Genomic DNA, 56181 nt, shown 5'->3' with positions numbered 1-56181 from the left:
CAGCGTCAGCAGGTAGAACAGCACGAGCCGGAACACCGTCGAGCGGAACGCACGCGTGACCGCGTGCTGCGGATCGCGCGCCTCGCCGGCCGCGATCGCGACCGCCTCGATGCTCATGTAGCTGAAGATCGCGACGATCACCGCGACCCAGGTGCCCCACGGCCCTTTCGGCATGAAGCCGCCATGCGCGGTGTAGTTCGCGAAGCCGATGCCGGAAGCCGCCGGCGCCGACCACACGAGATACGCGCCGAGCACGATGAACACGACGATCGCCGCGATCTTCAGCAGCGAGAATGCGTATTCGACCGAGCCGTACAGCGTGACGCTCGCCAGGTTCACCGCGATCAGCAGCGCGGAGAAGCCGATCACCCAATACCAGCCGGGCACGGCCGGAAACCAGTACTTCATGAAGACGGCGATCGCGCTGATCTCGGTGCCGATCGCGAACACTACCGCGAACCAGTATGCATAGCGCACGAGAAAGCCCGCGAGCGGGCCGACGTAGTGCTCGGCATACGCGCCGAACGAACCGGCCGTCGGATGCGCGACCGTCATTTCCGCGAGCGCGCCCATCAGCAGCAGCGCGATCAGCGCGCCGATCGCGTACGAAACCAGCACGCTCGGGCCGGCGAGCCCGATCGCGAACCCGCTGCCGAGGAACAGCCCCGTGCCGATCGCGCCGCCGATCGCGATCATCGCCATCTGCCCGGACGTCAGCGCATGGCGCAAGCCTTGTTCGCGCGCGACGATGTTGTCGAACGATCGTTGTTGTTGTGTCACTGCGTTACCACTCCCCTGCACCGCCATCGCGCCACCGGCGCCAGATAAAACGAAACGGCGCGGAGAACTTCCCGCGCCGTTCGCATGAACCACGAATTATCGCTTACTCGACTTCGACCGCCTCTTCGTTCGGCTTGTGCGGCGGATTCGCCAGCTTGTCGAACGACAACTGCACCTTGTCGTTTTCGTCCACGTCGACCGTCACATGGCCGCCATTGACGAGCTTGCCGAACAGCAGCTCGTCGGCCAGCGCGCGACGGATCGTGTCCTGGATCAGCCGCTGCATCGGCCGCGCCCCCATCAGCGGGTCGAAGCCGTGCTTCGCGAGATGCTTGCGCAACGCGTCGGTGAAGAGCGCGTCGACCTTCTTCTCGTGCAGCTGCTCCTCGAGCTGGATCAGGAACTTGTCGACCACGCGCATGATGATTTCCTCATCGAGCGAGCGGAAGCTGATGATCGCGTCCAGACGGTTGCGGAACTCCGGCGTGAACAGGCGCTTGATGTCGGTCATCTCGTCGCCCGTTTCGCGGCGCGTCGTGAAGCCGATCGTCGCCTTCTGCATCGACTCGGCGCCCGCGTTCGTCGTCATGATGATGATGACGTTGCGGAAATCCGCCTTGCGGCCGTTGTTGTCCGTCAGCGTGCCGTGGTCCATCACCTGCAGCAGCACGTTGAAGATGTCCGGATGCGCCTTCTCGATCTCGTCGAGCAGCAGCACGCAGTGCGGCTTCTTCGTGACGGCTTCGGTCAGCAAGCCGCCCTGGTCGAACCCGACGTAGCCCGGCGGCGCGCCGATCAGCCGGCTCACCGCGTGACGCTCCATGTATTCCGACATGTCGAAGCGGATCAGCTCGATGCCGAGCGTGAACGCGAGCTGGCGCGCCACTTCGGTCTTGCCGACGCCGGTCGGGCCGGAGAACAGGAACGCGCCGATCGGCTTGTCCATCTTGCCGAGGCCCGCGCGCGCCATCTTGATCGACGCGGCGAGCGCGTCGATCGCCGGATCCTGGCCGAACACGACGCTCTTCAGGTCGCGATCGAGCGTCTGCAGCTTGCTGCGATCGTCCTGCGACACGCTCTGCGCCGGCACGCGCGCGATCTTCGAGATGATTTCCTCGATCTCGCTCTTGCCGATCGTCTTCTTCTGCTTCGACTTCGGCAGGATGCGCTGCGCGGCACCCGCTTCGTCGATCACGTCGATCGCCTTGTCCGGCAGGTGACGGTCGGTGATGAAGCGCGCCGACAGTTCGGCCGCGGCCGACAGCGCGCCCGACGAATACTTGACGCCGTGATGCTCCTCGAAGCGCGACTTCAGCCCGCGCAGGATCGCGACCGTCTGCTCGACGGTCGGCTCCGTCACGTCGACCTTCTGGAAGCGCCGCGACAGCGCCGCGTCCTTCTCGAAGATGCCGCGATACTCGGTGAACGTGGTCGCGCCGATGCACTTGAGCGTGCCCGACGACAGCGCCGGCTTCAGCAGGTTCGACGCGTCGAGCGTGCCGCCCGATGCGGCGCCCGCGCCGATCAGCGTGTGGATTTCGTCGATGAACAGGATCGCGTGCGGCCGTTCCTTCAGCTCCTTCAGCACCGTCTTCAGACGCTGCTCGAAGTCGCCGCGATACTTGGTGCCCGCAAGCAGCGCGCCCATGTCGAGCGAATACACCTGCGCGTTCGCGAGGATATCCGGCACTTCGCCGCGCGTGATGCGATAGGCGAGCCCTTCCGCGATCGCGGTCTTGCCGACGCCGGCCTCGCCGACGAGCAGCGGATTGTTCTTGCGACGGCGGCACAGCACCTGCACGACGCGCTCGACCTCGGGCTCGCGGCCGATCAGCGGATCGATGCGGCCGTCCTTCGCCATCTGGTTCAGGTTCTGCGTGAACTGCGCGAGCGGGGTTTCCTTCTGCGCATTCGCGTCTTCGCTTTCCGCGTTCGCGTCGGACGACTTCGCGGCTTCGCCGCCGTTCGTCTTCGCGATGCCGTGCGAAATGAAGTTCACGACGTCCAGGCGCGTGACGCCCTGCTGCTGCAGGTAGTAGACCGCGTGCGAATCCTTCTCGCCGAAGATCGCGACCAGCACGTTCGCGCCGGTCACTTCCTTCTTGCCGTTCGACGTCGACTGGACGTGCATGATCGCGCGCTGGATCACGCGCTGGAAACCGAGCGTCGGCTGGGTATCGACATCGTCGGTGCCCGGGACGGTAGGTGTGTTGTCGTGGATGAAATTGCGCAGGTTCTGACGCAAGTCCTCGATGTTGGCCGCACACGCGCGCAACACCTCGGCTGCCGTCGGATTATCCAGCAGGGCCAGCAGCAGATGCTCGACCGTAATGAACTCATGGCGCGCCTGGCGTGCTTCCATGAACGCCATGTGCAGGCTGACTTCCAATTCCTGGGCAATCATGCTTCCTCCATCACGCACTGCAGCGGATGCCCGGCCTGCCGCGCATGGGTAACGACTTGCTCAACCTTGGTCGACGCGATGTCCCGCGTATAGACCCCACAAACCCCTCGCCCTTCGCGATGGACCTTCAGCATGATCTGCGTGGCCGTCTCGCGATCCTTCTTGAAATACTCCTGTACGACCATCACGACGAACTCCATCGGCGTGAAGTCGTCGTTCAGCAGCACCACCTTGTACATCGAAGGCGGCTTGAGCTTCTGCTGCTTGCGTTCCAGGACGGTGCTGTCCTGCTTGTCCGGGATAATCGCCATACACCCATTCTAAACAACTCGGACAGGCCCGCAATCCTGCCGTTACCCGACCGACCGGCCGGTGCCCTCCCTGGTTCCCGACGACCCGCGATCGTCTTCGCACCATACGAAAGCCGGCTGCGGTGCCGGCTTTCACGCGTGGCGCGGAACACGAACCGTCAGGGGGAAACTGCACCGGACGTCGCATCCGCGTCCAGTATCCCACAAGCCGGGACGACTCGATCGCGTGTCACTCGAGCCTGGTATATGAGCCGATTATGCGTCTTTTCAAGTCCGCGCGCTCGACGGGATGCTGCAAAGCAAAGCCGGAAAAACCCTGAAAATGGGTTCTTTACAACGTCCCTCTAAACGTCTAAAAATTCCCCTTGACACTCAAATAAAGAGCGCCAACAATCAAGCTGGCACTTTTTTCAACTCGCCGGTTGGCGAAATGAAAGAGGCCGAAGGTGAGCTTGTGAGGGGGGAACGGCTGTATTTTCCGGTCGTTTAGCTTTTCGAGCGTGCTCGTGGTAAGTAGCAGCGACTGTGTGACAGGGGAAGTAGGAAATGGCAACTGGTATCGTTAAGTGGTTCAACGACGCGAAGGGCTTCGGTTTCATCACTCCCGACGAGGGCGGTGAAGATCTGTTTGCGCACTTCTCGGCCATCAACATGCAGGGCTTCAAGACCCTGAAGGAAGGCCAGAAGGTGAGCTTCGAGGTCGTTCAAGGGCCGAAGGGCAAGCAAGCGTCGAACATCCAGGCCGCGTAAGGCACCGGATATCAGACGAAGAAACCCGGCATTGCGCCGGGTTTCTTTTTTTTTCAGGCCGGCCACTCGTTAATTCGATTGGCCGGCCTTTTCGTTCAATCCCGATAATCGAACACGTATTGTCTTGTTGCACGCGCAGATCGAATGCCGTCATGCGCGTGAAACATATTCGATATCCGTTACACGACCTTCAGCGTGCCCATCATGCCGAGATCCTCGTGTTCGAGAATGTGGCAATGAAACATGCGCTCGCCGGGCATGTCTTGCGTGACGAGTAGCGTCACGGTCTCGCCGCTGCGCACGTTGACGGTATCGCGCCATGCGCGGAACGGTTCGCTCGTGCGCGTGCCGTCCGACGCGCGCTCGATCACCTGGAATTGCGTGCCATGCAAGTGGAACGGGTGATCCATGTCGGTGGCGTTGCGCAGGGTCCAGCGCTCGACGTCGCCGCGGCGGCTGGTCAGCGTCGCGCGATGCGGCGCGTAGGTCGCACCGTTGATCATGAAGCGCATGCCCGCCGGGCGGCCGTGTGCCGGCCCTTTCATCATCGCGTCCATGTCCATCTTTTCGCCGAACTCGATCGTCTTCTGCGCGACCGGCTCGCCGAGCGCGGGCACCCTGCGCAGCGTCGCGGGCAGCGCGCGCGCCGCTGCAGGCGCGAACGCGACATCGGCGAGCGCCAGCGCCGGATCTGGCGGCAGGCTGCCGTGGCCGCCGTCGTGCGACATTGCCATCTTGCGGCGGTCGTATTCGGCCGCCTGCAGCACCGCGCGTGACGCGCGGTCGCCGGCGCGCACCAGCAGTTCCGCACGCTCGCCCGGCGCGAGCAGCAGCGACGTCACGCGGCGCGGCGCGTCGAACAACCCGCCGTCGGTGCCGACCTGCTCGAACGCGCGGCCGTCGTCGAACGCGACGCGCAGGTAGCGCGCGCTGCATGCGTTCCACACGCGCCAGCGCTCGTCGCCCGCGACGTCGATCTGCGGCCGGCGCGCCCCGTTGACCAGCACGAACTGGCCTTCGCGGCCGTTCATCCAGTCCATCATGTCGTTCGGCGGGATCGTGCCGTCGCGCGCGAGCTTCAGGTCGGATACGAACAGGTTGCGCTCGGGCCAGCCGGCGAGCGGGTCGTCGGCGGCGCGCACGATGAAGGGCCCCGCAAGCCCGCGGAATACCTGTTCGGCCGTCATCATGTGCGGATGGGGGTGATACCAGTAGGTGCCGGCGCTGCCCTTCGGCAGCGTGAAGCGGTACACATGCGACGCGCCCGGCGCGACCGGATCGGACGGATTGCCGTCCTGGTCGGGCGGCACCGGCAGCCCGTGCCAGTGGATCGTCGACGGTTGCGGCAGCTTGTTCACGAAGCGGATCTCGACCGTGTCGCCCTCGCGCACGTCGATCAGCGGGCCGACGACGGGCCCTTGCGTGTCCGCGCCGAACTGCCAGAACGTCGTCGGACGCGCACCGTGCAGCATCGCACGCGCGACCGGCTGCGCGACCAGCGTCGCGCGGAACGTGCCAGGTTCGCGGCTTTCGTTTGCCAGGATGCGCAGCGACGCGAGCGGCGTGCCGGCCGGCAGGGCATCGGCCGCGGCGAGCGCGGCCGGCGCCGGCTTCGCGTGCTGCGCGTGGTCCGCCATTCCCGACATGCCCGGCATGTCGTCCATCTGATCCATGCCGGCCATGCCCGCGTGACCGGCATGCTGCGCCCATGCGGCGCGCGCAAACAGCGAAGCGGCCGCGACACCGATGGCGTGCGACAGGAAGGTTCTCCGTATCATCAATCGTTCCTCGTTATTCGTGCTGCATCGCGCGGCCGTCGCGACCTGCGCGCGTGCCGGCACGGGGAAGCGCCCGTGCGACGCGCAATCCGATGCCCGCGTCATCATAACCGCAGCACTCGGTCGAAACGCCGCGACACCGCGCGAGCGTCGATACGCCGCACGACGCTGCCGGCCCGACGATTCGCGCGCCGCGCGGGCCGCGTTTTCGCTCATCGAACGACGCCGCGGGCTCCGCTGCCCTCACGCCGGCCGGGGCGATCGACGCCTTGCGTCACCCGCTTTGGTCACGCCCGATCGAAGGCATTTGCTGCCGCTGCGCATCGCGTCATCGACGCGTCGCGCGCCCTCTTTGCCTGAACCCCTCGATTTTTCACGATGTGGAACAAGTCTCTGCTTTATAAAAATTCGTGGTGCACGGCACAAATTCGCTGTTTCGCGATGCCAAAAATCATTCCGCAATACAAAACACACCAAATATCACATTGTTTTAAAAGGAGAATTTTTGTTTCGAGAAAGCGTTCTACGCGCACCATCGAGCGCGCTCGCGGACGTAGACTTTGTTCCATGCACTGACGCTTCGCCACGACGTTCGATACGGAACCCGGCGCAAGCAGCCAGTCGGGCCACAGCCGGACGCGCCGGCGGGCGGCACACCAGAATCGCTTGTGATCAGAAAGGGAGAACGGAAATGAAGGGATTTCGCTTTGGTTCAGCGCTCGGGTCGTTCTACATCCTGCCGGCAAACGGCGGCTGGGAAGCGACGTTCGGCAACGCCTCGCTCGGCGCGTTCTCGTGCCCGGAAGTGGCAGCCGACCACATCTCCCGCGGCGACTGCGAACAGCCGTCCGAACTGGATACGGCCACGCTCGAAGTGCCGCACGAAATCGCCGAATGGGAAATCGTTCACGTCTGAATGGCACGCCTGCAACGAAAAACGCCCCGGGTCACCGGGGCGTTTTCATTATCGGCGGGACGGCGAGCCGCCAGGCCCGCCGCATCTGCTGTTGCCGTTGCCAGGACGCGCGCGGTGGCGCGGCCGGCGTCAGGCGACTGCGTCGACGATGCCGTTCAGCGTTGCGCTCGGGCGCATCGCCTGGCTCGTCAGCTCGACGCTCGGACGGTAGTAGCCGCCGATCGCCTGTGCCTTGCCCTGCGCGGCCGACAGTTCTTCCAGGATGCGCGCTTCGCTGTCGGACAGCGACTTCGCGACGCCTTCGAACTGCGCCTTCAGCGCGGCGTCCTCGGTCTGCTCGGCCAGCGCCTGCGCCCAGTACAGGCACAGGTAGAAGTGGCTGCCGCGGTTGTCGAGGCCGCCGACCTTGCGCGCCGGCGACTTGTTCTCGTCCAGGAACTTGCCGGTCGCCTGGTCGAGCGTCTTCGCGAGCACGAGCGCCTTCGGGTTCTGGTAAGCGTTGCCGAGGTGTTCGAGCGACGCGGCCAGCGCGAGGAATTCGCCGAGCGAATCCCAGCGCAGGAAGCCTTCCTCGACGAACTGCTGCACGTGCTTCGGTGCCGAGCCGCCCGCGCCCGTCTCGAACATCCCGCCGCCGGCCATCAGCGGCACGATCGACAGCATCTTCGCGCTGGTGCCGAGTTCCATGATCGGGAACAGGTCGGTCAGGTAGTCGCGCAGCACGTTGCCCGTGACCGAGATCGTGTCCTTGCCCGCGCGGATGCGCTCGAGCGAGAAACGCGTCGCGTCCACCGGCGTCATGATGCGGATGTCGAGGCCGTTCGTATCGTGATCCTTCAGGTAGCGTTCGACCTTCGCGATGATCTGCGCGTCGTGCGCACGTGCCGGATCGAGCCAGAACACGGCCGGCGCGCCGGTCGCGCGGGCGCGGTTGACCGCGAGTTTGACCCAGTCCTGCACCGGTGCGTCCTTGGTCTGGCACATGCGCCAGACGTCGCCCGACTCGACCGCATGCTCGAGCAGCACGTTGCCGGCTTCGTCGGTGACGCGCACGACGCCGTCGGCCGGGATCAGGAACGTCTTGTCGTGCGAACCGTATTCCTCGGCGGCCTGCGCCATCAGGCCGACGTTCGGCACGCTGCCCATCGTGACGGGGTCGAATGCGCCATGCTGCTTGCAGTCCTCGATCACGGCCTGGTAGACGCCCGCGTAGCAGCGGTCCGGAATCACGGCCTTCGCGTCGTACAGTTCACCGTCCGGGCCCCACATGCAGCCCGACTCGCGGATCATCGCCGGCATCGATGCGTCGACGATCACGTCGCTCGGCACGTGCAGGTTCGTGATGCCCTTGTCCGAGTTGACCATCGCGAGGCGCGGACGCACCGCGTACTCGGCCTTGACGTCGGCTTCGATCGCTTCGCGCGTGTCGGCCGGCAGGTCCTTCAGGCGCGCGTACAGGTCGCCGATCCCGTTGTTCGGGTTGAAGCCGGCCTGCGCCAGCACGTCCGCGTGCTTCGCGAGCGCGTCGCGGTAGAACACCGACACGAAGTGACCGAACAGGATCGGGTCCGAGACCTTCATCATGGTCGCCTTCAGGTGCACCGAGAACAGCACGTCCTGCGCCTTCGCGTCGGCGATCTGCGCTTCGATGAAGCTGCGCAGCGCCTTGCGGCTCATCACCGAGGCGTCGATGACTTCACCGGCCTTCACGGCCGTCTTTTCCTTCAGCACCTTCTTCACGCCGTCGGCCGTCGTGAGTTCGATCTTCACGCTGCCGGCATCGGCGATCAGCGCCGACTTCTCGCTGCCGTAGAAGTCGCCTTCGGTCATGTGCGCGACGTGCGCCTTCGACGTGGCCTTCCATGCGCCCATCTTGTGCGGGTGCTTGCGTGCGTAGTTCTTGACCGACAGCGGCGCGCGACGGTCGGAGTTGCCTTCGCGCAGCACCGGGTTCACTGCGCTGCCCTTGATCTTGTCGTAGCGGGCCTTGACGGCCTTCTCTTCGTCGCTCGACGGCTCTTCCGGGTAGGCCGGCAGCTTGTAGCCCTGCGCCTGCAGTTCGGCGATCGCGGCCTTGAGCTGCGGCACCGACGCGCTGATGTTCGGCAGCTTGATGATGTTCGCTTCCGGCTTCAGCGTGAGCTGGCCCAGTTCGGCCAGATCGTCGGAACCCTTCTGCTCCGGCGGCAGGACGTCGGCGAATGCCGCGATGATGCGGCCGGCGAGCGAGATGTCGCGCGTTTCGACGGCGACGCCCGACGAGCGCGTGAAGGCCTTGACGATCGGCAGCAGCGAATAGGTCGCGAGCGCGGGCGCTTCGTCGGTGAGGGTGTAGATGATCTTGGGCGAAGTGGACATGGTCGATGCGTTGCTACGTGAAAATTTGGGACTGAGGAGCGCCGGCGGTAACCGGCGGGGAGCGACCGGGTCGATCGCGAAAGGGGCGTGCCGGCTAGCCGGGCGGTGGTGTTGCGAGGGCCGTCATGTTCTACCTTGCAGGGCACCCGGGCCGCATCGCGGCGCCGCGGCCCGCATGCCGGACCGCCCTGCCAACAAACCTGCCGTTCATGAAACGCCCCGGCGCCGGCAGTAGGCGCCGGGGCGGCCGGCGGTCCGCCGGCCTGCCCCGGAAGGGACTTACATGTTCTCGATCAGCACTTCGCCGAAGCCGGAGCACGACACCTGCGTCGCGCCTTCCATCAGACGCGCGAAGTCATACGTGACGCGCTTCTGCAGGATCGACTTCTCCATCGCGGCGATGATCGTGTCGGCCGCTTCCGTCCAGCCGAGGTGGCGCAGCATCATTTCCGCCGACAGGATCTCGGAACCGGGGTTCACGTAATCCTTGCCCGCGTACTTCGGCGCCGTGCCGTGGGTCGCCTCGAACATCGCGACCGAATCCGACAGGTTCGCGCCCGGCGCGATCCCGATGCCGCCGACCTGCGCGGCCAGTGCGTCGGAGATGTAGTCGCCGTTCAGGTTCAGCGTCGCGATCACGTCGTATTCGGCCGGACGCAGCAGGATCTGCTGCAGGAACGCGTCGGCGATCGAATCCTTGATGACGATCTCGTTGCCCGTCTTCGGGTTCTTCACGCGCATCCACGGGCCGCCGTCGATCAGCTCGCCGCCGAACTCCTTCTGCGCGAGCGCATAGCCGGCGTCACGGAACAGGCCTTCCGTGAACTTCATGATGTTGCCCTTGTGCACCAGCGTGACCGACTTGCGATCGTTGTCGATCGCGTACTGGATCGCCTTGCGCACGAGACGCTCGGTGCCTTCGGTCGACACGGGCTTGACGCCGATCCCCGAGGTTTCCGGGAAGCGGATCTTCTTCACGCCCATCTCTTCCTGCAGGAACTTGATGACCTTCTTCGCCTGCTCGGAGCCCGCGGCCCATTCGATGCCCGCGTAGATGTCTTCCGAGTTCTCGCGGAAGATCACCATGTCGATCTTTTGCGGCTCGCGCACCGGCGACGGCACACCCTTGAAATACTGGACCGGACGCAGGCAGACGTAGAGGTCGAGTTCCTGGCGCAGCGCGACGTTCAGCGAACGGATGCCGCCGCCGACCGGGGTCGTGAGCGGCCCCTTGATCGACACCACGTATTCCTTCAGCACCTGCAGCGTCTCGTCCGGCAGCCACACGTCCGGACCGTACACCTTGGTCGCCTTCTCGCCCGCGAAGATCTCCATCCAGTGGATCTTGCGCTTGCCCTTGTAGGCATGCGCGACCGCCGCGTCGACGACCTTGATCATGACCGGCGTGATATCGAAGCCCGTACCGTCGCCTTCGATGTAGGGAATGATCGGCTGATCGGAAACGTTGAGCGAGAAGTCCTTGTTGACGGTGATCTTGTCACCGCCCTCCGGAACCTTGATGTGCTGATACGGCATGATCGACTCCAGTGACGTGGCTGAGCAGGTGATGCTGGTCGAAACTGCGCGCGCGGCGAGGTGGCCTTGCCACCTTCGTGACGGCAACAGCGAGCCGCTATTCTAGCGCCCCAACCGGGGCCGGCGGCACGAAGCGCGACGCTGCGTATCAAGTCTTCCCTTATGTCTTATATAAGACAGATGACTTGCCGTTCCGTATTATGCATTAAGATTCCGCCATTTGCCATAGACCGCCCGTCCCGCCGCCCCGCGGCACGCCGGGCGGGCGCCCCGCCATGACCCTGATCGCCCTCAACAAGCCGTTCGGCACGATTTGCCAGTTTTCCGCGCACGAGACGCGGCCGTCGCTCGGCGACTGGGTAACCACGCCCGGCGTCTACCCGGCCGGCCGGCTCGACGCGGACAGCGAGGGCCTGCTGCTGCTCACCGACGACGGCGCGCTGCAGGCGCGCATCGCCGAGCCGCGCCACAAGCTCGTCAAGCGCTACTGGGCGCAGGTCGACGGCGCGCCGGGACCGGCCGACCTGAAGGCACTCGCGCGCGGCGTCGATCTCGGCGACTACGTGACGCGCCCGTGCCGCGCCGAATTCATCGAACCGCCCGAGGCGCTGTGGCCGCGCAACCCGCCGATCCGCTATCGCGCCGCGATCCCGACCACGTGGATCGAACTCGCGATCACCGAAGGCAAGAACCGGCAGGTGCGCCGGATGACGGCCGCGATCGGCTTCCCGACCTTGCGTCTCGTGCGTGTCGGCATTGGCGCGCTCGACATATTCGCGCTCGGCATTGCACCGGGCGAAACAATCGCGTTGCCGCCGCGGGCCCCCTGGGACGGTTTCGCACGCACCGAATGATGAATTCGGGACGCGCGAATTTTTCGTCATCTTTTTCGTCAACCGCCGGCGAAGATCGTGCGTTAAACCACGCAGATGCCAACCTTAGCTATCCGGCATTGGCAGCCGAACCGGTATTTCCGTGTTTGCGTCACGAAAGCGACGTTTTCTTCGAATACGATTCGGCGCCCGCAGCGCAAAGAGAAATTTCTCGAAGCGTCTGTCAACCGAAAGGTGGATGGCACCGTTAGACGACATGACTCCTATTGCCGGGTCATTTGGTTAATTAACTAAAGCTGAGGAACACAACATGAACAAACTGATCGCCGCTCTGGTCGCTGGCCTCTTCGCAACGGCAGCATTCGCACAAGCTTCGGCTCCGGAAGCTGCTTCGGCTGCTGCTCCGGCAGCTGCTTCGGCACCGGCAAAGCACGCTGCCAAGAAGCACCACGCAAAGAAGAAGCACCACGCAGCTAAGAAGGCAGCTAGCGAAGCCGAAGCACCGGCAGCTGCTTCGAACTAAGCAAGCTGTTTGTAATAACGCAGTCAAGAACACGCAGTCTTGCCGTTCTTACGGCGTTGAAAGGCAGATCACCGCGAGGCGATCTGCCTTTTTCTTTTTTGTGCCCGCCGGCGCGCTTCGCGTACCATGCGGGTCTCGTTTTCCCGATAGGAGCCCTGCTGTGCGATTCTCCCTGCGCCCGTCGCTCGGCCGCCTTGCGCGCGCCGCCGTGTTTCCCGCCGCGCTCGCCGTCCTCGCACTCGGCATGCAGACCGCCCACGCCCAGATGCCGCCCGGCGCCAAGCAGCCGGGCGAGTTCCCGCGCGTGAAGCTGCGCGCCGGCATGTACGTGATCGACGCGGCCGTCGCCGCGAACGACGCCGATCGCGAACAGGGGCTGATGTACCGGTCGCAGCTCGCGCCGAACGAAGGCATGCTGTTCGTGTTCAACGAGAACGCCGTGCACTGCTTCTGGATGAAGAACACGCTGATCCCGCTGTCGATCGCGTTCGTCCGCGCGGACGGCACGATCACCGACATCGACGAGATGAAGGCCGAGACGACCGACAACCACTGCCCGCGCAACAACGGTGTCTATGCGCTCGAAATGAGCAAGGGCTGGTTCGCGGCGAAAGGCATCAAGCCGGGCATGAAGCTCGACGGGCTGCCCAAGGCCCAGTAATCGCCATCGCCGCGGCACCGCCGCGCATCGACCGCAGCCGGCCGCCCTGCTTGTTGGGCGCCGGCTTTTTTTTCGCCGGCCGGCGGCCGCGGCCGCCTTGATACGGCGCACCTTGCCCGCATCTGCAAAAGCCACGGACAAGCGCTATGCTTTAAATCTCGCTTGTTTCAGCCCGGGCCGGCGCCGCCGTCCCGCTTACGATCCGAACCACCAGGAGGTTCACGTGCCCCGCAAAACCCCCATCGAGCGCTATCGCAATATCGGGATCAGCGCTCACATCGATGCCGGCAAGACCACGACGACCGAGCGCATCCTGTTTTACACCGGCGTGAGCCACAAGATCGGTGAAGTGCACGACGGCGCGGCCACGATGGACTGGATGGAGCAGGAGCAGGAACGCGGCATCACGATCACGTCGGCTGCGACCACGGCCTTCTGGAAAGGCATGGCCGGCAACTACCCCGAACACCGGATCAACATCATCGACACGCCCGGGCACGTCGACTTCACGATCGAGGTCGAGCGCTCGATGCGCGTGCTCGACGGCGCGTGCATGGTCTACGACTCGGTCGGCGGCGTGCAGCCGCAGTCCGAAACCGTATGGCGCCAGGCGAACAAGTACAAGGTGCCGCGCATCGCGTTCGTCAACAAGATGGACCGCATCGGCGCGGACTTCTTCCGCGTGCAGCGCCAGATCGGCGAGCGCCTGAAGGGCGTCGCCGTGCCGATCCAGATTCCGATCGGCGCGGAAGATCATTTCCAGGGCGTCGTCGATCTCGTGAAGATGAAGGCGATCGTCTGGGACGACGAAAGCCAGGGCGTGAAGTTCACGTACGAAGACATCCCCGCGAATCTCGTCGAGCTCGCGCACGAATGGCGCGAGAAGATGGTCGAGGCCGCCGCGGAAGCCAGCGAGGAACTGCTCGAGAAGTACCTGCACGACCATGAATCGCTGACCGAGGACGAGATCAAGGCCGCGCTGCGCCAGCGCACGATCGCCAACGAGATCGTGCCGATGCTGTGCGGCAGCGCGTTCAAGAACAAGGGCGTGCAGGCGATGCTCGACGCGGTGATCGACTACCTGCCGTCGCCGGTCGACGTGCCGGCCATCCTCGGTCACGACTTCCACGATCCGGAGAAGCCGGCCGAACGTCACCCGAGCGACGACGAGCCGTTCTCGTCGCTCGCGTTCAAGATCATGACCGATCCGTTCGTCGGCCAGCTGATCTTCTTCCGCGTGTATTCGGGCGTCGTCGAATCGGGCGACACGGTGCTGAACGCGACGAAGGACAAGAAGGAGCGGCTCGGCCGGATCCTGCAGATGCACGCGAACGAGCGCAAGGAAATCAAGGAAGTACGCGCGGGCGACATCGCGGCGGCAGTGGGCCTGAAGGAAGCGACGACGGGCGACACGCTGTGCGATCCGGCCAAGCCGATCATCCTCGAGAAGATGGAATTCCCGGAGCCGGTGATCTCGCAGGCCGTCGAGCCGAAGACGAAGGCCGACCAGGAGAAGATGGGCCTCGCGCTGAACCGTCTCGCGCAGGAAGATCCGTCGTTCCGCGTGCAGACCGACGAGGAATCCGGCCAGACGATCATTTCGGGGATGGGCGAGCTGCACCTCGAAATCCTGGTCGACCGGATGAAGCGCGAGTTCGGCGTCGAGGCGACGGTCGGCAAGCCGCAGGTCGCGTATCGCGAAACGGTGCGCACGACGGCATCCGATGTCGAGGGCAAGTTCGTCAAGCAGTCGGGCGGGCGCGGCCAGTACGGGCACGCGGTGATCACGCTGGAGCCGAACCCCGGCAAGGGCTACGAGTTCCTCGACGAGATCAAGGGCGGCGTGATTCCGCGCGAATTCATCCCGGCCGTCGACAAGGGCATCACCGAGACGCTGAAGAGCGGCGTGCTCGCGGGCTACCCGGTGGTCGACGTGAAGGTGCACCTGACGTTCGGCTCGTACCACGACGTCGACTCGAACGAAAACGCGTTCCGGATGGCCGGCTCGATGGCGTTCAAGGAAGCGATGCGCAAGGCCAAGCCGGTGCTGCTCGAGCCGATGATGGCCGTCGAGGTCGAGACGCCCGAGGACTTCATGGGCAACGTGATGGGCGACCTGTCGAGCCGGCGCGGCATCGTGCAGGGGATGGAAGACATCGCGGGCGGTGGCGGCAAGCTGGTGCGCGCCGAGGTGCCGCTCGCGGAAATGTTCGGCTATTCGACGTCACTGCGCTCGGCGACGCAAGGCCGTGCGACGTACACGATGGAGTTCAAGCACTACGCGGAAACGCCGGCGAACGTGTCGGAAGCCGTGATCAACGCGAAAGTGAAGTAAGCGCGGCGCACCTGCGCACTGCTGCGCGGCAAGTACGAGCCCGTCCGGTTCCGGACGGGCTTTTTTTCGTCCGTCGAACGCAGCGATGCGACCGGCCGGCGACGTTTTTGATCGGCACGCCAGGCATTTTTTTCGCATGCCACAATGCATCGCGATTCGTCCGACGGAACCCTGCCGATGCCACGCCGCCCTGCCCTGCGCCGCCTGCTGATGCTGTATGCCGGCCTCATCGCCGCGAACGTCGCCGTCTGGCTGTGGGCACTCGCGGTGCTGCGCGACCATCCGCTGCTGCTCGGCACCGCGGCGATCGCGTACGGGCTCGGCCTGCGTCATGCGGTCGACGCCGATCACATCGCCGCGATCGACGTCGCGACGCGCAAGCTGATGCAGGACGGCCGGCGTCCGGTGACGGTCGGCCTGTTCTTCTCGCTCGGCCACTCGACGATCGTGATCGCCGCGACGCTCGGCATCGCGCTGAGCGCGTTCGCGCTGCGCGACCGCTTCGACGCATTCCGCGAGATCGGCGGCACGATCGGCACGGCCGTGTCGGCCACCTTCCTGCTCGTGCTCGCGTGCATCAACCTGGTGATCCTGCGCGACGTGTGGCGGCGCTATCGCGGCGCGCCCGATCACGCGCACGACGCCGCGCATGCACATCCTCCGGCCGGCCTCGTCGGTCGGCTGCTGCGCCCGCTGTTCCGCTTCGTGTCGAAGAGCTGGCACATGTATCCGGCCGGGGTGCTGTTCGGCCTGGGTTTCGATACTGCAACCGAAATCGCGCTGCTCGCGATCGCGGCCGCACAGGCGAGCCACGCGCTGCCTCTCTATACGGTCATGCTGTTTCCCGCGCTGTTCGCGGCCGGCATGACGCTGATCGACTCGACCGACAATGTCCTGATGATGCATGCGTACGGATGGGCGATGGACGACCCGCGGCGCAAGCTGCTCTACAACGCGAGCATCACGCTGCTGTCGGCGGCCGTCGCGCTGGCCATCGGCGGGATCGAGGCCGCCGGCCTGCTCGCCGACAAGCTGTCGTTGACGGGCCCCGTGCGCGATGCGCTCGATGCACTCGGGGAACGCTTCGGCGCGATCGGTTACGGCATCGTCGCACTCTTTCTCGTCGCCTGGATCGCGTCGATCCTCTGCCATCGCTGGCCGCGCGCTGCCGACACGACGGCGCGCCAGACGTAGTCAGACGTTTCAGTTCGGAAACAAAAAGCTCACGACGACGTATCGCACGCTGTCGCGCACTCCGTGCGCGCCTTGCGCCGCGGGCATAGCCGGCCGGTGGCACGAATCTCGCAGTTAGGGATTCGCACGGCGGGCCCGCGTGCCGACTCGTGCTCGCGGCTGGCCTCCGGCGCCGGCCGGACACACGTCGGCCGCCGAAACGACACTGCATCGTTGCTGGTCCCCTGCTCCACACGTTGATGAACGCGCGTGTCGAGGCATCGCGCGCATCGGGAGGCCAATGATGAGCAGAACGAAACAACTGTCCCGCACGACGGGACGGTGCTATCGCATGACCCTGCTGGCCGCAGCCGCGATTGCGTGCTGCTGCTCGTATGCCGTCGCGCAGGACACGACAACCGTCGTTCCTGTGACCGTGCTGCCGGGTGACGGCACTTCCACCACCCCATCCGCCCAGATCGAGCAGAATGCGGCGCCTGACGCCACGTCCAGCGCGGACACCGTGATGATCTTGGCCGAAAACGCTGCGTCATGTGCGGCCAACCCGGCCGCTTGTGCGGTGCGTGTGTATGCCGGCGGCGGCAATGGCGGAAATGGCGGCCTCGGTAGCGGCGGAACGACCGGAAGCGGGAGCGCCAGCACGGGTAGCGGCGGAAACAACGGCAATGGCGCCGTCGGCCCCGCAGGCGTCGGCGGGACAACGGGCGGGACGAACGGCTCGGTTGGCTCGGGGGGCACCGGCCGCGGCGGCAATGCCGCCGGCAGCGGGGGCTCGGGCGGTGGTACTTCCGGCGGCGGTACTTCCGGGGGCGGTACTTCCGGAGGCGGTACTTCCGGAGGCGGCCATGGTGGCGGTGGCGGCTCCGGCGGTGACGGAGGCCATGGCGACGGAGGCCACGGTGACGGAGGTCACGGCGATGGAGGCCACGGTGACGGAGGTCACGGCGATGGAGGCCACGGCGACGGAGGTCACGGCGGTGGCGGCTCCGGTGGTGGCGGAGGCCACGGCGACGGAGGTCACGGCGGTGGCGGCTCCGGCGGTGGCGGAGGCCACGGCGACGGGGGTCATGGTGGTGGCGGCTCCGGCGATGGCGGAGGCCACGGCGACGGAGGTCACGGTGGTGGCGGCTCCGGCGGTGGCGGAGGCCACGGCGACGGAGGTCACGGTGGCGGCGGCTCCGGCGGTAGCGGAGGCTCCGGTGGCGGAGGTCACGGTGGTGGCGACTCCGGCGGTGGCGGAGGCCACGGTGGCGGTGGTTCCGGCGGTGGTTCCGGCGGTGGTTCCGGCGGCGGTTCCGGCGGTGGTTCCGGCGGTGGTTCCGGCGGTGGTTCCGGTGGCGGTTCCGGCGGTGGTTCCGGCGGTGGTTCCGGCGGCGGCGGCCATGGCACCGGCGGTCACGGCAACGGCGGTGGCAACGGTAATGGCAACGGTAGCGGCGGCGCTGGCAACGGTGGCGCCAACGGCGTCGGCAATGGCAATGGAAGCGGCAGTGCCGGCGGCAATGGCGGCAACGGCGGATCGTCCAGTGGTCATGGCCACTGACCGACGCGTCGCCTGCCCCCGACGCGGTCAGAGCATTTCGAGCGCGCGCTTGCTGCGCGGCGGACGGAAGTACCCGTCGAGTTGCGCGCGCTCGTCATCGCTCAACACGAGATCGAGCGCGGCGCGATTGTCGCGCACGTGCTCGATCCGCGACGTCTTCGGAATCGCGAACACGCCCGGCTGCGCAAGCACCCAGGCGAGTGCGACGCGCGTGACCGACACACCGCGCTGCCGCGCGATTTCATCGAGCGGAGAACGCTTCGGCAGCCGTCCGTGATCGACCGGACTGTAGGCCATCGCCGGCATCCGATGATCGGCGAGCCACGGCAGCAGGTCGAATTCCGGGCCGCGCCGCGCGATGTTGTAGAGAATCTGGTTGGTCGCGCACGCGCCCCCGCCCGCCTCGTCGACGAGCTCGGCCATGTCGGCCGTATCGAAGTTGCTGACGCCCCAGTGGCGGATCTTGCCCGCGCGTCGCAGCGCCTCGAACCCCTCGACGGTCTCCTCGAGCGGCACCGAACCACGCCAGTGGAGCAGGTACAGGTCGAGACGATCGGTACGCAGACGCTTGAGGCTCGCGTCGCACGCGGCGACGACGCCGCGCCGGCTCGCATGATGCGGATACACCTTGCTGACCAGGAACACGTCGTCGCGCAGGCCGGCGAGCGCCTCGCCGACGAGTGCCTCGGTCGCACCGTCACCGTACATCTCGGCGGTATCGACCAGCGTCATCCCGAGATCGATCCCCTCGCGCAATGCGGCGATCTCGTCCGCCCGGCGCGCGGGCCGCTCGCCCATTTCCCAGGTGCCCAGGCCGAGTTTCGGAATCGTCTCACCGTCCGGCAGGACGACCGTGGCGATCGTGTCTGTCATGTGCTCCTCGCTGCGGATTCGTGGCCGCGCACCCGCGGCCGAAGCATCAAATACGACGCATCAGTGTAGTCAATCGGTGCGGCGTCCACCTGTTACACGGCAAAAACCGGCTATAACGGCACCGCATGATGACTTAGAATGGCCGGCACCCTGATCGATACCCATTCCATGAAGGCACCCACGGACGACCGCTGGCAGGACCTGCGCCCCGACCCCGACAACGACACGCCGCTCTACCTGCAGCTCGCCCGCAAGCTCGGCGACGCGATCCACGACAATCGCTGGGCGGCCGGCGAGGCGCTGCCGTCCGAACGCGTGCTGTCCGAAGCGCTCGGCGTGTCGCGCATTACCGCGCGCAAGGCGATCGCGCTGCTCGTCGAGCAGGGCCTGATCCGCCGCACGCAAGGGGCCGGCAACTTCATCCGGCCGCGCTACGAGGATCCGCTGTCGCGGCTGTCGAGCTTCAGCGAGATGCTCGAGCGCCGCGGCTTCAAGCCGAGTTCGCAATGGCTCGAGCGCGAAATCCAGCCCGCGAATCGCGACGAAGTGATCCAGCTCGGCCTGTCGCCGGCCGCCTCCGTTACACGGCTGAAACGCCTGCGCCTCGCCGACGGCATCGTGATGGCCGTCGAGAACTCGACGTTCCCCGCCACGCTGATTCCCGATCCGCAGGCGATCGGCGGTTCGCTGTACAGCTATCTCGAAGCGCGCGGCACGCCGATCGTGCGCGCACTGCAGCATTTCCGCGCGGTCAACGCGACCGACGAGATCGCGCAACAGATGGGCATCGCGCCGCACGACGCGCTGCTGCTGATCACGCGGATCGGTTATACGGCCGACCAGCGCGCGATCGAACTCACCGATACCTACTGCCGCAACGACTACTACGACTTCGTCGTCGAACTGCGCAAGTAACGCCGGCAATACTCACGGCGTACGGCGCCGCCGGCGCTCACAACCAGCATGCTTCGTCCGTGCCGAGCGGCACGGGCGGCCTCGAGAAGCGCGGCGGTGTCGCCGACAGGCGTTCGGCCGGACGCACGGCATCGATCGTGCCGAACGGCGACGCGCTCCGGTCGATCCGGTCGCGCACGTCGTCGAACGTGAAATCCGGCGCCCGCAGGCCGTCCGGCACCGTGCCGAACGATTGCAGCCAGCGCCCCGTCTGCGCGAGCGAGAGCCGCACGTGCCAGCTCCCCCCTTGGGTCGCACGGCGCGCGAGCGCGATCATCGCGCCGAACGCCGCGAGATAACCCGTCGCATGATCGAGCGCCTGGCATGGCAGATGGCGCGGGCCGTCCGCGTGCGCGGCGTGCTGCTCGTGCCACGCGATACCGCTCGCCGACTGCACGAGACTGTCGAAGCCACGCCGCATCGACCACGGCCCCGCGTGCCCGTATGCGGACACCGACACGCAGACGATGCCGGGCCGCAGCTCCGCCAGCGCCTGCGGCGAAAACCCGCGCGCCGCGAGCGCGCCGGGGCGATAGGCCTGCAGGAATACGTCGGCGTCGCGTGCGAGCGCGCGCAACGTGGCGACACCGCCCGCCTCGCGCAGGTCGATCCACGTCGAGCGCTTGCCGCGCCCGTTGTCGATCACGAGCGACGCGATGTTCGGCAGGTGCGGGCCGTTGACGAGCAGCGTCTGTGCCCCGTGCGATGCCAGCGTGCGGCCCGCGACCGGCCCCGCGATGATGCGCGTGAGATCGAGCACGCGCACGCCCGCGAGCGGCTGGTCGGGCGCGCCGTGGCCGATCGCCTCGACGGGCGCGTCACCGATCCGCTCGATCTCGAACAGCGGCAGCGACGCGAGTGCCCGTGCCTGGTCGTGCGCCGCCCATTCGTCAGGGATTCTGATCAATGCCGCGCACAGGCCGGCCTCGGCGAGCGCGGTATCGAGTGCCGCGCCGTCCCACGTGCGGATCGCCGCGGCCACGTCATCGCGCTGCGGGCCGCTGCCGAGCACGTCGAGAATCCCGTGCAGGTGATGCGGAAAGTTCGCATGCAGCTGGATCCAGCGCCCGTCGCGCGTTTCGTAGAAGCCCGTCACCGGATGGCGCGGCTCGGGCGGCAGGCCGTCGTCCACGCGCAGGTAGCGTTCGCTGCGAAACGCGACGAGCGCGTCGCGCATCGACACGTCGACGCGCTGCGCGACGCCCGTGCGCAGCCGGTGGCATTCGGCCGCCGCGAGCCCGGCCGCCGCGATCGTCGCCGCGGCGAGCGTGCCGACGTGGAATGCCGACGGCAGCGTCGGGTCCTGCCCCGCCACGGCCGCGCGGGCCAGTGCGCGCGGTTCGCCGTGCGCCAGTTGCCACAAGTGGGTCAATGCGAGTTCGGGGGTCATGGTGGAAGCGCGCCGTGGAGGAGACGCATTCGAGTCTAGAATTCGCGACAGGCGCGATCAATCTTGATTGCGCGAATCAACGCATAACGAATAGTTGTAGCCGGGCCGCGCTTCATGCGCCCCGACAGGAGCGATCGGCATGACGTCCCTCAGCGCGCCGGAAGCCGCCGGCATCCTCGGTGTCAGCGTGAGCACCCTTTACGCGTATGTGAGCCGCGGCCTGCTGCGCTCGCTGCCCGACGGCGCGAGCAAGCGCCGCCGCTACGACGCGGACGAGGTGCGCCTGCTCGCGCGCCGCCGCGCCGATGCAAAGCGCGCGGGCGGCGTCGCCGAACGCTCGCTCGACTGGGGCGTGCCCGTGCTCGAATCGCGGATCACGCAAATCGCCGACGGGCGCCTGCACTATCGCGGCGCCGATGCGATCGCGCTCGCGAACGACGCGACGCTCGAGGAAACGGCGGCCCGCCTGTGGGATTGTCCGCCCGCGCGGCTCGCTGCGGCAGCGCTTGCATCGACCGGTTTCGACGCCGCCCAGTGGGAAGACTGGGCCCGCCGCTGGGCCCATCTCGCGCCGCTCGAGCGCACGCTGGTGCTGCTCCCCGCCGCGGCCGCCTCGCTGCCGCGCCTGTGGGCGCAGGGGCGCGACGCGCAGTTCGACGCGGCCACGCTGCTGCTGCGCGTGACGACGGCCGCGCTGGCCGGCATCGCACCGGGCGACGCGCCCGTGCATCGACAGCTCGCCGCCGCGTGGCGGATCCGGCGGCGCGACGAAGCCGACCTGCTGCGCCGCGCACTCGTGCTGTGCGCCGATCACGAACTGAACCCGTCGACCTTTGCGGTGCGCTGCATCGCGTCGACCGGCACCCATCTGTTCGGTGCGATCGCGGGCGGGCTCGCGGCGCTGTCGGGCCCACGCCACGGCGGCGAGACGTTCCGCGCGGGCGCCCTGCTCGACGAAGCCGCGCGGGCCGCCGACCTCGACCGCTACCTCGCGCTGCGCGTCGCACACGACGAACGCGCGGACGGCGCACGCACGGCACTGTCCGGTTTCGCGCATCCGCTCTATCCCGACGGCGATCCGCGCGCACGCGCGTTGCTCGACGCACTACACGCGACGCTGCCCGCCCGGGCACCGCTGCGCATGGCCCGCGCGCTCGCCGCGCGCGTCGAGGCGGCGACCGGCCTGCATCCGTCGATCGATTTCGCGCTCGCGGTGCTGGAGCGCACGCTTGCGCTGCCCGACGGCGCCGCGTTCACGCTGTTCGCGGCCGGCCGCACCGCGGGCTGGATCGCGCACGCACTCGAGCAGTACGCTGACGGCAAGCTCATCCGGCCCCGCGCGCGCTACGTCGGCAGCGACGCGGCTGCCTGAGCGCGGCCGCCGCGCCATGCGGCGAGCCGCCGCCACGCGCTCGGCGCGGCCTGCACGGCCGGCGCCGCCTGCGGGCCGAACGCGAACACCGCGCCGCCCGCCGCCGCGCTGATCCACACGCGCATGCCGGGCAGCAGCGCCAAGGTCTCGCCGGCATGCAACCAGTGATCGTCGGGCCGGCCCTCGATCGTCAGCCACAGACCGCCGTCCGCGACCTGCAACGCGGTGCGATCGACGATCCGCCACCGCCCGGCCGGTTCGTTGCCGTCCATCTCGTAGAGTCGCAGTTCGCGCATGGCCGCCTCCGGGTCGCGTGGGTTCGATGACGCCAGTATTTCGGACCGTGGCGACACACGGACAGATACGCCTGCAGACACTTTCGACTGAACTGTATCGGTCCGCCGCCGGACAGGCGTCCGGACCGATCCTGCGTGGCACGGCGGCTTTGCCTACAATGGCGGCTGTCCCGCGCCACCGGTCCGTCCCCATGTTCCAACGTCCGCCCGCCGCCGCTCCCGGCGAAAAGAACCTCACCATAATGCTCTGGCTCGTTGCGACGGGCTTCTTCATGCAGACGCTCGATGCGACGATCGTCAACACGGCGCTGCCGTCGATGGCAGTGAGTCTCGGCGAATCGCCGCTGCGGATGCAGTCGGTCGTGATCGCCTACTCGCTGACGATGGCGGTGATGATTCCCGTCTCGGGCTGGCTCGCGGACACGTTCGGCACGCGGCGCGTGTTCTTCAGCGCGATCCTGGTGTTCTCGCTCGGTTCGCTGCTGTGCGCGAATGCGCATACGCTGTCACAGCTCGTCGTGTTCCGCGTCGTGCAGGGGGTGGGCGGCGCGATGCTGCTGCCGGTCGGGCGGCTGGCCGTGCTGCGCACCTTCCCGGCCGAACGCTACCTGCCCGCACTGTCGTTCGTCGCGGTTCCCGGGCTGATCGGGCCGCTGATCGGGCCGACGCTCGGCGGCTGGCTCGTGAAGATCGCGTCGTGGCACTGGATCTTCCTGATCAACGTGCCGGTGGGCGTCGCCGGCTGCGTCGCGACCTTCTACTCGATGCCCGACGCGCGCAACCCGGCCGTCGGCCGCTTCGACCTGAAGGGCTATCTGCTGCTGACGATCGGGATGGTCGCTATCTCGCTGTCGCTCGACGGGCTCGCCGATCTCGGGATGCAGCATGCAGCCGTGCTCGTGCTGCTGATCCTGAGCCTCGCGTGCTTCGTCGCGTACGGGCTGTACGCGGTGCGCGCGCCGCAGCCGATCTTCTCGCTCGAGCTGTTCAAGATCCATACGTTCAGCGTCGGCCTGCTCGGCAACCTGTTCGCACGGATCGGCAGCGGCGCGATGCCGTACCTGATCCCGCTGCTGCTGCAGGTGAGCCTGGGCTATTCGGCATTCGAGGCCGGGCTGATGATGCTGCCGGTCGCGGCGGCCGGGATGTTCTCGAAACGGATCATCACGCGCCTGATCACGCAGCACGGCTACCGCAAGGTGCTGCTCGCGAACACGATCATGGTCGGGGTGATGATGGCGAGCTTCGCGCTGATGCGCGACACGGTGCCGGTGTGGGTGAAGGTCGTCCATCTCGCGCTGTTCGGCGGCTTCAACTCGATGCAGTTCACCGCGATGAACACGCTGACGCTGAAGGATCTCGGCACCGGCGGCGCGAGCAGCGGCAACAGCCTGTTCTCGCTCGTGCAGATGCTGTCGATGAGCCTCGGCGTCACGGTCGCGGGCGCGCTGCTGGCCACCTTCACCGGGATGCTGCGCACGGTGACGCCGAGCAACACGCTGCCCGCGTTCCATGCGACCTTCATCTGTGTCGGGATCATCACGGCCGCGTCCGCGTGGATCTTCGCGCAACTCGCGCCCGACATCCGCGGCGGCACGCAGCACAAGACCGATCCGTCCGAACGCGCGTGACGCACGGCGCGCGCCGCCACAATCGCCACGGCGGCGCGCCGCGCACCATGTCGGTGCAGCACGGCTGCACCGCGCGCGCCCTGCCGGCCGCGACGGCCCGCCGCACGGGGCACGATGCCGTGCATGCTTCTTGCTCGCCTATTCTGTAGGTAAACTGGCAGTCTTCCTTCGGCCGACATCATGAGCATGATCGACATCGATCCACCCGGCTTCCAGCCGCCCCGCCCCGTCGCCGGCGACGACGGGAAGCGGCGCACCGTGCTGTACGGCGCATACACCGTGTTCAGCGTGTTCCAGCCCGTTTTCTCGGTGTCACACCGCCGCGCGATCGGCTATCACGCGTCGCTGCGCGCGCACGACGAGGACAGCCGCCAGGTCGCGTCGCACGAGGTGTTCACGCAGGCGGCGCGGCGCGGCGACCTGCTCGAGCTCGGCCGGCTCGCCGAATCGCTGCATCTCGGCAACTTCCACGCGTTCGACAGTCACGACGAATGGCTCTTCCTGAGCCTGCACCCGGCGGCGCTGATGGACACCGTCTACGGCGACGCCCTGCTCGCGAACCTGAAGGCGCTCGGCCTGCCGCCGCATCGCGTGGTGCTCGAGGTGCCCGAGCAGGCGGGCGGCGAGACGCCGCGCTATGCGGCGATCGTCGACGGGCTGCGCAAGGCCGGCTTCCTGATCGCGCTCGGCGGCTTCGGCGCGAAACATTCGAACATCGACCGCGTGTGGCACCTGCACCCCGACATCGTCACGCTCGACCGCGGGATCCTCGCGCAGGCGAGCGAACACTCGCATCTCGAGCGCGTACTGCCCGGGCTCGTGTCGCTGCTGCACGAATCCGGCCAGCTCGTGCTGATGGGCGGGCTCTCGACCGAGCGCGACGCGATGATCGCGCTCGAATGCGACGTCGATTTCGTGCAGGGACAGTACTTCGCGGGGCCGAGCGTCGACCCCGTGCAACCGCAGGCCGCCGCAGGCTGCATGGATACGCTGTCGGCCGCGTTGCGGCTGCGCGTCGCGCAACGCGAGCGCACGCAGGCCGAACGCCTCGCGCCGTATGTCGCCGCGCTGGAGGAAGCCAGCCGGAAGCTCGTCGCGGGCGAATCGCTGATCGACGCGGCCGGCGCCGTGCTCGGGTTGCCGGAAACCGCGCGCTGCTTCCTGCTCGATGCATCGGGCCGCCAGATCGGCGACAACGTGCTCGCGCGCGGCAGCGTCTCGCAGCGGGCGAAGCGCTTCCGGCCGCTGCTGCATTCGGAAGGCGCGAGCTGGGAGCGCCGCCCCTACTTCATCCACGCGATGCGCGCGCCCGGCCGCGTGCATCTGACGCCGCCGTACCTGTCGATCAACGAAGCGCACCTGTGCGTGACCGCATCGATCGCCGCGCCGGCCGCGACCGGCATGCAGGTGCTGTGCGTCGACATCAACTGGGAAGCGGCACTCAGCCGCGAATGAGTTCGCGCGGCCGCGCTCACGCGGCGCCGTCGAGGGCGTTGGCGCGGCGCGCGATCAGCCGGTGCACGCGCTTGCCGGACGACGCGCTGACCACCTCGTGCTCGTCGATCACGTGCATGCCGGCGCCGAGCGCCGCATGCATGCGCGCCGAATCGAGCGGCGTATACAAGCGGCCGCGCTCGTCGCGCAGCGCGCCGTTGCCGGCCACCCGCCAGCTCAGGTACAACGTGCCGCCGGGCATCAGCAACCCGGCCAGCCGCGCGGCCGCCGCTGCAGCATCCGCCTGTTCGAGGTGCATGACGACCGTCTCGCACAACACGTTTCGAAACGCGCCGGCCGGCACGCCGGCGAGCGCCGGCAGCGCAGCCAGCTCGAAGGTCAGCGACGGGTGGCGCAAGCGCGCCTCGGCGAGCAGCGCGGCGCTCGCATCGTAGCCGCGCACGTCGAATCCGCGCGAAGCGAGCCACGCGGCGTCGCGTCCCGCACCGCAGCCGACGTCGGCCGTCGGCCCGGGCGAGAAATACTGCTCGAGCAGTGCATACATGTCGTCGGGGGCGGCCTGGTCGAGCCAGTCCTGCGCGTATTGCGCGGCATGGGCTTCGTAGGCATCGAGAGTCGGGCGATCCACCATGGCGATTGCTCCGCGTACGCGTCCTGTCGTGCGACGCACCCCGCATCTTAGCCGTTGCGCGTCGCGCGTGGGATGGCGGGCGACGCGCGGCCCCGCGCCGCTCGCAGGTCGCCGGCGCGGTCAGTTCGGCCCACGGCGCATCGCCGCGCCAGGGCCGGCCGCGATGCCGCCGCGAACCGGCCGCCGAGGGCGCAGCCGACCGCGTCCGCGCCGAACCCGCAGGCCGGCGCGGCCGACGCGTCAGATATGCGAATGCGCGCCGCCGTGCACGGGCCCCGCGCGCCGCTCGACCTCGCGGCGCACGTCGCCGCGCAGGCCCGCGAAAAACGCGACTTCGGCGACGACGAACAGCGGCCCGACCATCAGCCCGACCAGATCGTCGACGAACGCGGGCTTGCGCCCCTCGAACCAGTGCCCGACGAACTGTACGATCCAGCCGACCACGAACGCGCCGATGCCGATCCCGAGCCATTGCGCGGTCGGCAGCAGCGCGAGCGTCTGCGCGGCCCACAGGCCGAGGGCGAACAGCGCGGTCATGACCGCCCCGAAGCGCAGGTCGAGGCGCAGGTAGAACACCGCGAACGCCACGGCGAGCAGCAGCGCCGGCGACAGCGCGACACCGGCCAGCGTGCCGAGCGCCGGCCGCGACAGCAGCACCTCGACCGCGAACACGATCATCGGAATGCCGACCAGATGCGTCGCGATGTTGCGCGCGTCGCGATGGTAGGCCGCATACTGGGAAAGGTGGTCTTCGAGCGTCTTCATGGCGTCTCCTGAACGATCATTGGGCGCTATGATGCGCGTCACGCCCAGGAACCTCTGTCAGCTACCCGACATCGCGTGCCCATGCCCTCGCCGCTCGCCCCGTACCTGCCGCAGATCGAAGCGCACCCGTGGTTCGCCGCGCTGCCGCGGGCGTTGCGCGACGACCTGCTCGCCCGCGCCGCGTTGCGGCACCTGCCGGCCGGCCACGCGCTGTTCCGCCGCGGCGACCCGCCATGCGGGCTGTATGCGGTGCTGGCCGGCGCCCTCACCATAGGCGCGGTCGATCCGCAGGGCAAGGAAGCGCTGCTGACGGTCGCCGAACCCGTCACGTGGTTCGGCGAGATCGCGCTGTTCGACGGCCAGCCGCGCACGCACGACGCGATCGCGCTCGACGACACGCTGCTGCTGCACGTCCCGCAGCGCGCGCTGCTCGCGATTCTCGACACGACGCCGCAATACTGGCGGCAGTTCGCGCTGCTGATGGCGCAAAAGCTCCGGCTGAGCTTCCTGACCGTCGAATCGATGAGCGTGATGCCGGCCGCGCAGCGGCTTGCCGCACGGCTGCTGATGATCGCCGACGGCTACGGCGGGATCAGCGCCGGCCGCACGCGCATCCGGCTGTCGCAGGAAAAGCTCGCGGCGATGCTGTCGCTCACACGGCAGACCACCAACCAGCTGCTGAAGGCGCTGCAGGCCGACGGCGTCGTGCGGCTGCATGTCGGCGAGATCGAACTCGTCGATGTCGATGCGCTGCGCCGGGCGAGCGGGCTGCCTGACGGCACTCACTGACGGCACGCACTGACGACGCGCCGCCTCCGTCCTGACGCGCCCGTCGTGACGCCATCGAGCGATCGCCGCAACGCCGCATTCCCGCCGTCATCGCTTCGCGCTATCGTGGCGGCTCGTTCGTCCTTCTCCCCGCATACGCGCTTGAACACGTCCACCCTTACCGCCCCTTCCCGCCACGCGTGGCCTGTCTTCGTCGCGTTCCTGCGGCTCGGCCTCACGTCGTTCGGCGGGCCCGTCGCGCATCTCGGCTACTTCCGCGACGCGTTCGTCACGCGGCGCGGCTGGCTGACCGAACGCGCGTATGCCGATCTCGTCGGCCTGTGCCAGTTCCTGCCGGGGCCGGCGAGCAGCCAGGTCGGGATGGCGATCGGCCTGTCGCGCGCGGGTTATGCGGGAATGTTCGCCGCATGGCTCGGCTTCACGCTGCCGTCGGCGCTGCTGATGATGCTGTTCGCACTCGGCATGCACGCTGCGCGGATGCCGGTCGCGGCCGGCGCGCTGCACGGGCTGCGGATCGTGTCGGTCGCGGTGATCGCGCAGGCGGTGTGGGGCATGGCGCGCACGCTGTGCCCGGATACGCGCCGCGCCACGCTGATGGCGGTCGCAGCCTGCCTCGCGCTGCTCGTGCCGGCCGCATGGCTGCAGGTGGCCGTGATCGTCGCGGCCGGCGCGGCCGGGCTCGTACTGTTGCCGCAGCCCGAGCGCGGCGCGCACGATCCGCTGCCGCTGCACGTGTCGCATCGCGCGGGTGCGCTGTGGCTCGTGCTGTTCGCCGCATTGCTCGTCGCGTTGCCGTTCGCGGCGGGCGCGCTGCATTCGCATACCCTCGCGGTGGCCGACGCATTCTTTCGCACCGGCGCGCTGGTGTTCGGCGGCGGGCACGTCGTGCTGCCGCTGCTGCAGGCGGCCGTCGTCGCGCCGGGCTGGGTCGGCGATTCGGCGTTCCTCGCCGGCTACGGTGTCGCGCAGGCCGTGCCGGGGCCGCTCTTCACGTTCTCGGCGTTCCTCGGTGCGTCGCTGCGCGACGCGCCGAACGGCTGGCTCGGCGGGACGATCGCGCTCGTGTCGATCTTCGCGCCGTCGTTCCTGCTCGTCGCGGGCACCGCGCCGTTCTGGGAACGCCTGCGCCGCAGCACACGCATGCAGGCCGCGCTCGCGGGCGTAAACGCGGCTGTGGTCGGGCTGCTGCTCGCCGCGCTGTATCACCCGGTGTGGAGCGAGACGATCGTGTCGCCGCGCGACTTCGCGGCGGCGCTCGTCGCGTTCGTCGCGCTCGTGTTCTGGCGGGTGCCGCCGTGGGCCGTCGTGATCGCGAGCGCGGCGCTCGGCTGGTTGGCGACGGCGCTCGCCTGATCCGGCAAGTGCCACGCATCGATTCCCGCCCGACAAAAACAAAAAAGCCCTCGTGACGAGGGCTTTTCTTCGGGTGCCGCGCGCCGCAACGGCGCGCAGTACGCATGGACTTACGCGAAGTTCTTCGCTGCGAAGTCCCAGTTCACGATGTTCCAGAACGCTTCGACGAACTTCGGACGTGCGTTGCGGTAGTCGATGTAATACGCGTGTTCCCACACGTCGATCGTCAGCAGCGGCTTGTCGGCCGTCGTCAGCGGCGTGGCGGCGTTGCTCGTCGACACGATGTCGAGCGAACCGTCGGCCTTCTTCACGAGCCATGCCCAGCCCGAACCGAACGTGCCGACCGCGGCCTTCGAGAACGCTTCCTTGAACGCGTCGTACGAACCCCACTTCGCGTTGATCGCGTCGCCCAGCGCGCCCGACGGTGCGCCGCCGCCGTTCGGCGACAGGCTGTTCCAGAAGAACGTGTGGTTCCAGATTTGCGCGGCGTTGTTGAAGATGCCGCCCGACGACTTCTTCACGATCTCTTCCAGCGACAGGTTTTCGAATTCCGTGCCCGGGATCAGATTGTTCAGGTTCGTCACATAAGCCTGATGATGCTTGCCGTAGTGGTACTCGATCGTCTCTTTCGAGATGGTCGGCGCGAGTGCGTCTTCAGCGTACGGGAGCGGCGGGAGCGTATGAGCCATGGCGATTCCTTCGTTGAGTATGTAGGGAGGCTGTGTTGAATGCTGCCGAGCGTCCGATTGTAGGCGAGTCCGAATATCCCCGCAAACTCACGGGCATTTATCCGCGGTATGCAGAAAATCGGCGTTCCCGCTTCATCCGGCAGGACCAGAAGACGGATGCGCAGCATCCGTTCCCGCGCCGGGCGCCGGACCATCCGGAGCGCAGGACGCGCGACCTTCGTTCCGCTTACGCCGCCGCCGTCAGATCGTGTCGGTCAGCCGCGGCTGCACGTCGGCGAGCGATACGTCGGCCGAGCCTTCGGCGAGATGCACGGTCAGGCGGCGCTGCGGTTTCAGCGCATTCGGCGCGCGCACCGCGCGGCCGGTCTGCGTGTCGATCAGCGCCGCGTAGCCGCGCTCGAGCGTGCGCTGCGGGCTCAGCACCTCGAGCCGCGCCGCGCAGGCCGACACGCGCGCCGTATCGCGCTCGTGACGGCGCTGCAGCGCCACCGCGAGACGTTGCGACAGCCCGGCGAGTGCCTGACGCGCCTGCGCCGGGTCGGGCCGCGCGCGCTGCCAGCGCAATTGCGCGAGCGCGAAACGCGCACGCGCGTCGCGCACCGGCCGCGACGCGGCCGAGGCGAGCCGCACCGCCAGTTGCTCGACGTGGGTGCGCTGCCGCTGCAGCCGCTCGGCCGGGCTGACGAGCCGGCGCGCGAGCCAGTCGAGCTGCTGCGCGCGCTGCTCGAGCCCGCGTTCCAGGCAGCGCGCAAGCGCGCGCTGCCGGTCGGCCACCTCGCGCAACAGCAACGCGCGCTGCGGACTCGCGAGCTCGGCCGCGCCGGTCGGCGTCGGCGCGCGCAGGTCGGCCGCGAAGTCCGCGATCGTGAAATCGGTTTCGTGGCCGACGCCGCTGACGACCGGCAGTTCGCTCGCCGCGATCGCACGCGCGAGCGCTTCGTCGTTGAACGACCACAGATCCTCGATCGACCCGCCGCCGCGACAGACCAGCAGCACGTCGACCTCGCGCCGCGCGTTCGCCGCCTGCACGGCCGCGACGAGCTTCTCGGCCGAGCCCGCACCCTGCACGGGCGCCGGATAGACGATCACCGGGATGTGCGGCGCGCGGCGCGCGAGCGTGGTCAGCACGTCGCGCAGCGCGGCGGCCTGCAGCGACGTGACGATGCCGATCGCGCGCGGGTGCGCCGGCAGCGGCCGCTTGCGCTCGGGCGCGAACAGGCCTTCGGCCTCGAGTTGCGCCTTCAGCCGCAGGAACGCCTCGTACAGGCGCCCCTGGCCGGTACGCCGCACGGCCTCGACGTTGAGCTGCACTTCGCCGCGCGGCTCGTACATCGTGACGACCGCGCGCACCTCGATCCGGTCGCCTTCGCGCGGCGTGAATTCCGCGTACTGCGCGCGACCGCGGAACATCACGCAGCGCATCTGCGCCTGCTGGTCCTTGATCGAGAAATACCAGTGGCCGCTCGCGGCGCGCGTGAAATTCGACACTTCGCCCGAAATCCACAGCAGCGGAAACGAGCGCTCGAGCATCGTCGAAATCGCGCGATTGAGCGCCGAAACGGGAATCACTTCGTCGCCGCCGCGGGTCGCGCCGGGAGCGGAAAAAGGAGAGTCGGAAAGCATGGGCGGTCGGATGAATGCTGGCGGCGACACGATAGTCCGACACGCGCGCGACGTCCAGCGCCGGCCGCCCGCGCTGCACCATTTGAAAGGTGTCCACACTCTGGCAATCGTCCATCAAAAACGCTTCAAAACCGCGGAAAAACCCAGACGATTCCTCACAACACATTGATTTTTATAGTTTTTTAAACCTTGCAGTTTGATTTGCCGCCGATTCGATGTCCGCCCGGCGGGCGTTTCACGCGGACAGGCCGGGAGTTTTTCACAGAGTTATCCACAGCCCGTTCCGTTCCGGCCCCATCGGGTGCGTCGCCCGGCCGCGCTTGCCGCGCCCGCGTGCGGCGCGCTAGAGTGCCGCCTTCCGAACCCCTTGCGGCATGCGCCGCCCCACGGAGAATCCGTCTTGACGAATCCGTACCACGCCGCGGCGCAAGACGCGCCGCGCCCGGCCCGATGAGCGCGCCCGGCGGCCCGCTCGCGCGGCTCGAAGCGCGCCTCACGCGCGAATGGCAGCGACGCGGCGCCCTCGCATGGGCGCTCACGCCGTTCGCGTGCGTGTTCGGCCTGTGCGCGGCGCTGCGCCGCACGGCCTACGCGCAGGGCTGGAAACAACCGGTCGACGTCGGCGTGCCCGTCGTCGTGGTCGGCAACGTGACCGTCGGCGGCACCGGCAAGACGCCGACCGTGATCGCGCTCGTCGACGCACTGCGCGCTGCCGGCTTCACGCCGGGCGTCGTGTCGCGCGGCTACGGCGCGAACGTGAAGGCGCCCACCGCGGTCACGCCCGCGTCGCGCGCGAGCGCGGCCGGCGACGAACCGCTGCTGATCGCGCGCCGCACCGGCGCGCCCGTGTGGGTGTGCCCCGACCGCGTCGCGGCCGCGCAGGCGTTGCGCGCCGCGCACCCGGACGTCGACGTGATCGTCAGCGACGACGGCCTCCAGCACTACCGCCTCGCGCGCACGGTCGAGCTCGTCGTGTTCGACCACCGGCTCGGCGGCAACGGCTTCCTGCTGCCGGCCGGGCCGCTGCGCGAGCCGCTGTCGCGCCACCGCGACGCAACGCTCGTCAACGATCCGTACAGCGGCGCGCTGCCGCCGTGGCCCGACACCTATGCGCTCGCGCTCACGCCGGGCGCCGCGTGGCACCTCGACCAGCCGGCGCTGCGCCGCCCGCTGTCGCAGTTCGCGCACGAGCGCGTGCTCGCCGCGGCCGGCATCGGCGCGCCGGAACGCTTCTTCGCGACGCTGCGTGCGGCCGGCCTCGCGCCGGCGACGCGCCCGCTGCCCGACCATTACGCGTTCGCCGACAATCCGTTCGTCGACGACGCGGTCGATGCGATCCTGATCACCGAGAAGGATGCAGTAAAATTGGGCGCTTCCTGGCGCGACGCTCGGCTGTGGGTCGTCCCCGTCGAAGCCGCGCTCGATCCTCGCCTCATTGCCCTCGTTGTGGAGAAACTCCGTGGACGCTCGCCTGCTTGAAATCCTTGTGTGCCCTATCTGCAAAGGCCCGCTCCACTATGACCGCGCCGCGCAGGAGCTGATCTGCAACGCGGACAAGCTCGCCTACCCGATCCGCGACGGCATCCCCGTGATGCTCGTCGACGAAGCACGCCAGACCGTCGAAGGCACGCCGGTCGACCCCGCCGGCCCGGCCGGCAGCTAAACGCCGCACCGCTGCACCGGCGCCCGGCCGCGCTTCTTCGCGGCCGCGTGCCGGCCCTGCCGGGCGGCCCGCCTTCGACGCGCCGCCCGCCCCGCTCTTCTCACCGCTCAGCCCCGATGACTCATCCGCAGCCCTTCATCGCCGTCATTCCTGCCCGGCTCGCGTCGACGCGCCTGCCGAACAAGCCGCTCGCCGATCTCGGCGGCAAGCCGATGGTCGTGCGCGTCGCCGAGCGCGCGCGCGAAGCGGGCGCGCAGCAGGTGCTCGTCGCGTCCGACGCGCAGAGCGTGCTCGATGCGGCCCGCGAGCACGGTTTCGAAGCGGTGCTGACGCGTGCCGACCATCCGTCCGGCACCGACCGGCTCGCGGAAGTCGCCGCGACGTTCGGGTGGAGCGACGACACCGTCGTCGTCAACGTGCAGGGCGACGAGCCGCTGATCGACCCGGCGCTCGTCCGCGACGTAGCGTCGCACCTCGCCGCGCACCCGGACTGCGCGATCGCGACCGCCGCGCACCCGATCCACGACGCGGCCGACGTGTTCAATCCGAACATCGTGAAGGTCGCGCTCGACGCGCGCAACGTCGCGATGTACTTCTCGCGCGCGCCGATTCCGTGGAGCCGCGATGCGTACCAACCGCACTGGCCCGACGTCGCGGCCATGCCCGCACCGGCCTTTCCGGTCTATCGCCACATCGGACTCTACGCCTATCGCGCGCGTTTCCTGCGCACCTATCCGTCGCTCGCGCAGGCGCCGATCGAGCAGGCCGAGCAGCTCGAACAGCTGCGCGCGATGTGGCACGGCGAGCGCATCGCGGTGCTGATCACCGAGCATGCACCCGAAGCCGGCATCGATACGCCGGCCGATCTCGCACGCGTGCAGGCCCTTTTTCGGCCGGGTTCAAAATAACCCGTGGCATAATCAGGCGATTGTGCGAGCCGTCCGCGACCCGCGCGTCCTAGCTTGACCCTGCCACGGCCCGTCCCGGCAGCCGCGCGTCGCCTTTCGCCGACGCGCCGCATCAGACCGGTCCGCCGCGCGCAAGACAAGCCCCGCGCACGCTGTCGCCGACGCTTTTGCGTCTCGCCACACGAATCTACATACCGGAGATATCACCATGCGTTTGATCCTGTTGGGTGCGCCCGGCGCGGGCAAGGGTACCCAGGCAAACTTCATCAAGGAAAAGTTCGGCATCCCGCAAATCTCGACGGGCGACATGCTGCGCGCGGCCGTCAAGGCCGGCTCGCCGCTCGGCGTCGAGGCGAAGGGCTACATGGACGCCGGCAAGCTCGTGCCGGACGCGCTGATCATCGGCCTCGTGAAGGAGCGCCTGAAGGAAGCCGACTGCGCGAACGGCTACCTGTTCGACGGCTTCCCGCGCACGATCGCGCAGGCTGACGCGATGAAGGAAGCCGGCGTCGCGATCGACTACGTGCTCGAAATCGACGTCCCGTTCTCGGAGATCGTCGAGCGCATGAGCGGCCGCCGCACGCACCCGGCATCGGGCCGCACGTACCACGTGAAGTTCAACCCGCCGAAGGTCGAGGGCAAGGACGACGTGACGGGCGAACCGCTGATCCAGCGCGACGACGACAAGGAAGAAACCGTCCTGAAGCGTCTCGAAGTGTACGAAGCGCAGACCAAGCCGCTGATCACGTACTACGGCGACTGGGCGCAGCGCGGCGAGGAAAACGGCCTGAAGGCCCCGCAGTATCGCAAGATCTCGGGCCTCGGCAGCGTGGACGAAATCCGCGAGCGTGCGTTCGACGCACTGAAGTAAGCACCGCGTCATGCACCGCAAGCCGCCCTTTCGGGGCGGCTTTTTTTTGGTTCATCGTGGAATTGCGTGAACCGGCGACGATGCATGTGCCTCTGGCCGCGCAAATCCCAACGCTGTCGCCGCGATGAACGTGGTCACCCGTTGTGCGCGAACGCCAGCACGATCGCGTTGCCCAGTTCATCGACAACCCTGGCCGACGCGCCCGGCACCGCGAACATCGTGAACTCGACATCGGGCAGGGCCGGCAGGCCGGCATCCGGCGGAATCGCACGCAAGCCGTGCGCAAGTTGTGTGTGCACGATTGGCGTCACCGCAAGGCCCGCGTGCGCGGCGGCGCACAGGCCGGCGCCGCTCGGGCACACGAGCACGATCCGGTAATCCACGCCCGCTCGGGCCAGTGCTGCCAGCGAGGCCTCGCGATACGGGCAGGGTTCCGGCAGCAGCGCAATCGGCACCGGTACGCCGGGCGTGAGCGACGCCCAATCCGCACCGGCCCACACGAGCGGCTCGCGCCAGAGCACGCGTCCGGCGGGCCCGCCGTGGCAGCGCCCGCCCATCACCACATCCAGTTCACCGTGATCCAGCGCCTGGAGCAGATCGCCCGGGATACCCACTCTGATGCTGAATGCGATGCGCGGGTACCGCCCGGCAAACGCCTTCATCACATGCATCAGCCTGACGTTGGCGAGGTCTTCCGACAGACCCACGCGGATCGTGCCCGCGCTCGGTTCGCGCAGCAGTTGCGCCCGCGCGTCCTGATTGAGCGCGAGGATGGCGCGCGCGTAACCCAGCAGCAGCTCGCCGTCCACCGTGAGCGCGACCGAGCGCGTGGTGCGCACGAGCAGGTCACGGCCGACCTGTTTTTCCAGGCGGCGCAGATGCGCGCTGACCGCGGACTGCGTCAGATTCAGACGGGCCGCGGCATGCGTGAACCCGCCTTCCTGGACGACGGCCACGAAGGAGCGCAGCAAAACGGTATCGAACATGAGATGTCCCGCAATACAGTGCGAATGCTACTGAGTAGCGTGATGATACTTCGTTTATATTTCGAATCGAACTATGTTCTGATGAGGGCCGTCAACCCGTCAGGAGTCGTTCCATGTCGACCTTGCTTCATATCGAATCGTCCCCGCGCAAGTCGCGGTCCGCATCACTCGACGTTGCGCACGCGTATCTGGAAGCCTGGCGCGACGCGCATCCGGAGCATCGGGTCGACGTGCTCGACCTGTGGGCGACGCAATTGCCGGAACTCGACGGCGATGCGCTCGATGCCAAATACGCGGACTTGAGCGGTACGCCGCTCAGCGAAGGCCAGCAGCAAGCGTGGGCGGATTTCCGCCAGCTGGCGCAGCGGATGCACGACGCGGATACGCTGCTGTTCTCCGTGCCGCTGTGGAATTTTTCCATCCCGTACAAACTCAAGCATTTCATCGACGCCGTGTCCCACCGCGGCCTCCTCTTCTCATTCGACGAGCGTGGGTTGGCGGGATTGCTGAACGGCAAGAAAGCCGTCGTGATCTATGCGAGAGGCCTCGACTATTCAAGGCAATCGAGCACGCCCGCCGAGTCGTTCGACTATCAGCGGCCGTTTCTTGAGGCGTGGCTGCGCTTCATCGGTATCACCGACATCGAATCGATCGTCGTCGAGAAAACGCTGTTTGGACCCGAAATCGATCACGCGGGCAGGGAGGCTGCGCGCGAACAGGCAGTGACGCTGGTACACGCGGCTTCAGCATCAGCTTCGGTTGACGGCTGAACTGGCCAACGGCTGGAGACCGCCGAGCGCCGACGGTCTTCCACGTGTTCGCCGGCAATCTTCGATGAACCTTTTTTTCGCCTGCGCCATCCGTTTCGTCCGACCTCGCACGACCTCGCACGACCGCGCCGGTCTCGCCGGCATCCGGCGGCGCCCCGTACAATCGATCGAATACGTGCGCCGCACGAACCGGCGCGGCGGCCGTGCCTCCGATCGACCGGCATCGGACCCAACCAAGGAGACAGTGATGGAGATTCGCGACAACGTCTTTCTGATCACGGGCGGCGCATCGGGCCTCGGCGCCGGAACGGCCCGCATGCTCGCTCAGGCCGGCGGCAAGGTCGTGCTCGCCGACCTCAACGAAGCAGCCGGCGCGGCGCTCGCGGGCGAACTCGGCGGCGTATTCGTGCGCTGCGACGTATCGAGCGAGGTCGATGCGCAGGCGGCCGTCGACGCCGCGACGCGCGCGGGCACGCTGCGCGGCCTCGTGAATTGCGCGGGCATCGCGCCCGCCGCGAAAACCGTCGGCAAGGACGGCGCGCATCCGCTCGACGTGTTCGCGAAGACGATCAACGTCAACTTGGTCGGCACCTTCAACATGATCCGGCTCGCGGCCGCCGCGATGGCCGCGACCGCGCCGAACGCCGGCGGCGAACGCGGCGTGATCGTCAGCACCGCGTCGGTCGCCGCCTACGACGGGCAGATCGGCCAGGCCGCGTATGCGGCGTCGAAGGCCGGTGTCGCTGGCATGACGCTGCCGATCGCGCGCGACCTGTCGCGCCACGGCATCCGCGTGATGACGATCGCGCCCGGGCTGTTCGAGACGCCGATGCTGCTCGGCATGCCGAAGGACGTGCAGGACGCGCTCGGCGCGATGGTGCCGTTCCCGCCGCGGCTCGGCAAACCGGACGAATACGCGATGCTGGTGCGCCAGATCGTCGAGAATCCGATGCTCAACGGCGAAGTGATCCGCCTCGACGGTGCGATCCGGATGCAGCCGAAGTAAGTGCAAGCAAGCAGCTGCAAAAAAACGCCCGCGATGCGGGCGTGTCGACGTTCGGGGCGCCGGTGAGACTGCGACGGCTCAGTCCTCGCCGTCGCGCTGCATCCGCTGCCGCAACTCGGTCACCTGCGACTCGACGACGGTCGCGTCCTCCGCATCGGGCCGCTCGCCGAGATACTGCTCGAGATCCTCGAGCGCGGGGCGCAGGTAGTCGAGCCGCGCATACGCGAAGCCGCGGTCGCGCACTTCGTCGAGCTGTTCCGGCAGCAGGATCACGAGCCGCTGCTGCACCGCGAGCAGCCGCTGCCAGCGTTCCGTCTGCAGATAGATCGTCTTCAGGTTGCGCAGCATCCGCGCGATGATCTCGCGGCTGGTGGCCGGCTGCAGCAGCGCGCGCAACGCGCTGTCGACCGCGCCCGCCGCACGCGCGACGTAGGGCTCGAGCATCTCGACCATCTCGGCCTCGGACAGCGAATGGCCGTTGGTCGGATCGATGATTAGGTCGCCGTCCGGCAGCGTCACGCGCAGCAGGAAGTGGCCGGGGAACGACACGCCGCGCGCCGGCACGCCGATCTGCTCGGCGAGCTCCAGGTACAACACCGACAGCGAGATCGGAATCCCGCGCCGCCGCTTCAGCACCGCGTTCAGGTGGCTGTTATCGGGGTCGTAGTAATCGTTGTGATTGCATGCGAAGCCGAGTTCGCGGAAGAAGAACGCGTTGAGCGCGGCGACGCGGTCCTTCAGGTCCGCATCGTCGCCGAGCCGGCGGCTCAGCCGCGCGGCCAGGATGTCGATTTCGGCCAGCGTACCCTGCAGGTCGAGGTCGGGATACGCGTCCTGCGCAAGCGACAGCGCGGTTTCCGTGACGGGCAGACTGTCGTCGTCCGCCACGAGCGTGCTGAAGTAGTCGAGGACGCGGGTCATTGCGGTCGTCACTTGGCGCGCCTTCTGAAGTAAGCGTATTTGAAGCCCATCACCCACAACATACCGAAATATAGTGCAGCGAACAGCACGAGGCACGCGGCCATCAGTGCAATGCGATCGAGCGGCTGCGCACGCATGCCGGCCCAGTCGAAGTTGATCGCGCACCAGTGCATCAGGCCGGCGAGCACGAGCGCCGCGCCGATCAGCTGCACGAAGAAGCGCAGCCAGCCGGGCGACGGCTGGTAGATGCCGCGCTTGCGCAGCCCGAGGAACAGCAGCAGCGAGTTCAGGCAGGCACCGACGCCGATGCTCAGCGTGAGGCCCGCATGGCCGATCAGCGGCACGAACACGTAGTTCGAGATCTGCGTGACGATCAGCACGCCGATCGCGATCTTCACCGGCGTCTTGATGTCCTGCTTCGCGTAGAAGCCCGGCGCGAGGATCTTGATCAGGATGATGCCGACGAGACCGATCCCGTAGGTCGCGAGCGCGCGCGCGACCATCGTGACCGTATGCGCGTCGAACTTGCCGTAGTTGAACAGCGTCGCGGTGAGCGGCGTCGCGAAGAAGAACAGCGCGAGCGCGCTCGGCGCCGCGAGCAGGAACGTGACGCGCAGCCCCCAGTCGAGCAGCGCCGAATATTCATGCGAATCGGCGTCGACGTGCGCCTTCGACAGGCTCGGCAACAGGATCGTGCCGAGCGCGACGCCGAGCAGCGCGGTCGGGAACTCCATCAGGCGGTCGGCGTAGTTGATCCACGAGACCGCGCCCTGCCCGAGCCGCGACGCGATGTTGGTGTTGATGATCAGCGACAGCTGCGCGACCGACACCGCGAACGTCGCGGGCACCATCTTGGCGAGCACCCGCTTCACGCCGGGATGACGCAGCGCGCGCACCGGGTTGAGGCCGATCAGCGGCACCATGTCGATCTTCTTCAGCCCCGGCAGCTGCACGATGAACTGCAGCACGCCGCCCACGATGACGGCCCACGCGAGCGCGTAGACCGGCACCTTCAGGTGCGGCGCGACGAACACGGCCGCGGCGATGAACGCGACGTTGAGCAGCACCGGCGCGAACGCCGGCAGCGAGAAGCTCTTGTAGGTATTGAGCACGCCTGACGCGAGCGTCGTCAGCGAGATGAACACGATGTACGGGAACATGATCCGCGTCATCGTGACCGCGAGCGGGAACGCCTGCCCGTCGGTATGCAGGCCGGACGCGACCGCGAACACGACCCACGACGCGCCGGCGATCCCGACGACCGACAACACGGCGAGCGCCCACGCGAGCACGGTCGACATCGCGTCGACGAGCGCCTTGGTCGCATCGTGCCCCTGCTGGTTCTTGAACTCGGCCAGGATCGGCACGAACGCCTGCGAGAACGCGCCTTCGGCAGACAGGCGGCGCAGCAGGTTCGGAATGCGGAAAGCGACGTAGAACGCGTCGGTGTATTGACTGGCGCCGAACGCACGGGCGATCAGCGTCTCGCGGGCCAGTCCGGTCACGCGCGACAGCAGCGTGAAGCCGCTGACCGTCAGCAGGGCTCGGAATAGATTCATGGGGCGCTTATTATACGGACGTTGCGTGGCCCGGCACGGACGGATGGCGAAAAGGGCGCGCGTCGCCGGCGGCCCCCGTCGGGCCGACGTCACGTTGACCTTGCCACGCGCTTGATTTTGTTGCTATAATCGCCGGTTTCTGAGCCTGTTACATGCACGGCGCCTGTCGTTTTCATGTCTCGGCCTCGGTTAAAATCACCGTTTTTTATGCGCCCCTGGGCAATCGCTCTCAGGGGACGGATCGAAAAGCAGCGCTTGGCCGTCAGGCTCCAAGCTCTGGAAACAGGACAGGATAAGGAACCGTCATGGCTAACTCCGCACAAGCACGCAAGCGCGCCCGCCAAGCCGCGAAGGCAAATTCGCACAACTCGGCGCTGCGCTCGAAATTCCGTACCGCGATCAAGTCGGTTCGCAAGGCTGTTGAAGCCGGCGACCAGGCAAAGGCTGCCGAGCTGTTCAAGGCTGCCGTGAAGACGATCGACACGATCGCCGACAAGAAGATCGTTCACAAGAACAAGGCCGCTCGCAGCAAGAGCCGCCTCGCCGCAGCCGTCAAGGGTCTGCAGGCAGCAGCGTAAATCCGGCGTGCCCGCTTCGGCGGGCGCTCCTGTTTCCTGCGATCGCAAAAAAGCCCGCCTAGGCGGGCTTTTTTGCTGTGCGTCGCCCGCGCATCGCGCCGGGCGACCGCCAGGCAGGGGCGCGGCACGCGCCCTCGCCCGTCGAACTCACTTCTTCTCGTGGTAGTCCGGCAGCTCGCACGCCTCGGTGACGACGAGGTTGTTGTCCTTCGCGAAATTCAGCACGAAATCGAACGCCATCGGCTCGACGTCGCGCAGCCGGGAATCGAGGATCACGCATTTGAGGTCGCCGAGCATCGTCGGGCGCACGTACAGCGAATATTTCAGGCGCGCGTTCGGCCCGCTCGCACCGGGCCCGAAGCAGGCCATCACGCCGGCCAGACGCTCCGACCAGTCGCTCGGGCGAAACTTTTTCCCGTCTTTCGTAATGCCCTGGATGAAGAATTCGGTCGGAGGGGTTTCAGCCATGTGGTTACCCAAGTGACGGCCCGGCGATGTCCAGGCGACAGCGCCCGGATACGCGAACACAAAGCTCGAGCGGACAGCGGCACTCGCGCTCCGATATCCCGAAAAAACAGGCTGTCGAGGCGTGCCGCCGACGCGCCGCACCGGATTTGTGCAGCGCATGGCTTGTGTCCGGCAGAGCGCGAAGAGGCTTGCCTGCCGGGCTGGAGAAAACTTTTGGATTATACCGCAGCGCGGCATCGCGCGTCGTCTCGCCGCCCCTCTTCCGGCGCCTTCCAGCGTGCGCCACGATCCCAACCCGGTTTTCGTCGCGGCTCGTCAAAGCACAGAAAATCCTTTATGCTGCTTTGAGTTATCCACACCCGACGGCGGCGCCGTCCGGCCGCGCGGCCGGTTCAGACCCGCCGTATTTCGTTTCATGACCGCCAAAACCATTCGTCACTACCTGCAGTTCAAGGATTTCTCGCTGGAAGACTACGAGTACGTGCTCGAACGCACGGGTATCCTGAAGCGCAAGTTCAAGAACTACGAGACCTATCACCCGCTGCACGACCGCACGCTCGCGATGATCTTCGAGAAGAGCTCGACGCGCACGCGCCTGTCGTTCGAAGCCGGCATCTTCCAGCTCGGCGGCCACGCGGTCTTCATGAGCACGCGCGACACGCAGCTCGGCCGCGGCGAGCCGGTCGAGGATTCCGCGCAGGTCATCTCGCGGATGGTCGACATCATCATGATCCGCACGTTCGAGCAGGACGTGATCACGCGCTTCGCGGAAAACTCCCGCGTGCCGGTGATCAACGGCCTGACCAACGAATACCACCCGTGCCAGGTGCTCGCCGACATCTTCACGTACTACGAGCACCGCGGCCCGATCGCCGGCAAGACGGTCGCGTGGGTCGGCGATGCGAACAACATGCTGTACACGTGGATCGAAGCCGCGCAGATCCTCGGCTTCAAGCTGCGCCTGTCGACGCCGCCGGGCTATGCGCTCGACATGAAGCTGGTGGCGCCGGACAGCGCGCCGTTCTACGAGGTGTTCGACGATCCGAACGAAGCGTGCAAGGGCGCCGATCTCGTGACGACCGACGTGTGGACGAGCATGGGCTTCGAAGCCGAGAACGAAGCGCGCAAGCAGGCGTTTGCCGACTGGTGCGTCGACGAGGAAATGATGGGGCACGCGAATCCCGACGCGCTCTTCATGCACTGCCTGCCCGCGCACCGCGGCGAGGAAGTGACAGCCGGCGTGATCGACGGCCCGCAGAGCGTCGTGTGGGACGAGGCGGAAAACCGCCTGCACGTGCAGAAGGCGCTGATGGAGTTCCTGCTGCTCGGCCGCCTCAAGCACTGACCGCCGCGCGCATTACGTGCGCATTACGCGCGCATGCCGCCATCCGCGCGACATGCGGAAAAAAGCGCCGATCGTCGTCGATCGGCGCTTTTTTGTTGGGTCGGACGAACGCGAATGAACCGCGCGGCGCAACACCGCGTTACAGGCACACGGGCTCGGGTTCGAGCTCGACGCCGAAGCGCTCGCGCACGTCGTCCTGGATCGCGCGCGCCAGCGCGAGCACGTCGGCGCCCGTCGCGCCGCCGCGATTGACCAGCACGAGCGCCTGCCGGTCGTGCACGGCCGCCGCGCCGAGCGCGCGCCCTTTCCAGCCGCAGCGGTCGATCAGCCAGCCGGCCGCGAGCTTCACCTGCCCGTCCGGCTGCGGATACGACACGACTTCGGGTGCGCGCGCGCGCAGCGCGTCGAACTGCGCGACGTCGATCACCGGATTCTTGAAGAAACTGCCCGCGTTGCCGAGCACGAGCGGATCGGGCAGCTTCGCGCGGCGAATCGCGACAACGGCGTCGAACACGTCGCGCGGGGTCGCGGCGTCCGGCGCGATGCCGCGTGCGTCGAGCTCGCGCGTGACGTCCGCGTAGCCGAGCCGCGGCGTCCAGCGCTTGGGCAGCCGGAACGTCACGGCGACGATTGCGAAGCGGCCGCGCCCTTCCCGCTTGAAGAAGCTGTCGCGATAGCCGAACCCGCAGCGCGCGGCGTCGAAGCGCTCGCTGCGCCCCGTCGCGAGCTCGACGGCGACCAGCGAGTCGAAATAGGTCTTCATCTCGAGGCCGTATGCGCCGATGTTCTGGATCGGCGCGGCGCCGACGGTGCCCGGAATCAGTGCAAGGTTCTCGAGGCCCGGCATCCCGTGCTCGAGCGTCCACGCGACGAACGCGTGCCAGGTCTCGCCGCCGCCGGCCTCGACGTACCATGCGTCGTCGTCCTCGCGCACGACGCGACGGCCGGCGATCTCGTCGAGCAGCACGACGCCGTCGAAATCGCGCGTGAACACGACGTTGCTGCCGCCGCCGAGCACGAGCTGCGGCAGCGATGCGACGCGCGGGTCGCGGTGCAGCGCCTCGAACTGCGCCGCATGCGTGACGCGCGCGGCAAAGCGCGCCTTCGCGGCAATGCCGAACGTGTTATGCGCGGCGAGCGGATGGTCGGGGAGCAGCGACAGGGCGGAATCGTCAGGAGGCATCGGCATTCGCGGTCACGTCCGCCGGGCGGGCATACGGCCGGCCTTGGGCAAACGGAGGGGCATCGGTAAAATGGCAAACAGTCCGCAATTATAGCGAGTGCCCGCGCGCGAGCCGGGCGCCCGCATCTCAAGGGAGAATGCCATGCCATCGTTCGACGTCGTTTCCGAAGCGAACATGATCGAAGTGAAGAACGCCATCGAGCAGTCGAACAAGGAAATCTCGACGCGCTTCGACTTCAAGGGCTCCGACGCGCGCGTCGAGCAGAAGGAGCGCGAGCTGACGCTGTTCGCCGACGACGATTTCAAGCTCGGCCAGGTCAAGGACGTGCTGATCAACAAGCTCGCGAAGCGCAACGTCGACGTGCGCTTCCTCGACTACGGCAAGGTCGAGAAGATCGGCGGCGACAAGGTCAAGCAGGTCGTCACCGTGAAGAAGGGCGTGACGGGCGACCTCGCGAAGAAGATCGTCAGGCTCGTGAAAGACAGCAAGATCAAGGTGCAGGCGAGCATCCAGGGCGACGCGGTGCGCGTGGCCGGCACGAAGCGCGACGACCTGCAGAGCGTGATCGCGATGCTGCGCAAGGACGTGACCGACACCCCGCTCGACTTCAACAACTTCCGCGACTGATCGACGCGGTCGGCCGCGCCGTCAAGCGCGCCGTCGACCACGCCGTCGAACAGTCACGCCGCGCCGCCGGGCCCCGCATGCGGGGCGCCCCGGCGGGCGGCGGCAATCCCCTTCATCAGGCCTTCCCGCCGTCCTGCGCGCCGCCGTCGGATGCCGCCTTCTTCTTGTCGCCGATCCGGCTTTCCTGCCCCGCCAGCAGCTTCGAGATATTGCCGCGGTGACGCCACACGAGCAGCACGCTCATCGCGAGCACGGCCCACGCGACCGGGTTGTGGCCGGTGCCGAACAGGAACACGTCGAACACCGGTGCGAACACGGCCGCCACCAGCGCCGCGAGCGACGAGTAACGGAAGAAGAACGCGACGATCAGCCAGGTCAGCGCGGTCGCGAGGCCGAGCACCGGGTGCACGGCGAGCAGCACGCCGGCCGCTGTCGCGACGCCCTTGCCGCCCTGGAAGCGGAAGAACACCGGATAGAGGTGGCCGAGGAACACGGCGATCGCGACCCACGCGACGGCGACGTCGGACAACCCGAAGTGCCGCGCGAGCCAGACGGCGAACCAACCCTTGAACGCGTCGCCGACGAGCGTCAGGATCGCGGCCTTCTTGTTGCCGCTGCGCAGCACGTTGGTCGCGCCGGGATTCTTCGACCCGTACGAACGGGGATCGGCCAGGCCCATCGCGGCGCTGACGACGACGGCAAACGACACCGAACCGATCAGGTAGGCAACAAGTGCGGCGAGCAGGATCTGCATGCGGAAAACTCTTCTTTCAACGTATCGGTAAAGGGACGGCCGGGCGCGGCGGGCCGGCCCGTCGGGGCAGGCGCCGCCGCGGCGAACCGCCGGCAGGCCGCGGCAGCCGGCCGTGCGGGCCGACCGGCCGAAACGGCGCCCATTCTACCGAACGAGCGCGGCCTGCCACGAAGGTGAAACCCTCAGTCGACGCTCGCGCACTGCACGGGCGTCGCGCCGAGCAGCGTCGTGAGTACCGCCGGCGCGAGGCTGACGAGGTAGCCGCGGCGGCCGCCGTTCAGGTAGATCGTCGGCAATTCGAGGATGGTCGACTCGACGTACACGGGCATCGTCTTGCGCGTGCCGAACGGCGACGTGCCGCCGACCAGATAGCCGGAATGGCGGTTCGCGACGTCGGGCTTGCACGGCTCGACGCGCTTCGCGCCGATCTGCCGCGCGAGGTTCTTGGTCGACACCGTGCGGTCGCCGTGCATCAGCACGATCAGCGGCTTCGCGTGCTCGTCCTCCATCACGAGCGTCTTCACGACGCTATGCTCGTCGACGCCGAGCTGGCGCGCCGACTCGCCGGTGCCGCCGTGCTCGACGTAATCGTACGGATGCTCGCCGAACGCGACGCCGTGGCGGCGCAGCAGCTGGGTCGCGGGTGTCTCGGACACGTGTCTGGATTTGCTCATGGCGGCATTTTAATGGCGAACGACCGGCGGGCGGGCGGCGTTGCGGCCATCGCATGCATCGCCCGCCATTGCGCACGAGCGCATCACGCCTTCGCCTTCGCCTTCGCCTTCGCCTTCGCCTTCGCCTTCGCCTTCGCCTTCGCCTTCGCCTTCGCGACAGCGTACCGGGCGCCGGCGGTATACTCGCGGCCCTTTTGTCCCGGGCGAGCGCAGCCGCAGCCGCGTCGAGCCGATCCGCGCCGCGCCGCACCGCACCGCACCGCACCACACCACACCACACCACACCGGCATCATTGCGGACATCGCGAAGTGCTATTGCCCGATTGACCGATTGTGGCGCGCCCGCCGCCATGGCACGATCGCTCGCAAAACTCGCCGCGCCACTGCACGGCCTTCTTCTGGAGACGCCATGTCCTCGCCTGTCCGCTCATCCGCGCCGCTCGACGTCGCGGCACTGCTCGCCGCGCTGCCCGGCCGCATCGCCGACGTGCCCGCCCGCTGGGCCGCGCAAGCGCCCGCGCACCCGGCGCTGATCGAGGACGCGCGCCGCCTGTCGTACGGCGAGCTGTCGCGGGCCGTCGATGCGGCCGCCGAGCGGCTCGCGCGCCTCGGCGTGCGCGGCGGCGATCGCGTGATGATCGTCGCGGAAAACAGCGTCGCGCAGATCGTGCTGCTGTTCGCAGCCGCGCGCGTCGACGCTTGGGCGCTCGTGTCGAACGCGCGGCTGTCGGCCGGCGAGCTCGATGCGATCGCCGCGCACGCGCGGCCGAAGCTGATCGCGTTCGCGACGGAAGCATCGCCCGATGCGCGCACGCACGCGGCGCGCCACGGCGCGACGCCCGCCGACGCGCTGCCGGTCGACATCGGCACGTGGTCGTACCGCGTCGACGCGAGCGCGCCCGACGAGCCGGTGTCACCCGACGGCGCCGCGCAGTGCGCGGCGCTGATCTACACGACCGGCACGACGGGTACGCCGAAAGGCGTGATGCTGTCGCACCGCAACCTGCTGTTCATCGCGGCGACGTCGAGCGCGCTGCGCGGCGTGTCGCCCGACGACGTCGTCTATACGGTGCTGCCCGTGTCGCACGTGTACGGGCTCGCATCGGTCTGCCTCGGCAGCCTGTACGCGGGGGCGACGCTGCGGCTCGCGCCGCGCTTCGCGCCCGAGGCCGTGCGCGTCGCGCTCGCCGACGAAGGCGTGACGATCTTCCAGGGCGTGCCCGCGATGCACGCGAAACTGCTCGAGCACCTGCACACGCACGCGCACGCATGGCATGCGCCGCGGCTGCGCTTCGCGTATTCGGGCGGCTCGCCGCTCGACGCCGACCTGAAGGCGCGCGTCGAGCGCGTGTACGGCGTGCCGCTGCACAACGGCTACGGCATGACCGAGAGCAGCCCGACGATCACGCAGACGCCGCTCGACGCGCCGCGTACCGACTGCTCGGTCGGCGTGCCGATCCCGGGCGTCGAGATGCGGATCGTCGCACCGGACGGCACCGACGTGCCGCCGGGCGAAGTAGGCGAAATCCGCGTGCGCGGGCCGAACGTGATGCTCGGCTACTACCGCAACGCGGACGCGACGCGCGCGGCCGTGTCGCCGGACGGCTGGCTCAGCACCGGCGATCTCGCGCGCCAGGCAGCGGACGGCTCGGTGACGATCGCGGGCCGCAGCAAGGAGCTGATCATCCGCTCGGGCTTCAACGTGTATCCGGTCGAGGTCGAACAGGTGCTGAACGCGCACCCGGACGTCGTGCAGGCGGCCGTCGTCGGCCGTGCGGTCGAGGGCAACGAGGAAGTGCTCGCGTTCGTCGAGCTGGTGCCGGGCGCGGCCGCGACCGAGGCCGCGCTGCAGGCGTGGTGCGCGCAACGGCTCGCGCCGTACAAGCGCCCTGCGCACATCCGCGTGCTCGATGCGCTGCCCGCCGCATCGACGGGCAAGGTGCTGAAGCACAAGCTGCGCGAACTTGCGTGACGTGCGGCGCCGGCCGCATCCCGCGCGTGGGCCGGCGCGCGCCGCGCTAGCCGCGCGGGTGGTGTTGCGCGTGCAGCGTCTTCAGCCGCTCGCGCGCGACGTGCGTGTAGATCTGCGTGGTCGAGATGTCGCTGTGGCCGAGCAGCAGCTGCACGACCCGCAGGTCGGCGCCGTGGTTCAGCAGGTGCGTCGCGAACGCGTGGCGCAGCGTATGCGGCGACAGGTGCGCGCGCACGTCGGCCTGCTGCGCGTGGCGCTTGATGATGTTCCAGAACTGCTGGCGCGTCATCCCGTCGCCGCGCGCGGTCACGAACAGCGCGTCGGCCGCGCGCGCGCCGAGCAACGCGGGCCGCGCGTCGCGCAGATAGCGTTCGATCCAGCCGTGCGCGACTTCGCCGAACGGCACGAGCCGCTCCTTCGAACCCTTGCCCATCACACGCACGACACCCTCGTTGAGCCCGACCTCGACGGTCTTCAGCGTCACGAGCTCGCTCACGCGCAGCCCGCTCGCATACATCAGCTCGAGCATCGTGCGATCGCGCAGGCCGAGCGGCGTGCCGATGTCGGGCGCGCCGAGCAGCGCTTCGACCTGCGCCTCGGACAGCGTCGACGGAAACCGCGCGGCCTGCTTCGCCGACGTGATCCGCAGCGTCGGGTCCGCGCTCGCGTGACGCTCGCGCACGGCCCAGCCGTAATAGCGCCGGAACACCGACAGCCGCCGGTTCGACGACGTCGCCTTGCCGTCGCTGCGCGCGGCGATGTAGCCCGTCAACATCGCTTCGTCGGCCGAGTCGAGCGACGTGTCGTGCGTCGCGGCCAGCCATTGCGAAAACAGCGCCAGGTCGCGCCGGTACGCATCGAGCGTGTTTCGCGCGAGCCCATGCTCGAGCCACAGCGCATCGCAGAACACGTCGATCGACGCGCGGCTCGCGAGCAGCGCGGGCGATGCGGCGGCCGCGGCATCGCTGGCGTCGGATGCGGAATCGGAATCGGGGGAAAGCAACGGTTCGCTCATCAGTACGGCACGCCTTCATGCGCCAGCAGCCAGCGCTTCACTTTCTGGTAATAGCCATTGTCGTCGTGATTCGCGAAACCGCCGAGGCCGCCGGCCGCGACGACACGATGACACGGGATCACGAGCGGGAAATAGTTCGCGCCACACGCCTGGCCGACCGCGCGCGGCGCGCTGCCGATCCGCTTCGCGACCTGCCCGTAGGTCAGCACCGTGCCCGGCGGAATGTCGCTGATCACGTTCCACACGCGGTGCTGGAATGCACTGCCGACGTCGGCGAGCGGCAGGTCGAAGCGCGCCGACGCACGCTCGAAATAACGTTCGATCTGCTCGACCGCGCGCTTCGCGAGCGGCGAATCCGGATCGACCGACTTGACCGACTCGGGTAGATAGACGATCTCGCGCACCACCGCGGCATCGGTGCGGATGCCGACCTTGCCGAACGGCGCGTCGATGACTGCGTTGAACATGAACTTCTCCTGACCGGTGAAACACGCGGCGCCGCCGCGCGCCGACGACACTTTACGCCGCCTTCATGCGGCACGCAGCGCCCATTCGACATGCTCGCGCACGACCGGCGACGGATCGTCGGCCCGCGCGCGCAACGCGGCGACGATCGCGGTGCGCGCTTCGGGTGCGAGCCGATCGGCCGGCGCGCGCAACGCATTGCCGAGCCCGACCGCGAGATTGCGCAGCCAGCTTTCGTAACCGATGCGCCGGATCGCGCTGCCCTGCATCCGCGTGTCGAACGCGTCGGCGTCCCACGCGAACAGCTCGACGAGCGTCGCGCGGTCGAGCCCGTGCCGCACGTCGAAATCGGCGACGGGCGCGGCCTGCGCGAACTTGTTCCACGGACACACGAGCTGGCAGTCGTCGCAACCGTACACGCGGTTGCCGATCATCGGCCGCAGCGGCTCCGGAATGCTGCCTTTCAGTTCGATCGTCAGGTACGAGATGCAGCGGCGCGCGTCGACGCGATACGGTTCGACGATCGCGCCCGTCGGGCACGCGCCGATGCAGCGCGTGCAGCTGCCGCAGTGCGCGCCGGGCGTCTCGGGCGCGCGCTCGGGCGCCGTTTGCGCGTCGGTCGGCAGCGGCACGTCGACGTAGATTTCGCCGAGGAAGAACAGCGAACCCGCGTCGCGCTGCAGCAACAGCGTGTGCTTGCCGCGCCAGCCGACCCCGGCCTTCTGCGCGAGCTCGACCTCGAGCACCGGCGCCGAATCGGTGAACACGCGGTAGCCGAATGCGCCGATCTCGCGCTCGATGCGCTCCGCGAGCGTCTGCAGCCGGTTGCGCAGCACCTTGTGATAGTCGCGGCCGCGTGCGTAGATCGACACGACGGCCGCCTGCGGATCGTCGAGACGCGCGCGCTCGCGTGCGCGCCAGTCGTGCGGCGCGAGCGCGCCGGATGACGCATCGGGTGGGTCGGCGGCGAGCGTTTCGGCCGGCAGATAGGCGAGCCGCGCGGAAATCACGCGTCGCGTACCGGCCACAAGTTCGGCCGGCCGCGCGCGTTTCATCCCGTGTTTCGCCATATAATCCATTTCGCCGTGGTACCCGGCTTCCAGCCAGGCGGCGAGGCCTGCTTCGGCATCCGAGAGATCGGTATCGCTGATGCCTATCGCCCCGAAACCCAATTCGCGCCCCCACGCCCTGATGCGCGCGGCGAGCGCAGCCAACGTCGCATCATCGAGCGCGCACGGCGCCGCGCCTTCGGCACGAGTCGAAGGCCTGTCGGATGCGGCGAGTTCCGGTAATCGGTTCATCGCACTATTTTACGAGAATGCCAGCCACGTCCCATACGCCTCATGCCGACACGCTGCCCGCCCCGCTCGCGGAGCGCGTGATCGCACTCGCCGACGAAGCGGCGACCGAGGCCTTCGGCACCCGCTTCGCGCACGCGCTCGACGCGGCGCGCAGCGAACTCGCCCATGCACACGCGTTCAACGGGCTGCAGATCCAGCTGATCGGCGACCTCGGCGCGGGCAAGACGACCCTCGTGCGCGCGATCCTGCGCGGCCTCGGCCACCCGGGGCGCGTGCGCAGCCCGACCTACACGCTCGTCGAACCGTACGCGTTCGCGCGCGACGACGGGGAACTTGAGGTCTATCACTTCGATCTGTATCGATTCAACGATCCGGCCGAATGGTCCGATGCAGGCTTTCGCGAGTATTTCAATTCCAGCGCGATCTGCCTCGTCGAATGGCCGCAGCAGGCGGGCCCCCTGCTCGGCGTGCCCGATCTGGTTTTCTCGCTCGACGTGGATGGCGACGGCCGCGCCCTCACCGTCCGTGCGTACAGCGCTTCAGGAAAGGCATGTCTCGAAAGATGTTGATCAAACCGTTCCGCTCGATCGAATCGGCGGCCACCGCCACGCACAACTGGCGGCGGCGCCAGATCCTGTGCGCGGGCGCGTCGACGCTGGTGCTCGGCCTCGTCGCGCCGCGGCTCGCGCACGCGTCGTCGGTGCTCGGCGTGCGTGTATGGCCCGCGCGCGATTACACGCGCGTCACGATCGAATCCGACCAGCCGCTGCAGAATAGCCAACAGCTGCTGCAGGGTCCCGACCGGCTCGTCGTCGACCTGAACGGGCTCGACCTCGACCAGGCGCTGCGCGACCTCGTGTCGAAGATCGCGCCGAACGATCCGCAGATCCAGTCGGTGCGCGTCGGCCAGTATCAGCCGCACGTGGTGCGGATGGTGTTCGACCTGAAAGGCTCGGTGAAGCCGCAGGTGTTCACGCTGCCGCCGGTCGGCACCTACAAGTACCGGCTCGTGTTCGACCTGTATCCGGCCGTCGCGCCCGATCCGCTGACCGACCTGATCGCGCAGACGGAACGCAAGGAACAGGCGCTCAACGACACCGCGCGCGCGCAGCAGGTGCAGCCGCCGGGCGCGCTGAACGGGCCGGCGACGCCGCCCGTCGCGGGCAACGACAACAGCGACGCGTTCTTCCAGCGCTTCGCGCAGAACACGCCGGCCGCGCCGCGCACGCCGCCGGCCGCCGCGACGCCGTCTTCGCCTGCCACGCCCGCGAAGCCGGCCGTCAAGCCGCCGCCCGTCATCGCGCGCCGCGACGACAGCGAGGACGACGGCGACACCTACAAGTTCACCGCGCCGAAATCCGGCAAGGGCGGCACCGTGCGCCTGCTGACGGTCGCGATCGACCCGGGCCACGGCGGCGAGGATCCGGGCGCGATCGGCGGCGGCGGCACGTACGAGAAACACGTCGCGCTCGACATCGCGAAGAAGCTGCGCGCGAAGATCGACGGCGCGCCGAACATGCGCGCGATGATGACGCGCGACGCCGACTTCTTCGTGCCGCTGAACGTGCGCGTGCAGAAGGCGCGCCGCGTCGGCGCGGACCTGTTCGTGTCGATCCACGCCGATGCGTTCACGACGCCGTCCGCGCGCGGCTCGTCGGTGTTCGCGCTGTCCGACCACGGCGCGTCGAGCGCCGCGGCGCGCTGGCTCGCGAACAAGGAGAACTCGTCCGACCTGATCGGCGGCATCAACATCAAGACCCAGGACGCGGCAGTCAGCCGCGCGCTGTTCGACATGTCGACGACCGCGCAGATCCGCGATTCGCTGCGCTACGGCAACTACGTGCTGAAGGAAGTCGGCGGCATCAACAAGCTGCACAAGGGCTCGGTCGAGCAGGCCGGGTTCGCGGTGCTGAAGGCGCCCGACATTCCGTCGATCCTCGTCGAGACGGCGTTCATCAGCAATCCGGAAGAGGAAAGCCGGCTGAACGACGACAGCTACCGCGACCAGATGGCCGACGCGATCTTCCGCGGCATCAAGCGTTACTTCGCCGCGAATCCGCCGCTCGCGAAGAGCCGGATGGCCTGACCGGCCACCCTGCCCCGCCGCCGGCACGCGCTGCGTGCCGGCGCGTCACAACGCCGCGAAGCGGCGCGCGAGCTTCCCGCCGAACACGTTCACCGCGAGCCCGCCCATCACGAGCGCGGCGCCGATCAGCTGCGCGTCCGTCAGATGCTCGTCGAGCAGCAGCGCCGACGACGCGAGCCCGACGATCGGCACCAGCAGCGAGAACTGCGCGACCTGGGCGGCCGGATAACGCGACATCAGGCGGCTCCACAAGCCGTAGCCGAGCAGCGTCGCGACGAACGCGAGATAGACGACCGCGAAGATCGACGCGCCGTTCAGCCCGAGCAGCGCGGCCTCGATCCGCTGCGGCCCCTCGAACCACAGCGACAGCAGGAAGAACGGCACCGGCGGCACGAGGCTCGCCCACACGACGAGCGACACCAGGTTGGCCTTGCCCAGCTTCTTCGTGACGATATTGCCGAACGCCCACATCGCGGCCGAGCAGAGGGTCAGCAGGAAGCCCGCGAGCGTCATCGCGCGGCCGCCCTGCGCAGCGATCACGACGAGTCCGGCCGCGGCGACCGCGAGCCCGACCAGGCTCTGCACGCGCAGCCGCTCGCCGAGGAACAGCATCGCGAACACCAGCGTGAAGAATGCCTGCGACTGCAACACGAGCGACGCGAGGCCGGCCGGCATGCCGACGTACATGCCGGTAAACAGGAGCACGAACTGGCCGAGCTGGATCGTCGCGCCATACAGGATCAGCATGCGCCACGGAATCTGCGGCCGGCGCACGAAGAACACCGCGGGCACCGCGGCGAGCGTGAAGCGCAGCGCGCCGAGCAGCATCGGCGGCATGCCGTGCAGGCCGACCTTGATCACGACGAAGTTCACGCCCCACGCCAGGATCACGACCAGCGCGAGCAGCAAGTCCTTCGGGGCCATCATCGGCGTCTCCTCGATTTTGTCGGATGGTTTCCTGAACGCCGCTCAGTCTACCGAATTTCGCCGCGCGACCCGATACCCGCGCGGTGCACATGGAATCGGCGCCAGGCACGGCGCCGTGGCCGCGCCGCACGACGCGTGCCTGCCCCGCGGCCGCATCGCGCGGCGGACATCCGGCTGCCCGTTGCACGCGTGGCCGCCGTGCCGCCAGTACAATGACCGGCATTCCTGCCGTTCCCCACGAGGCCCGCCATGACCGATCCGATCAAAGCCCTGCTGAAGCCGCACATCCGCGACATCGGCAACCTGCAGGTGCGCCGCACGCTGCCCGCGCTCGCCGCACGCCTCGTCGGCCCGTTCATCTTCTTCGATCACATGGGGCCCGCGACGCTGCCGGCCGGCACCGGGCTCGACGTGCGCCCGCATCCGCATATCGGGCTCGCCACCGTCACCTACCTGTTCGACGGCGCGATCCTGCACCGCGACAGCCTCGGCTCGCTGCAGGAGATCGTGCCGGGCGACGTGAACTGGATGACGGCCGGCCGCGGCATCGTCCACTCGGAGCGCACGCCCGACGCGCAGCGCGCGAGCGGCCACACGGTGCACGGGATCCAGACCTGGGTCGCGCTGCCGGTTGCCCACGAGACCACCGAGCCGTCGTTCGAGCACCATGCGGCCGACACGCTGCCCAAGCGCGACGAGAACGGCGTGTCGCTGACGGTGATCGCCGGCGACGCGTTCGGCCTGCGCTCGCCCGTCACGACGTTCTCGCGCACGCTGTACGTCGCCGCCGAATTCGCGGCCGGCGGCCGCCTCGAACTCGACGCGTCGCACGAGGAACGCGCGGTCTACGTGGTCGACGGTGACCTGTCGATCGACGGCACGCCGGTGCCGGCCGAGCAGATGGCCGTGCTCGCACCGGGCGCCACCGTCACGCTCGCGAGCGGCAACGGCGCGCGCGCGATGCTGCTGGGCGGCGACAAGATCGACGGCGAGCGCTTCATCGAATGGAACTTCGTCGCCAGCAGCCGCGACGCGATCGAGCGCGCGAAACGGGCGTGGACGAACCAGGAAATGGGCAAGGTGCCCGGCGAAACCGAGTGGATTCCGCTGCCCGAGTCGAAGCCGCGTTGAAAAAGGGGCGCGCCGCCCCCATCCTGACGACATTCGAACCGAAGAGAACGACATGGACACCACGCTTGCCACTTTCGAGAAAGACGTCATCGAGGCGTCGCTGGACACGCCCGTGCTGGTCGACTTCTGGGCGCCGTGGTGCGGCCCCTGCAAGACGCTCGGTCCGCTGCTCGAAAAGCTCGAAGCCGACTACGAAGGCCGCTGGAAGCTCGTGAAGGTGAACGTGGACGAGAACCAGGAGCTCGCCGCGCACTTCCAGACGCGCAGCATCCCGCACGTGATCGCGTTCGCCGACGGGCGCCCGGTCGACCAGTTCATCGGCGTGCTGCCGGAAGGCCAGTTGCGTGCGTTCCTCGACCGGCTGCTGCCCGCGCCCGACGAAGCCGAGCGCCGCGCCGCACAATACGCGATCGCCGAATCGCGCTACGACGATGCGATCACCCACCTCGAAGCGGCGCTCGCGCTGAACCCCGGCTTCGACGACGCGCGGCTCGACCTGATCGAACTGCTGCTCGCGAACAACCAGGTGGACGCCGCACGCGCCGAGGCCGAACGCCTGTCGCCGCAGACCGTGCAGGGCACCGATCCGCGCTACCAGGCGATCAAGACCCGTTTCGATGCGCTCGACGCGACGGCCGACCTGCCGCCGACCGACGCGCTCGAGGCGCGCATCGCGGCGAACCCCGCCGATCTCGACGCACGCTTCGACCTCGCGCAGAGCCTGATCGCGCGCCGCGCGTACGAAGGCGCGCTCGAGCAGTTGCTCGAAATCGTGCTGCGCGACCGCGCGTATGGCGACGACCTCGGCCGCCGTACGATGATCTCGGTGTTCGAGCTAGCGGGCGATCGCCCGGAACTCGTCGCCGCGTGGCGGCGCAAGCTGAGCATGGCGCTCAACTGACGAACGAACGGCCGGGCCGCGATGGCCTGGCCGACTCGCCTCGTCGCGCGCGGCGGGTCCGCCGCGCCGCAACATTCCCTGGCGCGTCGCTCGACGCCCCGATCAACCCGCGGCCCGCGCCGCGATCGCCCGCAACGCATGCGCGGCGGCCGCGAAACCGAAGCTCGCGGTCACGCACACGCTCGAACCGAACCCCGCGCAGTTGAGCCCCGCGACATGCGCGGCGGTGGACGGTTCCGCGCCATCCTCGATGTCGCACGCGGCCGCTTCCGGATAGATCAGCGGCTCGTCCGAATACACGGCGCTGACCTTGAAGCGCGCCTTCG

54 protein-coding genes (2 of these 54 cut by a window edge) are annotated in these 56181 nt (G+C 68.0%); 28 read left to right on the top strand and 26 right to left on the bottom strand.

The window, feature by feature from the left end; translation table 11 throughout:
- From DIE17_RS06415 to clpS, 3 genes are all read right to left on the bottom strand, one after another.
- Positions 1–780: the 5' portion of an amino acid permease gene (locus tag DIE17_RS06415; RefSeq protein WP_124486988.1), read on the bottom strand. The gene continues 600 nt to the left of window position 1, outside the view; 780 of the gene's 1380 nt are visible here — the first part of the coding sequence; the start codon lies at positions 778–780; its stop codon lies off the left edge, out of view.
- Positions 781–883: 103 nt separating this feature from the next.
- Entirely contained in the window at positions 884–3184 is a 2301-nt protein-coding gene (gene clpA, locus DIE17_RS06410; RefSeq protein WP_044845584.1) for an ATP-dependent Clp protease ATP-binding subunit ClpA, read from the bottom strand.
- Positions 3181–3495: an ATP-dependent Clp protease adapter ClpS gene (gene clpS, locus DIE17_RS06405; RefSeq protein ID WP_006398529.1), complete on the bottom strand. Its 315-nt coding sequence runs from the start codon at positions 3493–3495 to the stop codon at positions 3181–3183. The genes clpA and clpS overlap by 4 nt, the downstream gene beginning before the upstream one ends.
- 289 nt (positions 3496–3784) lie before the next feature.
- Here clpS and DIE17_RS37300 point away from each other — a divergent pair, with 289 nt between their 5' ends.
- Both DIE17_RS37300 and DIE17_RS06395 read left to right on the top strand, forming a co-directional pair.
- Complete coding sequence (locus DIE17_RS37300; RefSeq protein WP_185641051.1) at positions 3785–3985, top strand: hypothetical protein; 201 nt, start codon at positions 3785–3787, stop codon at positions 3983–3985.
- A gap of 56 nt (positions 3986–4041) precedes the next feature.
- Positions 4042–4245, top strand: coding sequence for a cold-shock protein (locus tag DIE17_RS06395; RefSeq protein ID WP_004196460.1), 204 nt, complete (start codon positions 4042–4044; stop codon positions 4243–4245).
- Positions 4246–4424: 179 nt separating this feature from the next.
- On the opposite strand, the gene DIE17_RS06390 is transcribed toward DIE17_RS06395, so the two are convergent.
- Positions 4425–6023 carry a multicopper oxidase family protein gene (locus DIE17_RS06390; protein WP_124523863.1) on the bottom strand — a complete coding sequence of 533 codons (1599 nt, stop codon included), beginning with the start codon at positions 6021–6023 and terminating at the stop codon, positions 4425–4427.
- A 691-nt stretch (positions 6024–6714) separates the two neighbouring features.
- Here DIE17_RS06390 and DIE17_RS06385 point away from each other — a divergent pair.
- Positions 6715–6939: a hypothetical protein gene (locus DIE17_RS06385; protein ID WP_044845583.1), complete on the top strand. Its 225-nt coding sequence runs from the start codon at positions 6715–6717 to the stop codon at positions 6937–6939.
- Between the two features lie 129 nt (positions 6940–7068).
- On the opposite strand, the gene DIE17_RS06380 is transcribed toward DIE17_RS06385, so the two are convergent.
- Positions 7069–9297: an NADP-dependent isocitrate dehydrogenase gene (locus DIE17_RS06380; protein WP_044845582.1), complete on the bottom strand. Its 2229-nt coding sequence runs from the start codon at positions 9295–9297 to the stop codon at positions 7069–7071.
- 279 nt (positions 9298–9576) lie between these two features.
- Positions 9577–10833, bottom strand: a complete 1257-nt coding sequence (gene icd / locus DIE17_RS06375; protein ID WP_044845581.1) for an NADP-dependent isocitrate dehydrogenase — start codon at positions 10831–10833, stop codon at positions 9577–9579.
- Positions 10834–11108: 275 nt separating this feature from the next.
- On the opposite strand from icd, the gene DIE17_RS06370 reads away from it, so the two are divergent.
- The 5 genes from DIE17_RS06370 (at position 11109) to DIE17_RS06350 (ending at position 16379) form a co-directional block, all read left to right on the top strand.
- Complete coding sequence (locus tag DIE17_RS06370) at positions 11109–11687, top strand: pseudouridine synthase (RefSeq protein ID WP_124486986.1); 579 nt, start codon at positions 11109–11111, stop codon at positions 11685–11687.
- A 289-nt stretch (positions 11688–11976) separates the two neighbouring features.
- The gene (locus DIE17_RS06365; protein WP_072465376.1) at positions 11977–12189 is read left to right on the top strand and encodes a hypothetical protein; all 213 of its coding nucleotides are present in this window, start codon (positions 11977–11979) and stop codon (positions 12187–12189) included.
- 160 nt (positions 12190–12349) lie between these two features.
- Positions 12350–12850 carry a DUF192 domain-containing protein gene (locus DIE17_RS06360; RefSeq protein ID WP_044845579.1) on the top strand — a complete coding sequence of 167 codons (501 nt, stop codon included), beginning with the start codon at positions 12350–12352 and terminating at the stop codon, positions 12848–12850.
- 223 nt (positions 12851–13073) lie between these two features.
- Positions 13074–15185 (top strand): elongation factor G, encoded by a 2112-nt coding sequence (gene fusA / locus DIE17_RS06355; RefSeq protein ID WP_044845578.1) that lies wholly within the window; start codon positions 13074–13076, stop codon positions 15183–15185.
- Positions 15186–15362: 177 nt separating this feature from the next.
- Entirely contained in the window at positions 15363–16379 is a 1017-nt protein-coding gene (locus DIE17_RS06350) for a HoxN/HupN/NixA family nickel/cobalt transporter (protein WP_260426328.1), read from the top strand.
- Between the two features lie 529 nt (positions 16380–16908).
- Here the strand turns inward: DIE17_RS06350 and DIE17_RS38400 are convergent.
- A complete protein-coding gene (locus DIE17_RS38400) occupies positions 16909–17913 on the bottom strand; it encodes a hypothetical protein (protein WP_185735362.1) in 1005 nt (334 codons plus the stop codon).
- A gap of 36 nt (positions 17914–17949) precedes the next feature.
- Positions 17950–18795, bottom strand: a complete 846-nt coding sequence (locus tag DIE17_RS06340; RefSeq protein ID WP_124523007.1) for an aldo/keto reductase — start codon at positions 18793–18795, stop codon at positions 17950–17952.
- A 168-nt stretch (positions 18796–18963) separates the two neighbouring features.
- On the opposite strand from DIE17_RS06340, the gene DIE17_RS06335 reads away from it, so the two are divergent.
- Positions 18964–19710 (top strand): GntR family transcriptional regulator, encoded by a 747-nt coding sequence (locus tag DIE17_RS06335; RefSeq protein WP_044845577.1) that lies wholly within the window; start codon positions 18964–18966, stop codon positions 19708–19710.
- 37 nt (positions 19711–19747) lie between these two features.
- Here the strand turns inward: DIE17_RS06335 and DIE17_RS06330 are convergent, their stop codons facing one another.
- Positions 19748–21139, bottom strand: coding sequence for a CoA transferase (locus DIE17_RS06330; protein ID WP_124523005.1), 1392 nt, complete (start codon positions 21137–21139; stop codon positions 19748–19750).
- 139 nt (positions 21140–21278) lie between these two features.
- Between DIE17_RS06330 and DIE17_RS06325 the strand changes: the two genes are divergently transcribed.
- On the top strand, positions 21279–22511 hold the full coding sequence (locus tag DIE17_RS06325; RefSeq protein ID WP_124523003.1) for a citrate/2-methylcitrate synthase: 1233 nt from the start codon (positions 21279–21281) through the stop codon (positions 22509–22511).
- Here the strand turns inward: DIE17_RS06325 and DIE17_RS06320 are convergent.
- Positions 22484–22807, bottom strand: a complete 324-nt coding sequence (locus DIE17_RS06320) for a DUF2917 domain-containing protein (protein WP_124523001.1) — start codon at positions 22805–22807, stop codon at positions 22484–22486. The two genes, DIE17_RS06325 and DIE17_RS06320, sit on opposite strands and share 28 nt — an antisense overlap.
- Before the next feature lie 191 nt (positions 22808–22998).
- Here DIE17_RS06320 and mdtD point away from each other — a divergent pair, with 191 nt between their 5' ends.
- Positions 22999–24438, top strand: coding sequence for a multidrug transporter subunit MdtD (gene mdtD, locus DIE17_RS06310; RefSeq protein ID WP_044845573.1), 1440 nt, complete (start codon positions 22999–23001; stop codon positions 24436–24438).
- 180 nt (positions 24439–24618) lie between these two features.
- Entirely contained in the window at positions 24619–25893 is a 1275-nt protein-coding gene (locus DIE17_RS06305) for an EAL domain-containing protein (protein WP_044845572.1), read from the top strand.
- Between the two features lie 16 nt (positions 25894–25909).
- Here DIE17_RS06305 and DIE17_RS06300 read toward each other — a convergent pair whose 3' ends face one another.
- Positions 25910–26524: a class I SAM-dependent methyltransferase gene (locus DIE17_RS06300; RefSeq protein WP_124486980.1), complete on the bottom strand. Its 615-nt coding sequence runs from the start codon at positions 26522–26524 to the stop codon at positions 25910–25912.
- 240 nt (positions 26525–26764) lie between these two features.
- Entirely contained in the window at positions 26765–27289 is a 525-nt protein-coding gene (locus DIE17_RS06295) for a DUF962 domain-containing protein (RefSeq protein ID WP_124523000.1), read from the bottom strand.
- Positions 27290–27370: 81 nt separating this feature from the next.
- Between DIE17_RS06295 and DIE17_RS06290 the strand changes: the two genes are divergently transcribed.
- Together DIE17_RS06290 and chrA are read left to right on the top strand one after the other, a co-directional pair.
- Positions 27371–28078: a Crp/Fnr family transcriptional regulator gene (locus DIE17_RS06290; RefSeq protein WP_044848581.1), complete on the top strand. Its 708-nt coding sequence runs from the start codon at positions 27371–27373 to the stop codon at positions 28076–28078.
- A gap of 141 nt (positions 28079–28219) precedes the next feature.
- Positions 28220–29431: a chromate efflux transporter gene (gene chrA / locus DIE17_RS06285; RefSeq protein WP_124920757.1), complete on the top strand. Its 1212-nt coding sequence runs from the start codon at positions 28220–28222 to the stop codon at positions 29429–29431.
- Between the two features lie 110 nt (positions 29432–29541).
- Here chrA and sodB read toward each other — a convergent pair whose 3' ends face one another.
- Together sodB and xseA are read right to left on the bottom strand one after the other, a co-directional pair.
- Positions 29542–30120 carry a superoxide dismutase [Fe] gene (gene sodB, locus DIE17_RS06280; RefSeq protein ID WP_124486975.1) on the bottom strand — a complete coding sequence of 193 codons (579 nt, stop codon included), beginning with the start codon at positions 30118–30120 and terminating at the stop codon, positions 29542–29544.
- Positions 30121–30360: 240 nt separating this feature from the next.
- Positions 30361–31743 carry an exodeoxyribonuclease VII large subunit gene (xseA, locus tag DIE17_RS06275; RefSeq protein ID WP_124522998.1) on the bottom strand — a complete coding sequence of 461 codons (1383 nt, stop codon included), beginning with the start codon at positions 31741–31743 and terminating at the stop codon, positions 30361–30363.
- Between the two features lie 450 nt (positions 31744–32193).
- Between xseA and lpxK the strand changes: the two genes are divergently transcribed.
- The 4 genes from lpxK to adk all read left to right on the top strand — a co-directional run bounded on the left by lpxK (position 32194) and on the right by adk (position 35185).
- A complete protein-coding gene (gene lpxK / locus DIE17_RS06270) occupies positions 32194–33222 on the top strand; it encodes a tetraacyldisaccharide 4'-kinase (RefSeq protein WP_124522997.1) in 1029 nt (342 codons plus the stop codon).
- Positions 33203–33406 carry a Trm112 family protein gene (locus tag DIE17_RS06265; RefSeq protein WP_006750935.1) on the top strand — a complete coding sequence of 68 codons (204 nt, stop codon included), beginning with the start codon at positions 33203–33205 and terminating at the stop codon, positions 33404–33406. Before lpxK ends, DIE17_RS06265 begins: the two co-directional genes overlap by 20 nt.
- 116 nt (positions 33407–33522) lie before the next feature.
- Complete coding sequence (kdsB, locus tag DIE17_RS06260) at positions 33523–34314, top strand: 3-deoxy-manno-octulosonate cytidylyltransferase (protein ID WP_044848576.1); 792 nt, start codon at positions 33523–33525, stop codon at positions 34312–34314.
- Between the two features lie 208 nt (positions 34315–34522).
- Entirely contained in the window at positions 34523–35185 is a 663-nt protein-coding gene (gene adk / locus DIE17_RS06255) for an adenylate kinase (RefSeq protein WP_044848575.1), read from the top strand.
- Positions 35186–35319: 134 nt separating this feature from the next.
- On the opposite strand, the gene DIE17_RS06250 is transcribed toward adk, so the two are convergent.
- Positions 35320–36171 (bottom strand): LysR substrate-binding domain-containing protein, encoded by an 852-nt coding sequence (locus DIE17_RS06250; RefSeq protein ID WP_124522995.1) that lies wholly within the window; start codon positions 36169–36171, stop codon positions 35320–35322.
- Between the two features lie 113 nt (positions 36172–36284).
- On the opposite strand from DIE17_RS06250, the gene DIE17_RS06245 reads away from it, so the two are divergent.
- A complete protein-coding gene (locus tag DIE17_RS06245) occupies positions 36285–36941 on the top strand; it encodes an FMN-dependent NADH-azoreductase (protein WP_124522994.1) in 657 nt (218 codons plus the stop codon).
- Positions 36942–37188: 247 nt separating this feature from the next.
- Entirely contained in the window at positions 37189–37947 is a 759-nt protein-coding gene (locus DIE17_RS06240) for an SDR family NAD(P)-dependent oxidoreductase (protein ID WP_124486970.1), read from the top strand.
- A gap of 78 nt (positions 37948–38025) precedes the next feature.
- Here the strand turns inward: DIE17_RS06240 and DIE17_RS06235 are convergent, their stop codons facing one another.
- Together DIE17_RS06235 and murJ are read right to left on the bottom strand one after the other, a co-directional pair.
- On the bottom strand, positions 38026–38868 hold the full coding sequence (locus DIE17_RS06235; protein ID WP_124486969.1) for a SirB1 family protein: 843 nt from the start codon (positions 38866–38868) through the stop codon (positions 38026–38028).
- Between the two features lie 8 nt (positions 38869–38876).
- Positions 38877–40427, bottom strand: coding sequence for a murein biosynthesis integral membrane protein MurJ (gene murJ, locus DIE17_RS06230; protein ID WP_044848571.1), 1551 nt, complete (start codon positions 40425–40427; stop codon positions 38877–38879).
- A 305-nt stretch (positions 40428–40732) separates the two neighbouring features.
- Between murJ and rpsT the strand changes: the two genes are divergently transcribed.
- Entirely contained in the window at positions 40733–41005 is a 273-nt protein-coding gene (gene rpsT, locus DIE17_RS06225) for a 30S ribosomal protein S20 (protein WP_006482211.1), read from the top strand.
- A 147-nt stretch (positions 41006–41152) separates the two neighbouring features.
- Here the strand turns inward: rpsT and DIE17_RS06220 are convergent, their stop codons facing one another.
- Positions 41153–41473 carry a DUF3579 domain-containing protein gene (locus DIE17_RS06220; protein ID WP_044848570.1) on the bottom strand — a complete coding sequence of 107 codons (321 nt, stop codon included), beginning with the start codon at positions 41471–41473 and terminating at the stop codon, positions 41153–41155.
- A gap of 415 nt (positions 41474–41888) precedes the next feature.
- Between DIE17_RS06220 and argF the strand changes: the two genes are divergently transcribed.
- Positions 41889–42818 (top strand): ornithine carbamoyltransferase, encoded by a 930-nt coding sequence (gene argF / locus DIE17_RS06210; RefSeq protein WP_124486968.1) that lies wholly within the window; start codon positions 41889–41891, stop codon positions 42816–42818.
- Between the two features lie 139 nt (positions 42819–42957).
- Here the strand turns inward: argF and murB are convergent, their stop codons facing one another.
- Positions 42958–44007 (bottom strand): UDP-N-acetylmuramate dehydrogenase, encoded by a 1050-nt coding sequence (gene murB, locus DIE17_RS06205; protein WP_124486967.1) that lies wholly within the window; start codon positions 44005–44007, stop codon positions 42958–42960.
- A gap of 136 nt (positions 44008–44143) precedes the next feature.
- On the opposite strand from murB, the gene DIE17_RS06200 reads away from it, so the two are divergent.
- Positions 44144–44629: a YajQ family cyclic di-GMP-binding protein gene (locus DIE17_RS06200; protein ID WP_014896235.1), complete on the top strand. Its 486-nt coding sequence runs from the start codon at positions 44144–44146 to the stop codon at positions 44627–44629.
- 115 nt (positions 44630–44744) lie between these two features.
- Here the strand turns inward: DIE17_RS06200 and plsY are convergent, their stop codons facing one another.
- Both plsY and ybaK read right to left on the bottom strand, forming a co-directional pair.
- Entirely contained in the window at positions 44745–45383 is a 639-nt protein-coding gene (gene plsY / locus DIE17_RS06195; protein ID WP_044848567.1) for a glycerol-3-phosphate 1-O-acyltransferase PlsY, read from the bottom strand.
- A 182-nt stretch (positions 45384–45565) separates the two neighbouring features.
- A complete protein-coding gene (gene ybaK / locus DIE17_RS06190; RefSeq protein WP_044848566.1) occupies positions 45566–46057 on the bottom strand; it encodes a Cys-tRNA(Pro) deacylase in 492 nt (163 codons plus the stop codon).
- A gap of 409 nt (positions 46058–46466) precedes the next feature.
- Here ybaK and DIE17_RS06180 point away from each other — a divergent pair, with 409 nt between their 5' ends.
- The gene (locus tag DIE17_RS06180) at positions 46467–48029 is read left to right on the top strand and encodes a class I adenylate-forming enzyme family protein (RefSeq protein ID WP_124522991.1); all 1563 of its coding nucleotides are present in this window, start codon (positions 46467–46469) and stop codon (positions 48027–48029) included.
- A 46-nt stretch (positions 48030–48075) separates the two neighbouring features.
- Here the strand turns inward: DIE17_RS06180 and xerD are convergent, their stop codons facing one another.
- From xerD to queG, 3 genes are all read right to left on the bottom strand, one after another.
- A complete protein-coding gene (xerD, locus tag DIE17_RS06175; RefSeq protein WP_185500332.1) occupies positions 48076–49044 on the bottom strand; it encodes a site-specific tyrosine recombinase XerD in 969 nt (322 codons plus the stop codon).
- Positions 49044–49511, bottom strand: coding sequence for a methylated-DNA--[protein]-cysteine S-methyltransferase (locus tag DIE17_RS06170; protein WP_124486964.1), 468 nt, complete (start codon positions 49509–49511; stop codon positions 49044–49046). The genes xerD and DIE17_RS06170 overlap by 1 nt, the downstream gene beginning before the upstream one ends.
- Before the next feature lie 63 nt (positions 49512–49574).
- Entirely contained in the window at positions 49575–50810 is a 1236-nt protein-coding gene (queG, locus tag DIE17_RS06165) for a tRNA epoxyqueuosine(34) reductase QueG (protein ID WP_124486963.1), read from the bottom strand.
- A gap of 17 nt (positions 50811–50827) precedes the next feature.
- Between queG and tsaE the strand changes: the two genes are divergently transcribed.
- Together tsaE and DIE17_RS06155 are read left to right on the top strand one after the other, a co-directional pair.
- On the top strand, positions 50828–51379 hold the full coding sequence (gene tsaE, locus DIE17_RS06160) for a tRNA (adenosine(37)-N6)-threonylcarbamoyltransferase complex ATPase subunit type 1 TsaE (RefSeq protein WP_044848561.1): 552 nt from the start codon (positions 50828–50830) through the stop codon (positions 51377–51379).
- Positions 51361–52896, top strand: coding sequence for an N-acetylmuramoyl-L-alanine amidase (locus tag DIE17_RS06155; RefSeq protein ID WP_124522990.1), 1536 nt, complete (start codon positions 51361–51363; stop codon positions 52894–52896). The genes tsaE and DIE17_RS06155 overlap by 19 nt, the downstream gene beginning before the upstream one ends.
- Before the next feature lie 45 nt (positions 52897–52941).
- On the opposite strand, the gene DIE17_RS06150 is transcribed toward DIE17_RS06155, so the two are convergent.
- A complete protein-coding gene (locus tag DIE17_RS06150; RefSeq protein WP_185500337.1) occupies positions 52942–53820 on the bottom strand; it encodes an EamA family transporter in 879 nt (292 codons plus the stop codon).
- Positions 53821–54072: 252 nt separating this feature from the next.
- Here DIE17_RS06150 and DIE17_RS06145 point away from each other — a divergent pair, with 252 nt between their 5' ends.
- A complete protein-coding gene (locus DIE17_RS06145) occupies positions 54073–54954 on the top strand; it encodes a pirin family protein (RefSeq protein WP_044848558.1) in 882 nt (293 codons plus the stop codon).
- Positions 54955–55006: 52 nt separating this feature from the next.
- Positions 55007–55855 (top strand): thioredoxin, encoded by an 849-nt coding sequence (gene trxA / locus DIE17_RS06140; RefSeq protein ID WP_044848557.1) that lies wholly within the window; start codon positions 55007–55009, stop codon positions 55853–55855.
- Positions 55856–55957: 102 nt separating this feature from the next.
- Here the strand turns inward: trxA and tcdA are convergent, their stop codons facing one another.
- Positions 55958–56181 carry the end of a tRNA cyclic N6-threonylcarbamoyladenosine(37) synthase TcdA gene (tcdA, locus tag DIE17_RS06135; RefSeq protein ID WP_044848556.1) on the bottom strand. It continues 634 nt past the right edge of the window, so the window shows 224 of its 858 coding nt (coding positions 635–858); its start codon lies beyond the right edge, outside the window; the stop codon is at positions 55958–55960.

Origin of the sequence: Burkholderia sp. Bp9099 (assembly GCF_003857805.1) — a bacterium.
Lineage (GTDB): Bacteria > Pseudomonadota > Gammaproteobacteria > Burkholderiales > Burkholderiaceae > Burkholderia.
This window is presented reverse-complemented; position numbering and strand designations above follow the sequence as displayed.

Bases quoted from the DNA above. Each gene is read 5' to 3' on its own strand.
- clpA (WP_044845584.1), bottom strand. From the start codon at position 3,184: ATGATTGCCCAGGAATTGGAAGTCAGCCTGCACATGGCGTTCATGGAA.
- clpS (WP_006398529.1), bottom strand. From the start codon at position 3,495: ATGGCGATTATCCCGGACAAGCAGGACAGCACCGTCCTGGAACGCAAG.
- DIE17_RS37300 (WP_185641051.1), top strand. From the start codon at position 3,785: ATGCTGCAAAGCAAAGCCGGAAAAACCCTGAAAATGGGTTCTTTACAA.
- DIE17_RS06395 (WP_004196460.1), top strand. From the start codon at position 4,042: ATGGCAACTGGTATCGTTAAGTGGTTCAACGACGCGAAGGGCTTCGGT.
- DIE17_RS06390 (WP_124523863.1), bottom strand. From the start codon at position 6,023: ATGATACGGAGAACCTTCCTGTCGCACGCCATCGGTGTCGCGGCCGCT.
- DIE17_RS06385 (WP_044845583.1), top strand. From the start codon at position 6,715: ATGAAGGGATTTCGCTTTGGTTCAGCGCTCGGGTCGTTCTACATCCTG.
- DIE17_RS06380 (WP_044845582.1), bottom strand. From the start codon at position 9,297: ATGTCCACTTCGCCCAAGATCATCTACACCCTCACCGACGAAGCGCCC.
- icd (WP_044845581.1), bottom strand. From the start codon at position 10,833: ATGCCGTATCAGCACATCAAGGTTCCGGAGGGCGGTGACAAGATCACC.
- DIE17_RS06370 (WP_124486986.1), top strand. From the start codon at position 11,109: ATGACCCTGATCGCCCTCAACAAGCCGTTCGGCACGATTTGCCAGTTT.
- DIE17_RS06365 (WP_072465376.1), top strand. From the start codon at position 11,977: ATGAACAAACTGATCGCCGCTCTGGTCGCTGGCCTCTTCGCAACGGCA.
- DIE17_RS06350 (WP_260426328.1), top strand. From the start codon at position 15,363: ATGCCACGCCGCCCTGCCCTGCGCCGCCTGCTGATGCTGTATGCCGGC.
- DIE17_RS38400 (WP_185735362.1), bottom strand. From the start codon at position 17,913: ATGACCACTGGACGATCCGCCGTTGCCGCCATTGCCGCCGGCACTGCC.
- DIE17_RS06340 (WP_124523007.1), bottom strand. From the start codon at position 18,795: ATGACAGACACGATCGCCACGGTCGTCCTGCCGGACGGTGAGACGATT.
- DIE17_RS06335 (WP_044845577.1), top strand. From the start codon at position 18,964: ATGAAGGCACCCACGGACGACCGCTGGCAGGACCTGCGCCCCGACCCC.
- DIE17_RS06330 (WP_124523005.1), bottom strand. From the start codon at position 21,139: ATGACCCCCGAACTCGCATTGACCCACTTGTGGCAACTGGCGCACGGC.
- DIE17_RS06325 (WP_124523003.1), top strand. From the start codon at position 21,279: ATGACGTCCCTCAGCGCGCCGGAAGCCGCCGGCATCCTCGGTGTCAGC.
- DIE17_RS06320 (WP_124523001.1), bottom strand. From the start codon at position 22,807: ATGCGCGAACTGCGACTCTACGAGATGGACGGCAACGAACCGGCCGGG.
- mdtD (WP_044845573.1), top strand. From the start codon at position 22,999: ATGTTCCAACGTCCGCCCGCCGCCGCTCCCGGCGAAAAGAACCTCACC.
- DIE17_RS06305 (WP_044845572.1), top strand. From the start codon at position 24,619: ATGAGCATGATCGACATCGATCCACCCGGCTTCCAGCCGCCCCGCCCC.
- DIE17_RS06300 (WP_124486980.1), bottom strand. From the start codon at position 26,524: ATGGTGGATCGCCCGACTCTCGATGCCTACGAAGCCCATGCCGCGCAA.
- DIE17_RS06295 (WP_124523000.1), bottom strand. From the start codon at position 27,289: ATGAAGACGCTCGAAGACCACCTTTCCCAGTATGCGGCCTACCATCGC.
- DIE17_RS06290 (WP_044848581.1), top strand. From the start codon at position 27,371: ATGCCCTCGCCGCTCGCCCCGTACCTGCCGCAGATCGAAGCGCACCCG.
- sodB (WP_124486975.1), bottom strand. From the start codon at position 30,120: ATGGCTCATACGCTCCCGCCGCTCCCGTACGCTGAAGACGCACTCGCG.
- xseA (WP_124522998.1), bottom strand. From the start codon at position 31,743: ATGCTTTCCGACTCTCCTTTTTCCGCTCCCGGCGCGACCCGCGGCGGC.
- lpxK (WP_124522997.1), top strand. From the start codon at position 32,194: ATGAGCGCGCCCGGCGGCCCGCTCGCGCGGCTCGAAGCGCGCCTCACG.
- kdsB (WP_044848576.1), top strand. From the start codon at position 33,523: ATGACTCATCCGCAGCCCTTCATCGCCGTCATTCCTGCCCGGCTCGCG.
- adk (WP_044848575.1), top strand. From the start codon at position 34,523: ATGCGTTTGATCCTGTTGGGTGCGCCCGGCGCGGGCAAGGGTACCCAG.
- DIE17_RS06250 (WP_124522995.1), bottom strand. From the start codon at position 36,171: ATGTTCGATACCGTTTTGCTGCGCTCCTTCGTGGCCGTCGTCCAGGAA.
- DIE17_RS06245 (WP_124522994.1), top strand. From the start codon at position 36,285: ATGTCGACCTTGCTTCATATCGAATCGTCCCCGCGCAAGTCGCGGTCC.
- DIE17_RS06240 (WP_124486970.1), top strand. From the start codon at position 37,189: ATGGAGATTCGCGACAACGTCTTTCTGATCACGGGCGGCGCATCGGGC.
- DIE17_RS06235 (WP_124486969.1), bottom strand. From the start codon at position 38,868: ATGACCCGCGTCCTCGACTACTTCAGCACGCTCGTGGCGGACGACGAC.
- murJ (WP_044848571.1), bottom strand. From the start codon at position 40,427: ATGAATCTATTCCGAGCCCTGCTGACGGTCAGCGGCTTCACGCTGCTG.
- rpsT (WP_006482211.1), top strand. From the start codon at position 40,733: ATGGCTAACTCCGCACAAGCACGCAAGCGCGCCCGCCAAGCCGCGAAG.
- DIE17_RS06220 (WP_044848570.1), bottom strand. From the start codon at position 41,473: ATGGCTGAAACCCCTCCGACCGAATTCTTCATCCAGGGCATTACGAAA.
- argF (WP_124486968.1), top strand. From the start codon at position 41,889: ATGACCGCCAAAACCATTCGTCACTACCTGCAGTTCAAGGATTTCTCG.
- murB (WP_124486967.1), bottom strand. From the start codon at position 44,007: ATGCCGATGCCTCCTGACGATTCCGCCCTGTCGCTGCTCCCCGACCAT.
- DIE17_RS06200 (WP_014896235.1), top strand. From the start codon at position 44,144: ATGCCATCGTTCGACGTCGTTTCCGAAGCGAACATGATCGAAGTGAAG.
- plsY (WP_044848567.1), bottom strand. From the start codon at position 45,383: ATGCAGATCCTGCTCGCCGCACTTGTTGCCTACCTGATCGGTTCGGTG.
- ybaK (WP_044848566.1), bottom strand. From the start codon at position 46,057: ATGAGCAAATCCAGACACGTGTCCGAGACACCCGCGACCCAGCTGCTG.
- DIE17_RS06180 (WP_124522991.1), top strand. From the start codon at position 46,467: ATGTCCTCGCCTGTCCGCTCATCCGCGCCGCTCGACGTCGCGGCACTG.
- xerD (WP_185500332.1), bottom strand. From the start codon at position 49,044: ATGAGCGAACCGTTGCTTTCCCCCGATTCCGATTCCGCATCCGACGCC.
- DIE17_RS06170 (WP_124486964.1), bottom strand. From the start codon at position 49,511: ATGTTCAACGCAGTCATCGACGCGCCGTTCGGCAAGGTCGGCATCCGC.
- queG (WP_124486963.1), bottom strand. From the start codon at position 50,810: ATGAACCGATTACCGGAACTCGCCGCATCCGACAGGCCTTCGACTCGT.
- tsaE (WP_044848561.1), top strand. From the start codon at position 50,828: ATGCCAGCCACGTCCCATACGCCTCATGCCGACACGCTGCCCGCCCCG.
- DIE17_RS06155 (WP_124522990.1), top strand. From the start codon at position 51,361: ATGTCTCGAAAGATGTTGATCAAACCGTTCCGCTCGATCGAATCGGCG.
- DIE17_RS06150 (WP_185500337.1), bottom strand. From the start codon at position 53,820: ATGGCCCCGAAGGACTTGCTGCTCGCGCTGGTCGTGATCCTGGCGTGG.
- DIE17_RS06145 (WP_044848558.1), top strand. From the start codon at position 54,073: ATGACCGATCCGATCAAAGCCCTGCTGAAGCCGCACATCCGCGACATC.
- trxA (WP_044848557.1), top strand. From the start codon at position 55,007: ATGGACACCACGCTTGCCACTTTCGAGAAAGACGTCATCGAGGCGTCG.